General features: G+C 72.8%; 39 protein-coding genes, 3 pseudogenes and 1 riboswitch. Of the genes and pseudogenes, 26 read left to right on the top strand and 16 right to left on the bottom strand.

Going from position 1 to position 46,540, the window contains the following annotated elements:
* The first annotated feature begins 585 nt into the window (after positions 1-585).
* A riboswitch (cobalamin riboswitch) is annotated at positions 586-789 on the top strand.
* Positions 790-826: 37 nt separating this feature from the next.
* The 5 genes and pseudogenes from EAO70_RS34545 (at position 827) to EAO70_RS34565 (ending at position 5,830) form a co-directional block, all read left to right on the top strand.
* A complete protein-coding gene (locus tag EAO70_RS34545) occupies positions 827-1,894 on the top strand; it encodes an ABC transporter substrate-binding protein (protein ID WP_148006770.1) in 1,068 nt (355 codons plus the stop codon).
* 245 nt (positions 1,895-2,139) lie between these two features.
* Positions 2,140-3,126, top strand: a complete 987-nt coding sequence (locus EAO70_RS34550; protein ID WP_261993192.1) for a FecCD family ABC transporter permease — start codon at positions 2,140-2,142, stop codon at positions 3,124-3,126.
* Positions 3,123-3,666, top strand: a pseudogene (locus tag EAO70_RS34555) (ABC transporter ATP-binding protein); the annotation flags it as partial. The gene EAO70_RS34550 and the pseudogene EAO70_RS34555, both read left to right, overlap by 4 nt.
* A gap of 381 nt (positions 3,667-4,047) precedes the next feature.
* Positions 4,048-4,920: pseudogene (locus tag EAO70_RS34560) on the top strand (SDR family NAD(P)-dependent oxidoreductase).
* A 214-nt stretch (positions 4,921-5,134) separates the two neighbouring features.
* On the top strand, positions 5,135-5,830 hold the full coding sequence (locus EAO70_RS34565) for a hypothetical protein (RefSeq protein ID WP_148006773.1): 696 nt from the start codon (positions 5,135-5,137) through the stop codon (positions 5,828-5,830).
* A gap of 166 nt (positions 5,831-5,996) precedes the next feature.
* Here EAO70_RS34565 and EAO70_RS34570 read toward each other — a convergent pair whose 3' ends face one another.
* The gene (locus tag EAO70_RS34570) at positions 5,997-6,554 is read right to left on the bottom strand and encodes a TetR/AcrR family transcriptional regulator (RefSeq protein WP_261993193.1); all 558 of its coding nucleotides are present in this window, start codon (positions 6,552-6,554) and stop codon (positions 5,997-5,999) included.
* Between the two features lie 374 nt (positions 6,555-6,928).
* Here EAO70_RS34570 and EAO70_RS34575 point away from each other — a divergent pair, with 374 nt between their 5' ends.
* Positions 6,929-8,665 (top strand): amidase, encoded by a 1,737-nt coding sequence (locus EAO70_RS34575; protein ID WP_148006775.1) that lies wholly within the window; start codon positions 6,929-6,931, stop codon positions 8,663-8,665.
* Between the two features lie 195 nt (positions 8,666-8,860).
* Here EAO70_RS34575 and EAO70_RS34580 read toward each other — a convergent pair whose 3' ends face one another.
* Positions 8,861-10,438 (bottom strand): flavin-containing monooxygenase, encoded by a 1,578-nt coding sequence (locus tag EAO70_RS34580; RefSeq protein WP_187284159.1) that lies wholly within the window; start codon positions 10,436-10,438, stop codon positions 8,861-8,863.
* 87 nt (positions 10,439-10,525) lie between these two features.
* On the opposite strand from EAO70_RS34580, the gene EAO70_RS34585 reads away from it, so the two are divergent.
* Positions 10,526-11,743, top strand: a complete 1,218-nt coding sequence (locus EAO70_RS34585) for a PucR family transcriptional regulator (RefSeq protein WP_148006777.1) — start codon at positions 10,526-10,528, stop codon at positions 11,741-11,743.
* A 102-nt stretch (positions 11,744-11,845) separates the two neighbouring features.
* On the opposite strand, the gene EAO70_RS34590 is transcribed toward EAO70_RS34585, so the two are convergent.
* Both EAO70_RS34590 and EAO70_RS34600 read right to left on the bottom strand, forming a co-directional pair.
* Entirely contained in the window at positions 11,846-12,427 is a 582-nt protein-coding gene (locus tag EAO70_RS34590) for a hypothetical protein (RefSeq protein WP_148006778.1), read from the bottom strand.
* Between the two features lie 382 nt (positions 12,428-12,809).
* Positions 12,810-13,343 (bottom strand): hypothetical protein, encoded by a 534-nt coding sequence (locus tag EAO70_RS34600; RefSeq protein ID WP_148006779.1) that lies wholly within the window; start codon positions 13,341-13,343, stop codon positions 12,810-12,812.
* A 185-nt stretch (positions 13,344-13,528) separates the two neighbouring features.
* Here EAO70_RS34600 and EAO70_RS34605 point away from each other — a divergent pair, with 185 nt between their 5' ends.
* The 5 genes from EAO70_RS34605 to EAO70_RS38295 all read left to right on the top strand — a co-directional run bounded on the left by EAO70_RS34605 (position 13,529) and on the right by EAO70_RS38295 (position 16,195).
* Positions 13,529-13,960: a hypothetical protein gene (locus EAO70_RS34605; RefSeq protein ID WP_261993194.1), complete on the top strand. Its 432-nt coding sequence runs from the start codon at positions 13,529-13,531 to the stop codon at positions 13,958-13,960.
* Between the two features lie 273 nt (positions 13,961-14,233).
* Positions 14,234-14,650 carry a phage holin family protein gene (locus EAO70_RS34610; RefSeq protein ID WP_148006781.1) on the top strand — a complete coding sequence of 139 codons (417 nt, stop codon included), beginning with the start codon at positions 14,234-14,236 and terminating at the stop codon, positions 14,648-14,650.
* The gene (locus EAO70_RS34615; protein ID WP_148006782.1) at positions 14,647-15,114 is read left to right on the top strand and encodes a DUF3618 domain-containing protein; all 468 of its coding nucleotides are present in this window, start codon (positions 14,647-14,649) and stop codon (positions 15,112-15,114) included. Before EAO70_RS34610 ends, EAO70_RS34615 begins: the two co-directional genes overlap by 4 nt.
* Entirely contained in the window at positions 15,111-15,377 is a 267-nt protein-coding gene (locus EAO70_RS34620) for a DUF4235 domain-containing protein (RefSeq protein ID WP_148006783.1), read from the top strand. Before EAO70_RS34615 ends, EAO70_RS34620 begins: the two co-directional genes overlap by 4 nt.
* A 353-nt stretch (positions 15,378-15,730) precedes the next feature.
* Positions 15,731-16,195 carry a hypothetical protein gene (locus EAO70_RS38295; RefSeq protein ID WP_187284160.1) on the top strand — a complete coding sequence of 155 codons (465 nt, stop codon included), beginning with the start codon at positions 15,731-15,733 and terminating at the stop codon, positions 16,193-16,195.
* 147 nt (positions 16,196-16,342) lie between these two features.
* Here EAO70_RS38295 and EAO70_RS34630 read toward each other — a convergent pair whose 3' ends face one another.
* Positions 16,343-17,185 (bottom strand): CPBP family intramembrane glutamic endopeptidase, encoded by an 843-nt coding sequence (locus EAO70_RS34630; protein WP_261993195.1) that lies wholly within the window; start codon positions 17,183-17,185, stop codon positions 16,343-16,345.
* Positions 17,186-18,175: 990 nt separating this feature from the next.
* On the opposite strand from EAO70_RS34630, the gene EAO70_RS34635 reads away from it, so the two are divergent.
* Positions 18,176-20,023 carry an N-acetylmuramoyl-L-alanine amidase gene (locus EAO70_RS34635; protein ID WP_148006785.1) on the top strand — a complete coding sequence of 616 codons (1,848 nt, stop codon included), beginning with the start codon at positions 18,176-18,178 and terminating at the stop codon, positions 20,021-20,023.
* 274 nt (positions 20,024-20,297) lie between these two features.
* Positions 20,298-21,632 carry a cytochrome P450 gene (locus EAO70_RS34640; RefSeq protein WP_148006786.1) on the top strand — a complete coding sequence of 445 codons (1,335 nt, stop codon included), beginning with the start codon at positions 20,298-20,300 and terminating at the stop codon, positions 21,630-21,632.
* 102 nt (positions 21,633-21,734) lie between these two features.
* Here EAO70_RS34640 and EAO70_RS34645 read toward each other — a convergent pair whose 3' ends face one another.
* Together EAO70_RS34645 and EAO70_RS34650 are read right to left on the bottom strand one after the other, a co-directional pair.
* Positions 21,735-22,154 carry a hypothetical protein gene (locus EAO70_RS34645; protein WP_148006787.1) on the bottom strand — a complete coding sequence of 140 codons (420 nt, stop codon included), beginning with the start codon at positions 22,152-22,154 and terminating at the stop codon, positions 21,735-21,737.
* Positions 22,155-22,350: 196 nt separating this feature from the next.
* Positions 22,351-23,952, bottom strand: a complete 1,602-nt coding sequence (locus EAO70_RS34650; protein WP_148006788.1) for an FAD-binding oxidoreductase — start codon at positions 23,950-23,952, stop codon at positions 22,351-22,353.
* Between the two features lie 64 nt (positions 23,953-24,016).
* Here EAO70_RS34650 and EAO70_RS34655 point away from each other — a divergent pair, with 64 nt between their 5' ends.
* Positions 24,017-24,652, top strand: a complete 636-nt coding sequence (locus EAO70_RS34655) for a TetR/AcrR family transcriptional regulator (RefSeq protein WP_148006789.1) — start codon at positions 24,017-24,019, stop codon at positions 24,650-24,652.
* 60 nt (positions 24,653-24,712) lie between these two features.
* On the opposite strand, the gene EAO70_RS34660 is transcribed toward EAO70_RS34655, so the two are convergent.
* On the bottom strand, positions 24,713-25,150 hold the full coding sequence (locus tag EAO70_RS34660) for a glutaredoxin domain-containing protein (protein WP_148006790.1): 438 nt from the start codon (positions 25,148-25,150) through the stop codon (positions 24,713-24,715).
* A 275-nt stretch (positions 25,151-25,425) separates the two neighbouring features.
* On the opposite strand from EAO70_RS34660, the gene EAO70_RS40140 reads away from it, so the two are divergent.
* Genes EAO70_RS40140 through EAO70_RS34675 form a run of 3 tightly spaced genes read left to right on the top strand, consistent with a single transcriptional unit; the run spans position 25,426 to position 27,906 of the window.
* On the top strand, positions 25,426-25,797 hold the full coding sequence (locus EAO70_RS40140) for a BatC protein (protein WP_148006791.1): 372 nt from the start codon (positions 25,426-25,428) through the stop codon (positions 25,795-25,797).
* Complete coding sequence (locus tag EAO70_RS34670) at positions 25,794-26,999, top strand: cupin domain-containing protein (RefSeq protein WP_148006792.1); 1,206 nt, start codon at positions 25,794-25,796, stop codon at positions 26,997-26,999. Before EAO70_RS40140 ends, EAO70_RS34670 begins: the two co-directional genes overlap by 4 nt.
* Positions 27,000-27,009: 10 nt before the next feature.
* Positions 27,010-27,906, top strand: a complete 897-nt coding sequence (locus EAO70_RS34675; RefSeq protein WP_148006793.1) for a sucrase ferredoxin — start codon at positions 27,010-27,012, stop codon at positions 27,904-27,906.
* A 1-nt stretch (position 27,907) separates the two neighbouring features.
* On the opposite strand, the gene EAO70_RS34680 is transcribed toward EAO70_RS34675, so the two are convergent.
* The 3 genes and pseudogenes from EAO70_RS34680 to EAO70_RS34690 form a co-directional block, all read right to left on the bottom strand.
* Positions 27,908-28,963 carry a YihY/virulence factor BrkB family protein gene (locus EAO70_RS34680; RefSeq protein WP_148006794.1) on the bottom strand — a complete coding sequence of 352 codons (1,056 nt, stop codon included), beginning with the start codon at positions 28,961-28,963 and terminating at the stop codon, positions 27,908-27,910.
* 41 nt (positions 28,964-29,004) lie between these two features.
* A pseudogene (locus EAO70_RS34685) lies at positions 29,005-29,373 on the bottom strand (class F sortase); the annotation flags it as partial.
* A gap of 55 nt (positions 29,374-29,428) precedes the next feature.
* On the bottom strand, positions 29,429-30,145 hold the full coding sequence (locus EAO70_RS34690; RefSeq protein WP_148006796.1) for a hypothetical protein: 717 nt from the start codon (positions 30,143-30,145) through the stop codon (positions 29,429-29,431).
* A gap of 537 nt (positions 30,146-30,682) precedes the next feature.
* On the opposite strand from EAO70_RS34690, the gene EAO70_RS34695 reads away from it, so the two are divergent.
* Positions 30,683-31,012, top strand: a complete 330-nt coding sequence (locus EAO70_RS34695; protein WP_261993197.1) for a PP2C family protein-serine/threonine phosphatase — start codon at positions 30,683-30,685, stop codon at positions 31,010-31,012.
* Positions 31,013-31,542: 530 nt separating this feature from the next.
* Here EAO70_RS34695 and EAO70_RS34700 read toward each other — a convergent pair.
* Positions 31,543-32,061: a pyridoxamine 5'-phosphate oxidase family protein gene (locus EAO70_RS34700; protein WP_148006797.1), complete on the bottom strand. Its 519-nt coding sequence runs from the start codon at positions 32,059-32,061 to the stop codon at positions 31,543-31,545.
* Between the two features lie 290 nt (positions 32,062-32,351).
* Between EAO70_RS34700 and EAO70_RS34705 the strand changes: the two genes are divergently transcribed.
* On the top strand, positions 32,352-33,458 hold the full coding sequence (locus EAO70_RS34705) for a DUF5954 family protein (RefSeq protein WP_187284162.1): 1,107 nt from the start codon (positions 32,352-32,354) through the stop codon (positions 33,456-33,458).
* Here EAO70_RS34705 and EAO70_RS34710 read toward each other — a convergent pair.
* From EAO70_RS34710 to EAO70_RS34725, 4 genes are all read right to left on the bottom strand, one after another.
* Positions 33,455-35,659, bottom strand: a complete 2,205-nt coding sequence (locus EAO70_RS34710) for a VCBS repeat-containing protein (protein WP_148006798.1) — start codon at positions 35,657-35,659, stop codon at positions 33,455-33,457. The genes EAO70_RS34705 and EAO70_RS34710 overlap by 4 nt on opposite strands.
* 420 nt (positions 35,660-36,079) lie before the next feature.
* Positions 36,080-37,066: a fibronectin type III domain-containing protein gene (locus tag EAO70_RS34715; protein WP_148006799.1), complete on the bottom strand. Its 987-nt coding sequence runs from the start codon at positions 37,064-37,066 to the stop codon at positions 36,080-36,082.
* A gap of 118 nt (positions 37,067-37,184) precedes the next feature.
* Entirely contained in the window at positions 37,185-38,339 is a 1,155-nt protein-coding gene (locus EAO70_RS34720) for a fibronectin type III domain-containing protein (RefSeq protein ID WP_148006800.1), read from the bottom strand.
* A gap of 335 nt (positions 38,340-38,674) precedes the next feature.
* A complete protein-coding gene (locus EAO70_RS34725) occupies positions 38,675-39,292 on the bottom strand; it encodes a TetR/AcrR family transcriptional regulator C-terminal domain-containing protein (RefSeq protein ID WP_148006801.1) in 618 nt (205 codons plus the stop codon).
* A gap of 64 nt (positions 39,293-39,356) precedes the next feature.
* On the opposite strand from EAO70_RS34725, the gene EAO70_RS34730 reads away from it, so the two are divergent.
* The 6 genes from EAO70_RS34730 to EAO70_RS38305 all read left to right on the top strand — a co-directional run.
* On the top strand, positions 39,357-40,619 hold the full coding sequence (locus EAO70_RS34730; RefSeq protein WP_148006802.1) for a beta-ketoacyl-[acyl-carrier-protein] synthase family protein: 1,263 nt from the start codon (positions 39,357-39,359) through the stop codon (positions 40,617-40,619).
* 494 nt (positions 40,620-41,113) lie between these two features.
* The gene (locus tag EAO70_RS34735) at positions 41,114-41,632 is read left to right on the top strand and encodes a hypothetical protein (protein WP_187284163.1); all 519 of its coding nucleotides are present in this window, start codon (positions 41,114-41,116) and stop codon (positions 41,630-41,632) included.
* 406 nt (positions 41,633-42,038) lie between these two features.
* Positions 42,039-42,509: an ATP-binding protein gene (locus tag EAO70_RS34740; protein ID WP_410091592.1), complete on the top strand. Its 471-nt coding sequence runs from the start codon at positions 42,039-42,041 to the stop codon at positions 42,507-42,509.
* A gap of 382 nt (positions 42,510-42,891) precedes the next feature.
* Entirely contained in the window at positions 42,892-43,239 is a 348-nt protein-coding gene (locus tag EAO70_RS34745; protein ID WP_148006803.1) for a lipid asymmetry maintenance protein MlaB, read from the top strand.
* 519 nt (positions 43,240-43,758) lie between these two features.
* A complete protein-coding gene (locus tag EAO70_RS34750) occupies positions 43,759-45,576 on the top strand; it encodes a hypothetical protein (RefSeq protein WP_148006804.1) in 1,818 nt (605 codons plus the stop codon).
* Positions 45,577-45,737: 161 nt separating this feature from the next.
* The coding region (locus EAO70_RS38305) for an AfsR/SARP family transcriptional regulator (RefSeq protein WP_187284164.1) at positions 45,738-46,540 on the top strand (803 nt) is incomplete at its 3' end.

Genomic DNA, 46,540 nt, shown 5'->3' on the forward strand with positions numbered 1-46,540 from the left:
CCCGACCCCGTACCCCCGACTCCGCCGCAGCCCGGCCCGGCTGGGGGTCCGGGCCGGGCTGCGGCGGAGTCGGGGGTACGGGGTCGGGGCCGGGCACGGGCACCGGGCCGGGTGCCGGACCCGGCTGCGGGCCCGGWCCGGGCCCGGGCGCCGGGGTAGGGGTCGGAGGCACCGGATCGTTGGGCGGAGTGCCCAGCTCCGTCATCTCCGCGTACCAGGGCTCACGGCCGGGCTCCGGCGGAGGCCCCGACGGGCCGGGCGGGACAGGACGCGTCGGGGGCGCCAGTTCCGGATCCGACGGGTCCGGCAGATTCGGAGGGCCGGTCCTTACGTCGCTTCCCATGATCACACCGCCTAACTCGATAGGGAGGGATGCTGCTCTCCTCCCTCAATCGGGTGCCCGGGGAGATCCTTCTCATGCACCCGCGACGGCAGACACCCCCGGATCGGGCCCCGCGTACGGCTCGGGCGGACGGGACGCAAGGGCCGTGACCCACCCCGGAGAACGGCGACGCCTCGCCCCTCACCTGCACTTGCTGCGGCGGACGTCCCACCGGACGGCCCATCTGCTCCAAGATCGCCCTGTGGTAGTTTGCCCGGGCCAGTCGTACCCCTGTACGTATCGAACGGTATGTGCGCGGGTCAGGGAATCCGGTGGGAATCCGGAGCTGACGCGCAGCGGTGAGGGTGACGGGCGGAGCAGCGGCCACTGGGTCCCGACGGGCCTGGGAAGGCGCTCCGTCCGGACGACCCCGAGTCCGAAGACCTGCTGGCGCCCCGTGCGGCGAGCCGCCGCCCGGCAAGCACCGTACGACAGGCTCCGCGCATGAGCCCTGACGCAGAGGACTCCCCTGTGCCCCTCCCCCACCGTCTCCGTTCCGCCGCGCTGCTCGCCGTCGCCGCCGCCCTCGTCGCGGGCTGCGGCAACGCCACCACGCCGTCCTCACCCGAGGCGAAGCCGGCGGGCCCCGGTCATCCGGTCCGTCTCGACAACTGCGGACAGAAGGTCGAGATCGACCACGCCCCCCGCCGCGCCGTCGCCCTGGACCAGGGGTCGGCCGAGATCCTGCTCTCCCTCGGCCTCGCCGACCGCATGGTGGGCACCGCCACCTGGACCGATCCGGTCCTCGGCGGGCTGGAGAAGGCGAACGCGACCGTGCCCCGGCTCGCCGACCGCTACCCGTCCTTCGAGAAGGTCCTCGACGTCGAACCGGACTTCGTCAGCGCCTCCTTCCTGTACACCCTCGGCAAAGGCGGCGTGGCCCCGCGGGAGCAGTTCACGGAGCTCGGCGTACCCACCTACCTCTCCCCCGGCGACTGCGTCGGCAAGGACAACGGCGGTGGCGGCGACGGCGTGCGGACGAAGCCACTGACCATGGACACCGTGTACGGCGAGGTCCGGGACCTCGCCCGCGTCTTCGGCGTGCCGGAGCGCGGGGAGAAGCTCGTGGGCGAGCTCCGCGCCCGGGTCGACAAGGCCACGACCGGCGCGGACTTCGGCGACGCGTCCGTCCTCTACTGGTTCTCCGACTCCAAGGGCCCGTACATGGCCGGCTGCTGCGGTGCCCCGGGCATCATCAGCGGGGCGCTCGGCGTGAAGAACGTCTTCGACGACACGAAGGAGGAGTGGCCGCAGATCAACTGGGAGACCGTCGCCGACCGCGATCCCGACGTGCTGGTGATCGCCGATCTGACCCGCAAGGCGCAGTCGGCGGAGAGCGCCGCCAAGAAGATCGAGTTCCTGGAGTCGCACCCGGTCACCCGGAACATGACGGCGGTGCGGAACAAGCGGTACGTGATGCTCAGCGGACAGGCCATGAACCCCACCATCCGTACCGTCGAGGGCATCGAGAAGGTCGCCGCCGCGCTCACGACGTACGGCCTCGCGAAGTGACCCGGCCGGGATTGGAGAAGGAGACGGAGCCGGAAGCGGGGACGGAGACGGAGTGCCAGACGGCGGATCCGCCGGACCGGAAGCGCGCCGACCGTCCCGCGGCGGTGGAGCGATCCTGCCGTCCCCCGGCAGTAGGGCGGTTCGGGCGTCCCGTGGCGGTGCAACGATCCTGCCGTCCCGCAGCAGCGGGCAGATCCACGCGTGCGTCCGTCCGCTCCTCCCGGGCCCTCGCGCCGGTCGCCGCCGTGGGCGGGGTCGTCCTGCTGTGCGCCTCGATCGCCGTCGCCCTCACGATCGGCCCGGCCGACATCCGCGTCGCGGACTCCTGGTCCGTCGTGGCCGCCCACCTCGGCGGGAACCCGTCCGGCCTGAGTCCGATCCGTGACGGCATCGTCTGGGACCTGCGGCTGCCCCGCACCCTCCTCGCGGCCGCGTGCGGGGCCGGACTCGCGGTCTGCGGCACGGTCCTCCAGTCCCTGCTGCGCAACCCGCTCGCCGACCCGTTCGTCCTCGGCGTCTCCTCCGGCGCCTCGACCGGTGCGGTCGCCGTCATCGTCCTCGGCGCGGGCGGGGGCCTGCTCTCCGTCACCGGCGGCGCCTTTCTCGGCGCGCTCTGCTCCTTCGCCCTGGTCCTGGTCCTCAGCCACACGCTGGGCGGGTCGACCGACCGCGTCGTCCTGGCCGGGGTGGCGGCGATGCAGCTCTTCTCCGCCCTCACCTCGTTCGTCGTGATGACCGCCGCCGACGCCGAGACCACCCGAGGGGTTCTCTTCTGGCTGCTGGGCTCGCTCTCCGGGGCGGGGTGGACGGATGTCGGGGTGTGCGCCGCCGTCCTCGCCGTCGGACTCGCGGTCTGCGGCGGACACGCCCGTACGCTGGACGCCTTCGCGTTCGGCGAGGACGCGGCGGCGGCGCTGGGCGTCGGGGTCGCGCGGACCCGTCTCGTCCTGCTCTCGGTCACCGCCCTGCTGACCGCGGTCCTGGTCTCGTCCGCCGGCGCGATCGGCTTCGTCGGCCTGGTCCTGCCGCACGCGATCCGGGCCCTCGCGGGCCCCGGTCACGCCCGGCTGCTGCCCCTGACCGCACTGGCCGGGTCGGTCTTCCTGGTGTGGGCCGACACCCTCGCCCGTACCGTGCTCGACCCGCAGGAGGTGCCGGTGGGCGTGGTGACGTCGCTCGTCGGCGTCCCGGCGTTCGTCCTCGTCCTGTACCGCAGCAGGAGCACCCGATGACCGACTCGGCGACCCGACTCGGCGGTCGTACGGGGCTGCACGCCGACCGTGTCTCCCGTACCGCCGGCGGCGCCCTCGTCCTGGACGGCGTGACCATCGCTCCGCGCCCCGGTACGCTCACCGGCCTTCTGGGCCCGAACGGTTCGGGGAAGTCGACCCTCCTGCGCGTGCTGGCCGGGGTCCTCGCGCCGGACGCCGGGCTCGTGACCCTCGACGGCGACCCGCTGAGCGGCGTACCGCGCCGCGTGCTGGCGCGGCGGCTCGCGGTCGTCGAGCAGCACGCCGACACGCAGGTCGACCTCACCGTGGCCGACGTCGTACGCCTGGGACGCATCCCGCACCGCCGCTCCTGGTCACCGGCGACGGCGGCCGACGAGGAGGCGGTGCGGACCGCGCTCGCCCGTACCGGGCTGACGGACCGCGCTCACCGCACCTGGTGCACTCTCTCCGGCGGCGAACGCCAGCGGGTCCAGATCGCCCGCGCGCTCGCCCAGGACCCGCGCGATCTCCTCCTGGACGAACCGACGAACCACCTCGACATCCAGCACCAACTGGACCTCCTGGCACTGGTGTCGAGCCTGGACCTCACCTGCGTCATGGCGCTGCACGACCTCAACCTGGCGGCGATGTACTGCGCCCATGTGGTGGTGCTGCACGAGGGGCGGGTGGTGGCCGCCGGGCCGGTCGCGGACGTCCTCACGGAGCAGCTCATCAGGGACGTGTACGGCGTCCGCGCCGCCGTGACCTTCCCGGGCCGCGACGACCGCCCTCACGTCCGCTTCCTCGGGACGGCGTCGTCGGGTTCGTGAATGGGGGACGGCAGTGCGCCCAGGGACCGGGCCGAGTGGTGGGTCCCTGAGACCGTCCCTGAGATCATCTTCTGCGGGGTAGGGGCCGACGAGGTAAGGAGAGGCGACGTTCATGGCGGACCAAGCGGGCCAAGCGGGCCAGGCGATCCAGCGGGTGTACGTGGTGACCGGGGGCGGCACGGGGATCGGGGCCGCCACCGCGCGGGCCCTGACCCGGGCGGGACACAAGGTGGCGGTGTCGGGTCGGCGGCCCGAGCCGCTTCGGCTGGTCGCCGAGGAGACCGGAGCGCTGCCCGTCCCGTCGGACATCGGCGACCCCGCCGCGGTCACCTCACTCGTCGAGACCGTCATCCACGCGTACGGGCGGCTCGACGGCCTGGTCCTCAACGCCGGCATCGGGCGGGGCGGCGGGGTGGGCGAGGTGACCCTGGACGACTGGGACGAGGTCATGCGGACCAACCTCACCGGCCCGTTCCTGCTGCTGCGCGCCGCACTGCCCCACCTGCTGGAAGCCCGCGGCGCGGTCGTCGCCGTGGCCTCGGTGTCCGCCCTGCTGAGCGGGCCGGGGAGTGCCGCATACGCCACCTCCAAGGCGGCGCTGCTCCAGTTGTGCCGCTCCCTCACCGTCGACTACGCGGGCGCCGGGCTTCGCGCCAACACCGTGTGCCCCAGCTGGATCCGCACCGACATGGCCGACCGCCGCATGACGCGGTTCGCCCAGGAAGCGGATCTCGGCCGTCGTGGCGCGGACGGTTCGGGCAGCTTGGACGGCCTGGAAGCGGCGTACGAGTAGGTCACCCGGTCCCTGCCCACCGGCCGGCCCGGCAAGCCCGAGGAGGTCGCGGAAGCGATCGCCTGGCTCCTGTCGCCGGCCGCCTCCTTCGTCAACGGCGCCGTACTCACCGTCGACGGCGGCGCCACGACCCTCGACCCGGGCACGCTGGGCTTCGGATTCGAGCTGCGGCCGCGAACGTCGCAGGGCTGACCGGCTGCACAGTCGCAGACGCAGAACGGCGATCGGTGAGGCCCACCGAAGGCAGGCCGCGACGCCGGCATTCCCCGACATGGCGCGCAGACGGGGCGCGGTCGCTATCTCCGTCGCAGGTCAGAGCAGGTTCCTGCTACCTTCCCCGTCGTATCGACTCCGGCGAACGGGCTGCCTGCACGGCCGGTGTCAGCCGTCGCGTCTCGGAGAATCAGTGAAACTGGCGATCACCATCCACCGGGCACGGCTCGGACCCACCGAGTTCAAGGTCATCAGACCGGCCCACCCGCTCGTCCACGCGGTACTGATCGACCGCGACCGGTGGCTGGACGTCTTCCTCGACCAGGATGCCGCCCAACGCGTCGGTGCGCTGTGGGAGTTGGCCGCGTCGTCACCGCGCTCGCTGGTCCACGTCCCGATGCGACGCAATCACACCCCCACGGGGCAGCCGAATGGAGACGCGGAGCGGCAGCTGGACCTCGTACTGGTGCACCACTCGCTCCAGTTCGCGCCTTCGCGCTGGAAGGAGCTACGGGGTCGGCTCGACCGCGGACGGCCGCAGACCGTGACCCTGGCGGACGCCGCGGGTATCGACGAAACCGGGATCGACCACGAAGCACGGCACTACCGGGAGAACCGGGACCTGTTCCACCAGCACCTCCACGCGGAGACCCTGTTCATGACCGGCAGCGCAGCGGTGTTCAGGGACACCGCCCCGCACTTCCATGATGTCGCCCGAAACGGCCCCGGACACACACCCGCCCGACCGGGCGACTCCCACTTCTGCTCCACGCTCCACGCCAACGCCGGGATCCTCGGCAACGCACGCGAGATACACCTCCAGTACTGCGACGACTGGGGCTCCCCATCGACGGCCGGCCCCGCCTCGCCTGAGCTCGCAGCCGGTTGACGAGCTGCGGCTGTGGGGAGACAAGCTCGCCGCCCGCGATGAGGCGACCGTACGGGTCGCAACCGTCAACGAGTGGCTCGCTCGTGGGTGATCCACTTCCGAAACAGCCGACAGCGGTGGCTGGGGCTGTGGGGGCTGGAGGATTTCCAGGGCCTGGTCGGCCTGGTCAGCCCTTCTCTGCGGGGCGGAGCTCTCGTAGCAGGGCTGTGAGGGCGAAGGCGTGGGCGGAGGTGTGTTCCCAGCGGGAGCGGCCGAACATGACGTCCTCCGCGAGGCCGCTGAGCATGGCCACGGCCCGGATCGTGAACTCGGGGAGTTCCACGGCGACGAACTGTCCCAGGTCCCGGCCTTCCCGGAGGATGACCTCCAGGCGCTCGTCCCAGCCGTCGAGCAGCTCGGTGAGGATCTTCCGGCCCGCCTCGTCGTGGCGCTGGGCCAGGACCTGGGTCCACAGGGCGTACCGGTCGTCGCCCGCGTGCCGGGGCAGGTAGAAGCGGATGAACAGGTCGAGCTTCTCGGCCGGTGATCCCGCCTTGTCGGCGGCCTCCTGGTACCCGGCCCAGATGTCCGCCTGGCTCCACGCGAGGACTTCGAGCAGCAGCCGGTCCTTCTTGCCGAAGTGGTAGAGGATGTGGCCGGTGCTCATGCCGGCCCGTGCGGCGATGTCCGACATCCGCAGGGCCCCGGTGCCCTTCTCGGCGATGACGCCGATGGCCGCGCGCATGGCCCGCTCGCGAGCCTCGTCACCACTGGGCTGGCGTTTGCGCGCGAACGGGGCCCGCCCGGCAGGTCGCGGGGAGCCGCCGCCGGCCGCTTGGTCGTCCGCCTCCCCGGGCACCACGTCAGCGGGCCCCGGCGTTCCCTGGGGCGAGGTGTGGTCGTCGGGCCGGGCTGGCCCTGTCTGGGGCGTCGGCATGGGCTCACTTTCGGTCCGGCTGATCGGGTCCCCAGTGTAGGTTCCGGAATTCTAGACCCCTAGTCTAGACTGAAAATCTAGTTAACATGAGGGTGCTGCGGCGGCCGCCTGTCCCTGGCCGCCCCCGGCACCCCCGCGGCCGACGGCCCGCCCGCCCTGCTCACCACCCGGGAGACACCCACATGCCACGCGGATTCGATGTCGTGGAGACCAGCATCGCCGACCTGCGCGCAGCGCTGGAGAAGGGCGAGACGACCGCGGTCGAGCTGCTCGACGCCTACCTGGCGCGGATCGACGCCTATGACCGGCCCGGCACGGCCACCGCCCTCAACGCCATGGTCGTCATGAACCCGGACGCCAGGGCGGAGGCGGAGGCCTCCGACGCCCGTCGGGCCGACGGCCGGACCCTGGGGCCGCTGGACGGCATCCCGTACACGGCCAAGGACAGCTACCTCGCCAAGGGGCTCACCGCCGCGTCCGGCTCCCCCGCGTTCGAGCACCTGGTCGCCCAGAAGGACGCCTTCACCATCGAGCGGCTGCGGGCCGGCGGCGCGATCCTCATCGGCCTCACCAACATGCCGCCCATGGCGAACGGCGGCATGCAGCGCGGTGTGTACGGCCGCGCCGAGAGCCCCTACAACGCCGAGTGGCTGACCAGCGCGTACGGCTCCGGCTCCTCCAACGGCTCCGGCACCGCGACGGCGGCGTCCTTCGGGGCCTTCGGCCTCGGCGAGGAGACCTGGTCCTCAGGCCGCGCCCCCGCCTCCAACAACGCGCTCTGCGCCTACACCCCCAGCCGCGGTGTGATCTCCGTCCGCGGCAACTGGCCCCTCGTACCGACCATGGACGTCGTCGTCCCCCACACCCGCACCATGGCGGACCTGCTCGAACTCCTCGACGTCCTCGTCGCCGACGACGCCGAGACCCGCGGGGACCTGTGGCGCGCGCAGCCGTGGGTCGAGCTGCCCTCGCCCTCGCAGGTACGCCCCGCCTCCTACCCGGCCCTCGCGCCCGCCGACGCCGAGGCGGCCGCCGGGGCGCTCGCCGGCAAGCGCGTCGGCGTCCCCCGTATGTACATCAACGCCGACCCCGAGGCGGGAACCAACCCCGACGGCGGCATCGGCGGTCAGACCGGGCAGCGCGTCGACACCCGCCCGTCGGTGATCGACCTGTGGGAGGCCGCGCGCCGCGACCTGGAGGCCGCCGGCGCCGAGGTCGTCGAGGTCGACTTCCCCGTCGTCTCCCGCTACGAGTCGGACCGCCCCGGAGCGCCCTCGCTGTTCACCCGCGGCCTCGTCAGCCGCGACTACCTGACCTTCGAGATCGAGGACCTGTCCGCCTGGGCCTGGGACGACTTCCTGCGCGCCAACGACGACCCCGCGCTCCCCAGCCTCGCAGGCGTCGACAGCGACCGGATCTGGCCGAAGCGGGAGGGCGAACTCCCCGACCGCTACGACGGCTTCGACGACACCATCGGCGACTACCCCCGCCTCGTCCGCGAACGCCCGTACGCCTCCCTGGCCGACATGCCCCTCCTGGAGCAGGGTCTGCGCGGCCTGGAGGAGACGCGGCGCGTCGACCTGGAGCAGTGGATGGACGAACTCGGCCTGCACGCCGTGGTGTTCCCCGCTGTCGCCGACGTGGGCCCCGCGGACATGGACACCGACACCGCGTCCGCGGACCTGGGCTGGCGCAACGGCGTCTGGGTCGCCAACGGCAACCTCGTCCCCCGTCACCTGGGCATCCCCACCGTCACGGTGCCCATGGGCACCATGGCCGACATCGGGATGCCCGTGGGGCTCACCTTCGCGGGTCGCGCGTACGACGACAACAACCTGCTCGCCCTCGCCGCGGCCTTCGAGACGACGGGCGACCGCCGCACGGTGCCCCCGCGCACGCCCCGCCTGGCGGCGGAGTAGCGCGCACCCTGGCCGGTGGCCGGTCTCAGGGGTCGGGCCACGGCGCGGTCGGCGTCGGTCGCCCCGGTCGGCGTCGGCCCCTGCCTGGCCGTCCTCTTCGCTCTGTTCCTCCTCCCGGTGTCTCCGGACGGCGCGCGGGGCCGTGCTGAGCAGGGTCGGTGCGCGGCGGTGGGCGGACCGGGCGGTCCGCTTGTCTCATGCCGTCGTCTTCGTGCTCGTGCTCGTGCTCGTGCTCGTACCGGTGCGGGCTCGGGTTCCGGCCCGGGAGAAGCGGAGTTCCGGGTCGGCGATGCTGCCGGAGCGCAGCAGTTTGACGTCGTCGCGGTAGTCCATGGAGGTCAGCCACGGCATCCGGTCCCCCTGGCGGGGCAGCGAGTCGACGGCGCGTCGGATGTAGCCGGCACCGAAGTCGAGGAGCGGGCGGGTCGGCATGCCCGGGTTCGACGGCTCGGGTCGGCAGCTGTCGTGGCCGTGGGCGTCCATGTGGGCCAGGAGCCGGCAGAAGTGCTCGCAGAGCAGGCCGATCTTCAGGGTCCAGGAGGAGTTGGTGTAGCCGATGGCGAAGGCGAAGTTGGGGACGCCGGACAGCATCATGCCCTTGTAGGCGAGGGTGTCCGGCAGCCGCACCGCGTGGCCGTCGACGGTGAGCCGCAGGCCGCCGAAGGCCTGCACGTTCAGTCCGGTGGCGGTGACGATGACATCGGCCGCCAGCTCGCGGCCGGACTCCAACAGGACGCCCTGCTCGGTGAAGTGGGCGATTCTGTCGGTGACCACGGAGGCCCGGCCTTCGCGGATGGAGCGGAAGAGGTCTCCGTCGGGGACGGCACAGAGCCGCTGGTCCCAGGGGTCGTACGGCGGGTTGAAGTGCTCGTCGACGGGATAACCGGCGGGCAGCAGGCGGGCGTTGATCCATCGGATGAGCCGTCGCGCCGTCTTCGGGAACCGCCGGCAGAAGCTCCAGACGAGGCGCTGCTGCGCGATGTTCTTGCGGCGGGACAGGGCGTAGCCGCGTCGCTCGCCGAGCCACTTCCTGAACGTGTTGGCGAGCAGGTCGGCGCGCGGGACGGGCACGACGTAGGTCGGTGTGCGCTGGAGCATGGTGACGTGTGCGGCGGACGCCGCCATCGCCGGTACGAGGGTGACCGCCGTGGCGCCGCTGCCGATCACCACGACGCGCTTGTCCGCGTAGTCCAGGTCTTCCGGCCAGTGCTGGGGGTGCACGACGGGTCCGGGGAAGCGGTCCAGGCCCTCGAAGTGGGGGGTGAAGCCCTCGTCGTAGCGGTAGTAGCCGCCGGCGCAGAAGAGCCAGCCGCAGGTCAGGATGGTGCGCTCGCCGGTGTCGGTCCGCTCGACCTCGACGGTCCAGCGTGCCTCGTCGGTCGACCAGGACGCGCCGAGCACCCTGCGGTGGTACCGGATGTGCGCGTCGATGCCGTTCTCGGCGGCGGCCTGCCGCAGGTAGTCGAGGATGCGCGGGGCGTCGGCGATGGACTGCTCGTCGCGCCAGGGCTTGAACTCGTAGCCGAAGGTGTGCAGATCGGAGTCGGACCGGATGCCCGGGTAGCGGAAAAGGTCCCAGGTCCCTCCGGACGCCTGGCGGGCTTCGAGGATCGCGAAGCTCTTCGCCGGCAGTTCGGTCTTCAGGTAGCGCGCGGCGCCGATGCCCGAGATCCCGGCTCCGACGATGAGGACGTCGAGGTGCTCGGCGGCGGGCCTGGCAGAGGACGGGGACACGGGCGGCTCCGGGCGGTGTCGAGGGACGGCTGCGTCCATGCTGCTGAAGTAGCCGGACCGCGACAACGTGCAAAGTGCATCATCGGCGGCGGGAGAGGTGACGATCTGCACCGCTACGATGGGCGGATGTCATGGCCGCCGCCCTCCCCGCGTATCAGGGAACTGATCCGGCGGGGTGCCGAGATCGCCCTCACCCCGTCCCCCGACTGGCTTGCCGAGCTCGACGCGGCGACCCTGTCCGGGGCGGCCAGGGGGCAGATCGCGGCCGATCCCGTCCTCGCCGCGGGGACCCGTCTCACCAACCGCTCCAACCTGCTGTTCTGGGCCGCGTCCAACGTACGCGCGCCGGGCGAGCCGGTCCCGGCCAACGACACACAGGAGCCGCTGGCCGTCGCCCGGGACATGATCCGCCGTGGCCTTGACGAGTCGGCCCTGGACGCCTACCGGGTGGGCGAGAGCGTCGCCGTGCGGATGTGGACGCAGATCGCCTGCACCCTCACCAGCGATCCGGAGGAGTTGCGCGAACTGCTCGACGTGTCGCTGCGCTCCATCGCCGCCTTCGTCGACGACACCGTACGCACGGTCTCGGCGCGGATGAGCGCCGAGCGGGACGAACTCACCCGGGGCACCCACGCCGAGCGCCGCGAGACCGTGACGCTCCTGCTGGAGGGGGCGCCGATCACCCAGCAGCGCGCCGAGAGCCGGCTGGGCTACCGGCTGCAGCCGACGCACACGGCCGCGATCGTCTGGACGGACGTTCCCGACGCAGACCTGAGCCAACTCGACCGCGCCGCCGACGCCTTGGCCGAGGCAGCCGGCCAGCTGCGGCCCCTGAGCGTCCTCGCCGGCGCCGCGACACGCTGGCTGTGGGTCCACGGCCGGCCCGACGGAGACTCGGCACGCGCCGCGCTGGACCACCTGCCGGACGTACGGGTCGCGCTCGGCTCCCCCGCCGCGGGGGTGGACGGCTTCCGCCGCAGTCATCTCGACGCCCTCACGACCCAGCAGATGCTGACCCGGCTGACCTCACCCTCCCGGCTCGCCTTCCACCACGAGGTGGAACTCGTCGCCCTGCTCACCACCGACCCCGAGCGCGCCGACCGCTTCGTCGCGCGGACGCTCGGCGGCCTGGAGTCCGCGGCGCCGGAACTCGTCGACACGCTCCGTGTCTTCGTCGAGGAGCAGTGCAACGCCACCCGCGCCGCCGCCCGCCTCTTCACCCACCGCAACACCCTCCTCCGGCGCCTCGCCCGCGCCGACCAGCTCCTGCCGCGCCCCCTCTCCCAGCACACGATCGAGGTGGGCACCGCACTGAAGGTGCTGCAGTGGCGGGGTCGCCCGTGAGGGCGGGACACCCGAAGGGCCCCTGCGGGCGGGGCTTGGAAGTCCGGTGGCACGGTGGCTCGTGCGGGCGGGACGTAGGGGCCCAGTGACGCAGGGGTGATCTCACCTGCAGATCATGGGGCAGCCGCGCCGGATCGAGTGCTGGGCGGCGCGCAGGAAGAGTGCCACGTAGAAGGCCGCGTCCAGGTCCTCGCTCCACGGGCCCGGACGCGCGCCGGCCACCTTCGCCGCGTGGCGACCGAACCAGGTGCTCAGGTCGAGGTTGTCGCACGTCGCCGGGACTTCGGGAGGCAGAGCGATGGCCGCCGCCAGCTTCTCGGCGATCACCAGCACCTGAGGGGCGCCGGCGATCATGGAGTGGAAGTCGGCGGATTCGATGGGCATCCAGATCTCCTCATCGAGGGAGACGGGCACGAGGACGGACCAGCCGCAGAGGATCTCCCACTCCTCCGGTGACAGGTGCCTCTCGCCCAGAGCGGTGAACCCGGTCATGGGCGGGGCCAGTTTCTCCTCGAACCTCAGCCCGGATCCGCGCTGGAACCGCGTCTCCGGGGGCGCGTCCTTGTAGGGCGACAGGCCGCGCCGTACGAGTTCCGTGTCGAGCGCCGAGGCTACCTCGCCCCACCCGTCCTCGTCGGCGCCGAACCAGTCCTCGGCGCACAGACTCACCATGTACACACCCATGCGTGGAACCTATCGCGCCTGTCGGCGGTCAGCCTCCGTGGAGGGCGGCCCATGCAGCCTCGCTGGAGGGCTCGGCAGCCATACGAAATTCGCCACTCCTCTATCCCGTGGCTGGATTCGGGTGCATGCTGTGCGCACGGCCTCCCCGCCACCCCCGTCGGGGGATCCGCTACGGCCCCGCCTGCTGCTGCGCTGCAGGCGGGGCCGCGTCGTGTCGCGTACCGCGTCCCCGGCCTCGCTCTCGCGAAGCACGAGCCGCTCGGTGGTTATCGGGACGGCCGGCCAGGCGTACCTTCCGGGTTCGGGCATATCCCGGAACCTATCGCAGCCGCGCCGGAACGACCGGAGTGGACGCCCGGTTCCGTCGTGCGCCGGTGTCACCTCAGGAGGAGAAGGAGAAGTAGAGCGCGTCGCTGTAGAAGGACCCGAAGTGCCGCTGCCAGTCCGCTCGGAGCGACACCAGCCATGCGTCGTTCTCGCCGGCGATCGCCGCCTCCGCCTGGGCGACGGCGTGCGGGATGTCGACGGACACGAGCTCTCGCACACTCGCCACCGGATCGTCACCGGTCATCGACACGATCTCCCCGGTCTCCAGGACGAAGTGCTTCGCCTCCTGCTTCTCCAGGTGGGCCGTGGTCCGGGCGACGCATTCGGCGAACTCCTCGTCGTCCTCAAGGCCCTTGCCCACCACGTGCAGCAGACCGCGGAGCAGGGCCGCGCCCTCGGCGTAGTCCGCGGCGATGCCGATCGGAGGGTTCCAGATCATGGAGGAAACGATGGTCGTGCCCCGCCCCACCAACAGCTGGTGCGCGAGGGGGACGTCGCCGTTGTGCTCGGATATGCAGCGGATCTGCTGGGGGACCTCTGCCTCGGTCGGCATCGTGTCTGCGGAGTAGAGATACGAACGGTTAGCCATGGTCGCGACGCTAACATCGAGCACCGACAACGCCGATCCGCGCAAACCGCGGAAGCCGCGGAGACCACGGGCGCTCGGGGCTCCGGCGATGCACGGCTTCGGGGCGACCGGTCCTGGAGCGACATTCTCCGAAGGGAACGCGAAGGCCGATGCGCTACGTCCGACTCGATGCGCAGGTGGCCGGCGTGTCTGGAGTCCTGGACCCGGCTCCCTATCTGGACCACCTCCCCTCGATCTCCGGCGAGCTGCCGCCGGGCGCCCGCGCCTTCGCCACCGATCCGGACCACTACGACTTCCGTGGCAAGCGCTGTGTGAAGGATCTGACACTCCGGGCCGTTCGGGGTGTCGGTGGTGCCGAGATGGAGATCGAGTTCCAGCACAACTGCTGGAAGCACGACCAGGATCTGCTGATCCGCTATACCGGGGTGTCCGGGTTCGTCGTCGTGCCCGAAGACGAGAACCGCGTGACGGAACTCGGGACCGTGCTCCTCGACGAAGTCCTGCCCCACCCGGACGGCTGCAGCCACGAGATCGCGTGCTGGGAAGGCACCCTCACCGTCGTCTGCGTCGACCTCCGTGCGAGCTGGACCGCGGCCACCTGCTCAAGCCGGTCGTAGCCTCCCCGCCCCGGGGGCCTCCCCGAAAGGGGCCCCGGACGACGGCTCCGCAGCCCGGGTGGATGGTCCGCTGCTTACGGGGTAGGCGCGCCATGACGGCAGCTGCGCGCTGGTCGGAGGGGCCGCCATGGCCGTTCGACGCGTGGTGCGGGCCATCCCCGTCCGCGCACCGCGCAACCCGTCGACCGGCGTCGCACGGCACCGGCGGAAGGGACGGCGGTCAGCGCGCTGCCGACGCGCACGTCGCAGGAGCGGGAAGCAAGGAGAGCGAGCATGAGCACTGTGGGACATTCCCGGGGCCGCGGCACCGATGAGCCGGTCGCCGACCTCGTGGCCCGGGCATCGGAGCAGATGTCCACCCTGGTCCGCGAGGAGATGCAGCTGGCCAGGGCGGAGATGGTCCAGAAGGGCAAGCGGTTCGGCATGGGCGGCGGCCTGTTCGGCGGGGCGGGTCTGGTCGGCATCCTCGCGGCCCAGGCCGCGGTCGCCGCCGTCATCGCGGCCCTCGCCCTGCTCGTACCCCTCTGGGCGTCCGCCCTGATCACCGCGGCCCTGCTCGCGGCCGTCGCCGCCGCGATGGCCGCAGCCGGCAAGAACCAGATCGCCAAGGCCGGCAAGCCCGCGCCGGAGCAGACGATCGACAGCGTCAAGGCCGATGTGGCCGAGATCAAGGAGGCAGCACACCGATGAACACCCCCTCACACGGCGACAATCACGCCTCGCCCACTCCCGAGAACCTCCGCAGGCAGGTCGAGCACACCCGGGACGAACTGGGCCGGACCGTCGAGGCGCTGGCGGCCAAGGCGGACGTGAAGGCCCAGGCGAAGGAGAAGGCGGCCGAGCTCCAGGAGCAGGCCGCCGAGAAGGCCGCGGTCATGACCGAGCGTCTCCGGGAGAAGGCCTCGCACGCCGGTCGGCTGGTGAAGGACAGCACCCCCGATCCGGTCCTCGACAAGGCCGCACACGCCGCGGCGCAGGTACGCGACTCCGCCGCCCGCGCCGGCCAGCTCGCGGCCGAGAAGACGCCGGACCAGGTGCGCGAGAAGGCCGACCAGGCCGTCGTCATGGCGCGCGCCAACCGCACCCCGCTGGTCGCCGCGGCGGCCGCGCTCGTCGTCCTCCTCCTCGTGCGGCGCACCCGGCGGCGTCGATGAAGATGTCGAAGATCGCCTACAAGCCCGTCGGACTGGCGCTCGGCGCCGGCACCGGCCTGCTCGCGGGCGCGGCCTTCAAACAGGCGTGGAAGCTGATCGGTCACCAGGACGACGCACCCAACGCGACGGACGAGGACCGCACCTGGAAGGAGATCCTGATCGCGGCGGCCCTCCAGGGAGCGATCTTCGCCGTCGTCAAGGCCTCCGTCGACCGGGCGGGAGCGGTCACCACCCGCAAGGTCACCGGCTCCTGGCCCGGCTGAGCCGACTGAGCCGACAGGGCCTGCCTCGACGACGCCCGAACCGGTGCCGCCACTCGTGGCACCACCGACACTCGGGCCGGCTCCACCGGCGTTCGGGCCGCCCCCACCGCCGTTCTGATCAGCGCCGACCCCACGTCCCCGGGGTCGGCGCTGTCACGTCCGTAGCACCGCCTCAGCTCCCGCCAGGCCTGCTGTGGCCCCTCGTCGGGGGCGGGCCGGCAGGTCGCGGAGAGGAGCCACGCCCCCCACGGCATCCCGGGGTGGGTATCCGGCCGCCGCCGGGGCACACGGGAGTCATGCACGGACAACACGCGCGTCCCGCCGGCATCACCCTGTTCGGCTCCGCTTCCGCCGTGACGACATCCCCGTCCGCCGGTACCGGAGCCAAGCACTCGCGCCGCGGCCGCCTCACCAGCCGTCTCCGGCGCCGGATCCTCGCCTACCGCGCCATCGACTTCCTGTCCCCCCACATCCCGGACTCCCCCGGTCCCGGCGAGGAGTGCCTGCTTCTGGTCCACGTCCGCCAGGTCGTCGGCGAGGTCGAGTACCGGGTCTGTCACCCTTGCTCGCAGGGGATCATCACCGCCGTCGTCATCCACGACCGCTTCCGCAGCTCCGGTCTCGGCACCCGTGCGCTGTCGCACCTGCGCTCCCGCCACCCCGGCCTGACGTGGAGCAGCACGCTCCGCCAGCGCGGCACCCGGGATCTTCTGCGACGGATGCGAATCCCCGCGCTCACGCAGGCTGCCCGCTGCCCCCATGTCGGCCGGTCACTGCCCGACGAATCGCGAGCCGGTGTCGCCCCGATGGCGGGATGAGCCGGCAGCCGCGGCTCTTCGTGCCCGGCCGTCCGCACCCACTCGCCGCGAAGAACGCGTCGTGACCGCGGGCCCCGCGGAATCCCTGGCCGGCCTCGACCGGGTGCGGTCGCCCGGCCCCCTGCGCGGGAGGGCCGGAGCGCCGTGTCAGTCCTGGTGCTTTCCCTCGACCGCGTGCTCGACCGGTCCGGCGGGGAGGCTCGGCGTGCGTGCGGCGATGCCGCGCCGCACGGCGAGTCGAGCGGCCAGCAGGCAGAACACCGGAGCGAACACCAGCTCGCTGACCAGGGCCTCCCAGGGCGCGTCGGCAGCGGTGCTGTCGTCGGCCAGCTCCCCGAAGACGGCGGAGAGCGAGAAAGCGATCAGGTTGTTCACCGTGTGCACCGCGATGACCGCCTCCAGTCCCCCGGTACGCACCGTCAGCCAGGCCCACCAGGCCGCCGAGTAGCACAGGAGCAGGAACCCGGAGAGCTGTCCGTAGCCGTGGGCGAGGGCGAACAGCACCGAGGAGACGGCGATGCCCGGCCATGGTGAGCGGAGGATTCCGCCGGCGAACTGGACCAGCCAGCCGCGGAAGACGAACTCCTCGGCGGCTGCCTGGAACGGCACGAGCGCCCACAGCACGAGCAGGCTCAGCAGAAGTTCGGCCCAACCGGGGGTCTTCCCCGTCACCGCCTCCGAGCCGTCCGCGAACAGACTCCAGGCGACCAGGAGGAGGTTCTGGACGACGAGGACCAGTGCGGCCAGGCCCAGGCACCGTCCCAGCCATCCCCACCGGAGCCGTCCGGTGACGGACGCGAGCGTTCCGGCGGGCCGCTTCCCGCACACGCGCACGCCGACCAGTACGGCGGGGATCCAGAGCGCCAGGCTCACCAGCAGGACCGCGTTGTCGAGCAGCGGATCGGCGAAGATCTCGTCGCTGTCGGCGGGTGCCCAGCGGAGCCCCGCCAGAGCGCCGACGATGGCGGCGACGACGAAGACACCGATCATCGAGGCCACCATCAGCGCGGCTACCAGGGAGAACTCTCCGACGCGCGCCCACGCGCGCTGCCGTCCGTTGCGCGTTTGCTCGTGGTACGCGGTCCCCGGCGGCGCCGCCACCGGCCCGAGCGCTCGCGGCGGCGGAACCGGCGGACCCCATCCCGGCGGCGGCCCGTGCCAGGGGTACGGGCCCTGCGCCGGAGGCGACCACGGCCGATGGGCCTGGTGGGGAGGTCCTGATATCGGGTCGGACATCGTCTGCTTTCCGGAGTCTTGGCGGTGCGGTCGTGCGGCTGCGGTCGTCGCCGCCACGACGGGGCGGTGCCCCGAACTCGTCGTCGGCGGCCCGCCCGAGCGGGGCGTCCGGGCCTCCCGCGCGGGAGCGGAGCCGTCGCACCGTGGACCGTTCACGCTGCTGAGCCCGGCGGGTGCCCGGGCGCAAGCTTTTCACAGGCGGACCCCGGTGAGACGCCCCGGGCGCGCCTCCGGCGGCGGGCAGGATGGTCACGCCGCGAACGGACTCGCGGAACCGTCGGGAAGGCGCGGAACCGTCGGGACGTCACGAACCCGACTGGCCGCCGCTGCCCGGTCGTTCCGGGCTCGATCGTGCGTGGCGGCGAGCCGAAGCGGGGACGACCGCCCCGGGGGCGTACGGACTCCGCGCCCAGGGCGTCCCGCGGGCCGAGGCCCGGCGCGCCACCCGGACCTGCGAGGGACACACCCCGAGGCCGACCGGGTAGCGCGCCGGCGGTCGCGGTCGCCCCGAGACCGCGCCGCGCGCGGACACCGGCCGTGTACCGGTGCTGGATCGCTGCGGTGCGGGATCGCTGCGCCGGTGCGGTGACGGGACGGACCGGGACGGGCGTGTCGGTGGGGCCTGGAGGCCGTCGTCCCGAAGGGTCGTCTTGGCCGCTCGTCGGCCGGACCCGTACCCCACGGCGGATTGGACATGGTGTGACCAGGAGACTCAGGCCGCGCCGGAGTGCCGGCGCCGCGGGCTTGGCTGCGGCCCTCGTGTGGGGCTGTGCCGCCGCCGGGAGCGCCCAGCCCTCCGACGCGACGCCGGGTGGTTTCGAGCGGGCGGCGGAGCAGGCCGCGGCGGAGTTCGGGGTGCCGAAGGAGGTACTGCTCGGCGTCAGCCACGAGTCCTCGTGGTGGGAGCACCACGACGGCCGGCCGAGCACCAAGGGCGGCTACGGTCCGATGCATCTGACGGACACGACGTCCGGGCGTGCGTACGCGCATCGCCCGGGCGAAGGACCGGTGGATTCCACGGGCACCGACGACCCGTCCGAGCACACGGTGCGGGCCGCCGCGGCGCTGATCGGGATCGCGCCCGCGACCCTCAAGCGGGACGAGCGGCAGAACCTCCGCGGAGGGGCCGCGCTGCTCGCCTCGTACCAGCGGCGAGTCACCCGTACCGCATCGGCCGACCCCGGCCACTGGTACGGGGCCGTGGCGCAGTACAGCCAGGCGGCCGACACGGCCACGGCCGAACGGTTCGCCGAGGGGGTGTTCGCGGTGATCCGCGGCGGGAAGGAGCGGGTGCGCGACGACGGTCAGCAGGTGTCCCTCGCGAAGTCCCCGTCCGTGCGCCCGACCCGGTCGCAGCTCGCCTCGCTCGGCCTGCGGGCGTCGGCCGCGGCGGGGGCGGAGTGTCCTCGCACGCTGAACTGCCGCTTCCTCCCCGCCGCCGCCTCGAACTACCAGGTGTCCACGCGGAACTCGAACGGCCTGGATGTCGACTACATCGTCATCCACGACCTCGAGGGGTCCTACGACGGCGGAGTCAGCTGGTTCCAGGATCCCGCCAGCGGGGCCTCCGCCCACTACGTGTTGAAGGCCGACGGCAGCGCGGCCACACAGATGGTCGCCACCAAGGACATCGCCTTCCACGCCGGCAACTACTGGACCAACATGCACGGCATCGGCATCGAGCTGGAGGGGTACGCCGCCCAGGGGCCCACCTGGTTCACCCCGGCCCAGTACGAGGCGACGGCCGAGCTGGTCGGCTACCTGGCGCAGCGGTTCGGGGTCCCGCTGGACCGCAAGCACGTCATCGGGCACGACAACGTCATGCCGCCGAGGCCGTCCCGCGCGCCGGACGCGCACTGGGACCCGGGCCCGTACTGGGACTGGGAGAGGTTCATGACCCTCCTCCACGCCGGTACCCCTCGGGAGCGCGCGGCCGGGGGTACGGGCACGGCCGGTCCCCTCGTCGTCGGCCAGGCGGTGGCGATCGCCCCGACCTACGCCGAGAACGCGCAGACCGTGACGGTGTGCGCCCCGACCTGCCGGTCACGTACGCAGCCGTCGAACTTCCTCTACGTGCGCACCGAGCCACGCGCCGGCGCTCCGCTCGTCCCCGACCTCGCTCTGCGCCCCGACGGGTCGGCGGGAAGCGACCGCATCGACGACTGGGGTTCCACCGCGATGTGGGGTCAGGAGTTCGTGGTCGCCGAGGTGCGCGGGGACTGGACGGCGATCTGGTTCGGCGGGCGGAAGGGCTGGATCCACAACCCCGGGGGCGTCCACACCCGCCCGGCTGCTCAGGCGCGGATCGTCCGTCCCGCGGACGGGACGACATCGGTCTCCGTCTCCACCACGGCCTACCCGCGCGCCGCGGAGTACCCGCGGGGTCTGCCCGCGTCGGACCAGACGCGGTTCTCCATGTACGCGTTCCCCCGGGGGCAGGCGTACGTGGCCGCCGCCGCGTCGGTGAGGGCGGACGACTTCTTCCCCGCCACGCCCTCGCGGTCCGAGGCCGTGGTCACCGGCGCCGAGAGGTACGAGGTGATCCAGTACAACCGCCGCCTGGCGACCGTGAGCACGGCGGAGACGGACTGAGGGCGCGGTCGGGGCGGTAGGCGGGCCGGCAGTCGGGGCGGCCTGGCCCTCTCGTCGTTCGATACCGGCGGTACGGACGGCGTTGAGCACGACAGTGAATGCGGCTGCGGCTGCGGCTGCGACGGCGTCGAGCGCGACGGTGACTACGGCTGCGGCTGCGGCTGCGGCTGCGAACACCCGATACCGGCTACCTGCACCGTGCGGAGCCGGTGTCGGGTGACGCGGAGCACAGGCCGACCGGTACGTACCCGTTCGCGTGCTAGCGTCCGCGACCGTGACATCCGCCTCCCACGCCACCACAGCCCCTCGGGGCGCGGCCGGCACCTGCCCCTGCGCTCCGGCAGCGCCGCCGTCGGGGTCGGGGGATCCACTGGGGCCGCTCGACCTGTTCGGCGAGGGCTTCGTGCAGGACCCGTACCCCTGGCTTGACCACCTGCGGTCCGAGGCCCCGGTGCACCGGGACGCCGTCACCGGGCTCTGGCTCGTGAGCCGGTACGCGGACATCCGGCGGGTCCTGCTCGATCCGGCGGCGTTCCTCCCCGACAACGCCCAGCACGCGGTCACGCCCCTCGGCGTACCGGCGTTGCGCCGGCTCGCGCGGGCGGGCTTCCGGCTGGGTCCCGCCCTCGCCAACAACGCGACCGACAGCCACCCGGGGCTGCGCCGCGCCGTCACGCGGTTCTTCAACGCCCGTCGGGTGGAGGCTGCGGTCCCGTTGATCGAGCGGATCGCCGACGAGCTGCTCGGGACCGTCCGGGCGGAGCTCGACGCCACCGGGACGAGCGACCTCTTCCGGGCGTTCGCACACACCTTGCCCTGTCGGGTGATGATGGAGCTTCTCGGCGTCGAGGGGCTCGACGCGGACACTCTGGTCCGCTGGAGCGACGCCTCGCTCGAGCTCTTCTGGGGACGCCCCTCGGCGAACCGCCAGCTCGAACTGGCCGATCTCGTCGCGGAGTTCCACACCTGGCTCACGGGACTCGTCGGTGACGGGTCCGCGTCCGCGGACAGCTTCGTCGGGGCACTGGCCCGCCACCGCCTGCCCGACGGCACGCTGCTCGACCCGCGGACGGCGGTCAGCGCGTGCTTCTTCGTCCTCGTCGCCGGGCAGTCCACGACCGGCCAGCTCATCTCCACCGTCCTGCGCCGCGCCCTCGCCGAACCGGGGCTGTGGCCGCGGCCGGCCGGGCCGGCGGGCCTGGCCGAGGAGTGGGTCGAGGAGGTCCTGCGGAGGGAGCCGCCCGTCACCTCGTGGCGCCGGGTCACCGCCCGCCCCGTGGAGCTCGGCGGGGTCGCGCTCCCCGCCGGTGCCGGGCTCCTGCTGATGCTCATGGGCAGCGGCTCCGACCCCGACGTCTTCGCCGAGCCCGAACGGATGATCCCCGGCCGCGCCGACGTCCGCCACCATCTCGCGTTCGGTGTGGGGCGCCACCGCTGCCCGGGGGCCTCCCTGGCACGGACGGAGGCGGCCGTGGCCCTGCGGGCGACCGCCCGCCACCTTCCGTCCGTACGGCTCGCGCCCGAGGCGGCCCATGCGCCGACCCTCGGACTGCTGTCGTTCCGCGCTCCGCTGCACGTACCGGTCGTGATGCCGCGCCGGCCGTCCTGAGGCACCCCGGCATGGACATCGCCCGCCGCGGGGCCGTCCGGACGCGAAGGCCGCCACACCGCCCCTCCGCGCCTTCGCGCCTACACGCGGGGCGACCCTGGGTCAGAGGCCGGTGGGGTCGGTGTCGCAGCTCGCGCGGCGGCGGCCGATCGTGACCAGGGCCTCCCAGAGGGCGTCGCTCTCCCCGCGGCGGATCTCGTGGATCGCTCCGTCGACGGGCTCGGCTCCCGGCCCCAGCGGGCCGGCCGGCTCCCCGGCGTCCCGGCGGAGGACGATCCCGGTGGGCGGGTCGAAGGCGCGTAGATCCCGGAGGAGGCGGTAGCGGGCGAGGTCGGCCTCGGGGTGGGGCAGGTGGCGGGTGATCACCGCGATGTCCGGCAGCAGCACGCGGGCCTGGGCCAGGGCGACGTGGGGTTCGAAGGCGTGGGCGACGATGCGGAAGTGCGGGCTGGAGTGCACCCGGGCGCGCACGGACTCCAGCTCGTCGCCCTCGGGCAGGCCTGCTATCAGGACGGTCATCATCAGGGTCATTGTCCCCCCGACCGGCTGTCGGCGTCCTGTCGAGGCGATCCGGGGCGTTCTCGTCCGGCCGGATTTCGGCGGCCCGACGACGTGGCGGTCCGGTGCCTCCTCGTCCGGCCGGAATCCGGCGGCCGACCTGGCGATGCCCCCGTGCCCGTCCGTGCCGCCCTCCCCCCTGCCGGTGAGGGCGGGCGCCTCAGTCCACCAGGACCCCCGGGTTGAGGATGCCGTGGGGGTCGAGCGCGCCCTTCGCGGCGCTCAGGGCCAGGGCGAACGGTTCCGGGCGCTGGCGGTCGTAGCCGGGTCGGTGGTCGCGGCCGACGGCGTGGTGGTGGGTGATGGTGGCCCGGTGCCGGTGGAGCACCTCGCCCGCCACCGCCTTCAGCTCGTCCCAGAAGGCGACCTCGTCGCCCGGGCGTCCCGCCGCGAGCACGGTGAAGTAGGGCGCCGCCCCGTCCGGGTACACGTGCGTGAGGCGGCAGTTGACGGTGGCCGGGTGCCCGGAGATCCTGAGTGCCGCCTCGCCGACCGTGCTGCGGACGTCCTCGACGAGGGCGGGGATACAGTCCCAGGTGGCCGCCGTCTCGAAGGTCTCCGCGACGGCGCCCATGCGCGCCAGGCCGTCCCGCAGGTAAGGCATCCGCAGGAACGCCGACCGCCAGGCCCGTACCGCCTGGTCGGCGGGAGCACCCGCCCCGGACGGCTCGTACCGGCCCCCGTGGGAGCGGGCCAGGTCGACGGCCCGGGCGAGCCGGGAGTCGACCGGGGCGTCGGCGGACTCGAAGCCCAGGACGAGGACGGCCGAGCCGTTCTGCGCGGCGCCCGCGAGCGCGGCCTCGCCGGAGTCGAGGAGCCGGCAGTTGGCGGGGGCGAGGTCGGACTGCGCCAGGGCGCGTACCGCCTCCAGCGCGTGGCCGAAGTCGGTGAAGGTGAGCGAGGCGGACGCCTTGTGGACGGGGCGGGCCTGGAGCCGTACCCACGCCTCGGTGATGACGCCGAGCGTGCCCTCGGAGCCGAGGAAGAGACGGTCCGGCGAGGGGCCCGCGCCCGAGGCGGGCAGCCGCCAGGACTCCGAGGTGCCGGCGGGGGTGACGACCCGCATCGACTGGACGAAGTCGTCGATGTGGGTGCGGCCGGTGGCGTAGTGGCCGCCGGCTCGGGTCGCGAGCCAGCCGCCGAGGGTGGAGAACTCGAAGCTCTGCGGGAAGTGGCGGAGCGTCAGGCCGTGCGGTCGCAGCTGGTTCTCCAGGCCGGGGCCGAGCGCTCCGGCCTGGATGCGGGCGGCCCTGCCTGCGGAGTCGACCTCCAGCACCCGGTCCATCCGGGTCAGGTCGAGGGAGAGCACCGCGCGGTGGCGGTCGCCGCGGTACTCGACGCCTCCCACCACCGAGGATCCGCCGCCGAAGGGCACGACGGCGACTCCGTGTCGTCCGGCCCAGTCCAGGAGGTCGGTCACCTCGCTCTCCCGGGTGGGGAAGGCGACGAGGTCGGGGATCCGGCCGGGGCGGCCGCGCAGGGCGCGCGCGATGTCCCGGTAGGCCTTGCCCATCGCGTGCGCAGCGCGGTCGGCCGGGTCGGTGCTGATCAGCCGTGTCAGGCTCGCGGGGGCCTGGACGGCGGGCGTCCCGATGCCGAGGTCGGCGATGCGGGGAACGGGCAGCGGGCGGGCGAGAGTTCCGGGCAGCAGGGCGCCCATCGCCGTGCACTCGGCGTCGTCCGGGTGGGCGCTCTCCCAACCCCAGCCCCACCAGGACCGAACGGGGGCGGAGGGGGTCGACTGCGTCGTCGTGCCGGACATGGGCGCTCCAGGGGCGGCGAGAGAATTTACCGAGGGGTAAATTACTTACTGATAATATCCGCGCATGGCAACGCCTCGATCGAAGGCCGGCACCAAGGGCGTCCCCCGGGAGGTGCGTCGGCAGCAGATGCTGGAGGCCGCCACGGAGGAGTTCGCACACCGCGGCTACGCCGCCGCCTCCCTGGCCGTCGTCGCGGAACGCGTCGGGGTCACCAAGACCCTGCTCCACCAGTACTTCGGCACCAAGGAGGACCTGTACGTCGCCTGCCTGACCCCCATCGGGGACGAGCTTCTCGCCACGATGCGTACGGCCGGGGGCGAGGCGGGCACGACCCCCGGCACGCCCCTGCGGGTGCTCCGCGCCCTCTTCGTCGCACTGGAGGGGCGCCGGGAGGCGTGGTTCGTGCTCTACGACCGCACCCTGCCGCCCGGCGGGGAGGCCGCCCGGGCGGCGGGCGCGTACTGGGCCGCCGTCGACGCCCTCGCGACCGACGGCACCGCCGCACTGCTGCGCGCCTCCGGCTCCGCCGACCCCCTGGACGCGGACGTGCTCCGCCACGTCTGGACGGATCTGGTCGGCACCCTCGTCCGCTGGTGGGTCAAGCATCCCGAGGAGACACCCGAGGCCATGGCCCGGCGCTGCACGCGCCTCTTCGCCGTGGCCGCGGCCCTCGCGGCCGATCCGCCGGCCATGGACTGATCCGGCGCCGCACCGACGTCCGTTGGTACGGCTCCGGCTACGGCACGTGCGGCGACCACGTCACCGGGAGCGGCTGAGCTGGTCCCGCATCCAGGCGGGGTCGGGGTTGGTGTAGGGACGGCCGGCGATGACGACGGTCGGCACCGTCTCGTTGCCGTCGTTGACCGCCCTCACCTCCGCCGCGCCTGCCGCGTCACGCCAGATGTTCACCCAGTGCAGCTTCCGGGCGCCGCGCCCCAACCGCATGCGCAGGCGCATGCAGAACGGGCAGCCGGGCCTCCAGTAGACGATCGGCCGCCCGTCCTCCGCGCTGCGGCGCTGCGCCTCCGCGGCGCTGACCGACCTCGGGAAGAGCACGGGAGAGTTCGTCGCGGCCAGCAGCAGGAACACCGCGAGCAGCGCCACCGCCTCCCCGGGCCGATCCTTGCGCAGGAGCCCGGTCGCGACGGCCGAACCACAGAGCACGAGCAGTACCGGCACAGCCCACACACGCATCATGCGACGCAGCGTATCGGCCCGCCGGAACTCACCTTCGGGACGGTCCCCTCCCCCGTCGCAGCCGGATCGGAGAGGGATCGCCCTACGGGCCCCGCAGGAGGCGCCGACGATGTCCGGCGGTTCCCGCGGGACCTCATGACGCCTCTGCCGCCTGCCGCTCCGCGCTCGCGCGGACGGCCGCTCCGGTTGCCGGTCCCCCCTCGGTGGGTGAGCGTGGACAGAGGGTCCGGCTCCGGACCCGACCTCATCGATCGTCCCCTTTCTCAGGAGGAGCCATGGCGCACGCCGAGCAGGACCCGAACCAGCAGGAAGGTCCGGCGGACGGCGGCGCCGTCGGTACGCCCGGCGTCCACGACGGCGGCGCCGACGGAGGCGCGGACAGCGGAGCCGAAGGCCCCGCGGACGGCGGCGCGGCCGGCAAGCCCGGCGTGCACGACGGCGGTGCCGACGGGGGCGCGGACAGCGGCGCCGACGGTGGAGGCGATGGTGGCGCGGACGGAGGTGCGGACGGAGGTGCTGACAGCGGCGCCGAGGGGCCGGCCGACGGTGGCGCGGCCGGTCAGCCCGGCGTGCACGACGGCGGAGCCGATGGCGGTGCCGACGGTGGTGCCGACGGTGGTGCCGGAAGCACCGGCGGCGGCGTTTGAGCACCGTCCCCACGACGCTTCGGGACACGGCCGCTGATTCCGGCGGCCGTGTCCTGGAGTCGCGTCTGATCGGCATCGGACGCGAGGAGTTCGCCCGGGACGTCTGGGGGCGCGCCCCCCTGCTGACCCGCGGCGCCGGTGACTTCTCCGATCTGTTCTCGGCCTCCGCGGTGGACGAGCTGGTCTCCCGGCGCGGGCTGCGCACCCCGTTCCTTCGCGTCGCGAAGGGCGGCTCGACGGCCCCCGAGTCCTCGTACACGTCCCCCGGCGGAGTCGGCGCGACCGTGTCGGACCAGTTGGACGACACGGCGCTGTGGCGGAGCTTCGCCGACGGCAGCACGCTGGTCCTCCAGGCACTGCAGCGCACCTGGCAGCCGGTCATGGAGTTCGCCTCCCGGCTCGGTGCGGAACTCGGCCACCCCGTGCAGGCCAACGCCTACGTCACCCCGCCGCAGAACCGCGGCTTCGACGACCACTACGACGTGCACGACGTCTTCGTCCTCCAGGTCACCGGCGCCAAGCGCTGGATCGTCCACGAGCCGGTGCACCCCGACCCGCTGCGGGACCAGCCGTGGACCGCGCACCGCGCCGCGGTCGCCGAGGCGGCGCTCGGAGAGCCGTCCATCGACACGGTGCTCGAACCCGGCGACGTCCTCTACCTGCCGCGCGGCTGGCTGCACGCCGCCGAGGCACAGGGCGAGGTGTCGATCCATCTGACGCTCGGCGTCCACACGTGGACGCGGCACGCCCTGGCGGAGCAACTCGCCCAGGCCGCACTGGCGTTGCTACGGGACGACCCGGAGATGCGCCGGTCCCTCCCCCTCGGCGTCGAAGGCCCGGACGAGGCACTCGCCTTCGTACGGAGGCGTCTCGCCGCCGCGCTCGACGAGGCCGACCCCACTCCCCTGTTCCACGAGACCCGCCGCGGCCAGGCGCGCCCGGCGCCCTTGGGACCACTGGCGCAGCTCGACGTTCTGCGGAGCCTCGCGCCCGACACCCCGGTCCGGCTTCGGGAGGCGCTGGACGCGAGGCTGCGGGGTCGGCGCCTCGCCACCCGTGTCGGGTGGCTCGACTTCCCGGAGACGGACCTCACGTCCGTACTGCGGATCCTCGACGGGGGCACCCACCCCGCCGGCGCCCTCGGTCTCCCGTTCGTCGAGCGGCTTCTCCGCGCCGGCGTCCTGGTGCCCGCCGCGTCATGAGACGGGCCCGATGACGACGCCGGCGCGGTTCTTCTGCGCCGACGCGGCTCGTCTGCGGGGCGACCCGCTCGCGGGCACGGCGCCGTACGGCTCGTCCTGGGTCCTCATCGAGTACCGGGCGGGCTGGCCGTCGAACGGCTTCGACGGCCTCGGCATCGAGCCCGAGGTGAAGGCACGGGTGCTCGCGGCGGCGCGGGCGGAACGGGCCCGCGTACTGCTGATCAGACGGCACGGACGCGGCCGGACGGACGTGCCCCCGCGGTGGGCCGTGCTCCGGTACGACCGGGACGGCGCGCACCGGCAGGTGTGGGGCACCTGGCACCACGACAGGGACCTGGGGGGCGTCGTCGCCGCGCTGGAAGGACCCGGTGAGCCGGGCCACCCTCCCGTCGTCCTCGTCTGCACCCACGGCCCCCACGATCCCTGCTGCGCCGTCCGGGGCCGTCCGGTGGCGGGTGCGTTGAGCGAGGTCTGGCCGCGGCTGGTGTGGGAGTGCACGCACGTGGGGGGCGACCGGTTCGCCGCCAACGTCCTCGTCGCGCCCGACGGTGTCTACTACGGCGGTCTCGACGCCCGTTCGGCGGTCGCGGTGGTCGAGGAGCACCTGGCGGACCGCATCCGCCCCGACCACCTGCGCGGCTACACCGACCTGGTCCCGCCCCAGCAGGCCGCCCTGTCCGCGGTGCTCCACCACACGGGTCCGTCGGGGCGGCACGACTACGTGATCGAGGAGACGGTCCGGGACGAGGACCGCTGGCGGATCCACGTCGCCGGCCGGCTCGCCGGATTGTCCGCCTTCGAGGTCGAGATCCGGGCGCACCGGGCGCCGCCGCACCGGCTGACCTGCCGCGGTGCCTCCCTCGGCTCGGCGGTGTACTACGAGGTCACGTCGCTCCGCCCCGGCTGAATCACTCGTCCCGCGCGGCCCGCTCCGGGTCCGGGCAGGCCTCGTCCGTCCACGCCCGGGTGTCCCGGGGCGCGACGTAGGGCTCCTCGTCCCGGGGGTGGCCTCCGGCGATGGCGCGCTGACGGCTCATCTCGGCGTCGAACTCCAGGCCCAGGAGGATGGCCAGATTGGTGATCCACAGCCAGACGAGGAAGACGATCACGCCTGCCACGGTGCCGTACGTCTTGTTGTACGAGCCGAAGTTCGCCACGTAGAAGGCGAAGCCGGCCGAGGCGATCATCCACAGGACGAGCGCGAGGAAGCTGCCGGGGCTGATCCACTGGAAGCCGCGACCCTTCGTGTTCGGTGCGGCCCAGTACAGCAGGGCGATCATCGCCGTGACGAGCAGCACCAGGACCGGCCACTTCGCGATCGACCACACCGTCATCGTCGTGGCGCCGATCCCGAGGAAGTCGCCTGCCTGCCGTGCCAGACCGCCGGTGAAGACGACGATCAGCGCACTGGCGACGAGCAGGAGCATGAGTGCGATCGTCAGGCCGAAGCGCAGGGGGAGGACCTTCCACACGGGTCGGCCCTCCGGCATGTCGTAGACGGCGTTCGACGCCCGGATGAACGCGCCGATGTACCCCGAGGCCGACCAGACCGCGAGGACCAGCCCGACGAGTGCCGTGACGGATCCCAGACCGCTGTTCCCCCGGAGCTGCTCCACCGCGTCGGTGATCACGTCCCGCGCGGGGCCGGGTGCGAGCCTCCGAAGGTTGTCCAGGACCTCCTGGGTGACCGATTCGCCCGCGATTCCCAGGAGGCTCACGAGGGCGAGGAGGGCCGGGAAGATCGCCAGGACGCCGTAGTAGGTGAGGGCCGCCGCACGGTCGGTCAGCTCGTCCTTCGTGAACTCCTTGACGACGCCCCGCAGTACGCCCTTCCAGGACTCCCCGGCCAACTGCGAGGGCCTGTCGGGCACCCGCTCGGTGACCTGCTCGGACGGCCCCGTTGGGGCGCAGTCTTCGGTGGCGGTCCGTGGCTGCCCCGGCTCGGGCTTCGTCGTTGGCGTCATGGTCTGCGGATTACCGCCGAAGGTCGTTCCATGCCGCCCGAGAAGAGCGCGGGTCCGGTGAGGGTGTCGCGATGTCCGACGAGGACGGCCGTTCCGGCTTCGCCGGGAGACGGGCCGGCCTGGTGCCAGCCCGCCGTCATCGGCCTGCTCAGCGGTGGGGCGCCCAGCCGCCCGTGTCCGTCGAGGCGGAGCGCCGTGACGGGCGCCTCGATGAACAGGGCGGGAACGGCGACCTTCACGGGCTTCGAGCGTGACAGCGGCTGGTGCGCGGCCGGCCGGGCGGGCGGGGTGCCGCCGCCCGCGGCATCGTCCGCGCGGACGGCGACGGCCGGGGGGCCGAGTTCCTCGGACGAGTCCGAGCAGGCCGACACGAGGCCCGCCAGTGACGCGAACGTCACCGAGAGGGTCATCGTGAGCCGGCACGCTCGACTCGGCCCCCGCCGCCGTGTGCGTCGGCGGTGCTGACTAGGCCTTGTTGCGGGCACGGCGTACCGCGGACCGGCGGGCCACGACCAGCGCCGCGACGCCCACCGCACCGGCGGTCAGCGCGGCGGCGGTGCCGAAGGACGACTCCTCCTCGGCGCTGAGCGTCTCCAGGTCCGGGACACCGCCGCCGCCGGCCGGGACGGCACCCGACGGCTGCTGGTAGCCGGAACCGGAGTTGCTGCCGGAGCCGGAGTCGCCGTTGGATCCGGCGTTGATCTCCCCGGCGGGGCTGCCGCTCGGGCGGGCCGGGCGGTTCGGGCCGCCCTGGCCGGCGGCGCGGCCGTCACAGTCGATCTTGAAGCTGCGGTTCTTGGGGCCGGACGGGACCGTCCACACGAGCTGGTACGTGCCCTCCGGCAGGAGGTAGCGCTCGCTGCGGGCCGCGCCGTTCACGAGCGGCAGCGTGCTGACGAGCGTGTCGCCCGGCGGCACGGTCGGCGGCTGCTCGGTGATCGTCCAGGGCACCGCCGGGAAGGACTCGAAGTTGCTCGCGACGAGGGTGAAGGCACAGACCTCGACACCGTTCTGGCCACGCGAATGCCAGCCGGCGGAACGGACGTTGAGGTCGCCGCTGTCGCCGGGGGCGGCGTAGGCGGCCGGAGCGCCGACGAGGGCGACGCCGGCGATCGCGGTCGCGGCGGCCACGGTGGCACCGGCGCGGATGCCGGTCTGACGCAGGGTGCTGGACAGAGTCACGAGGAACTCCTTCTAGGCGAGATGATTTTCATACTGGTGAGACGCCGCTCATCAGATGACACCGGACGGCGAATTCACGGGAGGCCGCCGCGCGAATCGCGGGGAACCACCTGACTGGCGCACAAGACGTCGAGTCAGGCCCCTCGCACCGAGGATTCAGGCCGTTGTTCCGGGAGTCGAGCAGCCGGCCGCGGAGGCATCCGAGCAGGTGACGAGCGTGGAGCGGGAGCGGGGTCCGCGCCCGGTACGACGATCGGAGACCTCCGCACCGACCCGTTCGGATCCCCCACCACCGCTTCGGCGGACGGCATTGCGGTGACTCTTCCGGCATCCGCCTGAATCGCGACGAAAGTCCTAGCCAGTGCTCGTTTCCCCGTGATGCGCTCCGCGACGTGAACACACGTACCAGACTCGCTCTCGCGAGCGCCTTCGTGACCGCCCTGGCCGTCGCCGTACCGACGGCGACGGCCGCTCACCCCGACCGGCCACGGCCTGGACGTCGAACTCGTCCGCGCCGGCCACACCCTGCCCCTGCTCCTGGACACCGCCCACAGCGTCCACCTCATCGACGCATTCGGTGCCCTGCTCGGCATCGGCCCCCGCACCCACCTCACCCCGCACCGCCTGCACCTGCACCCGGGCGAAAGCCTGGTCCTCTACACCGACGGCACCACCGAAGCCCGCCGCCACGACGGCGAACTCTTCGGCGAGGAACGCCTCACCGACGCCGTAGCCGGCGCGCCGAACCGACCCACCGCCCAGACAGTGATCGACACCATCAACGAGGCCGTGCACGTCTTCACCGGCAGCCAAGACATCGACGACGACCAGGCCATCCTCGTCCTGACCGCCACTGAGGCTCCCTGAGGCCAGCCGCTCGCCGTACAACCTCCGGACGGGCCGGCCGGGCTCCACGACGGCGGAGCTGCTCGCCACCCGGACCGGGCAGCTCGGCATGCTGCCCGGCCTGTGGCCCTCGGCGGTGTTGCCTCCGACCTTGAGGCCACCTCTCCGGCTAGCCCGGCCGTGTGGTGTGCGAGGTGAGAGCGTCCCCACCACGGGCACCTGCCGGTTGTCCGATCATGAACCGGATTCTGGAATCCGCGGCGGCCGTCCCGGTCGCCCTGGTCCTGCTGACCGCCGGCGCCGCCCAGGCCTCCGTCGCCTCCTACAAGCACGCCGCACGCGAGCGTGGCCGCCTCCGAAGAGGACGAGGTGCCCGCCGCGGGCATCATGGTCAGGTGGTTCGGACAGGGACGACTGAGGGGTAGATCCGCAGCTCAGGAAGACCTCACCGCGGAGGTGGAGGCCGGACTGCGGCACGTCGCGTGCGGTGCCGAACCCCCGCGTAACAGCCTGTCCCGTAGGCGAGCAGGCCTTCGTCGACGGGCCGGGCGTCACGCGCCGGTGAGTCTGTCGAGGTCGGGGGCGTAGACGGTCATCCAGTGCGGGTTCAGCCGGTAGTAGACGACCTCGCGGTTCCAGTCGAAGGCGTCGTCGCCGTAGAAGTCCTGCAGGTAGGTGCGGAGTTCCTGCCAGTCGGCCGTGGTCTCGGCGTCCTCGGGGTTCATCTCCTCCACCGTGCCGTGCGTGAACACGCCGAGGTCCTCGCCGCGCAGGTGCGCGACGCTGGCGGCCGGGCGGGCGGCGAGGTGACGGGCCTTGGCGGCCTTGCGCGCCGTGCCGAAGTGCCACCGGCCGTGCAGGAAGTGCCCGTCGGCTCCGCTGATCCGCGGTTCGCCCTTCGCGGTCACCGTGGAGAGGGCGAGCGTGCACATGCCGGTGAGTACCCCGGTGAGCTGCGCCGCCGTGATGGTGCGGCCCTCGACGATCGAGCGGAGGTGTGCGGTCGAGCCGGAGAGGGAGGAGCTGAGGAGGGACTGAAGCTTGTCGAGTTCTTCTGGGGTTTCGCGCATACGTCCATCGTCGGTCGTAATCCGGACATCCTCTGTCGCCATTGACGAAGCAGCGATGAGTGCGATGAACACGCCGGCGCTGCGACGGCCCGCATGCCCAGGCGCGGTGGGCGGCCCACCTGTCATGCGAGGGTCGCCGTGTCCCGGGCGGCGGTCTGCTCGAACGGCTGTACGGCCGTACTCGGCGGGGGGAGCAGGCGACGGCTCGGCAGTACCGCGAGAGCGGCCTGCCGGGGGTGCCTTCCCGGAAAACGGTGATACGCAGACCCCGGCGCCGCCACGATGGGGGCATGACTGGAGAAGGTGTGGGGCCGGGGGAGTGGCCGATCGTCGTGCGTGTTCCGGTGGAGCCGGTGGAGGCGGCGATCGAGGCCGACGCCGTTCAGGCGGCGCTATCGCACCGGGCTCTGGCTGTGCGGGGGCCGCTGTTCGGTGTCGCCGCGCAGGCCGAGGAGGACGACTGGCGGTGGCGGGTCGTCGTCGAGGTGACCCACGGCTGCCCGCAGCAGGCACGGGACAGCCTGAACTCCCTGCTGTGGTTCCGCGCGAAGGACGAGGCGAAGAGCACGGAGGAACGACGTGCTCTGCTGGCGGCGGTCGCCCGTCTGGAGAAGGAGCGCGTCGACGAACTCACCGTGCTCGATACCCGCTACCGGGTCGTGCGGGCTGAGGAGTACGCGGGCCTCGACGCGCGGGGCGACGTCGAGATGCCCAGGCCCACCGATCCCGAACCGCTCACCCCCGACTGGAGCCGCGGTGCCGGCGCTCAGGGCCCGAGGATCGATGCCGGGCTCGTACTGGACCCCGGCGCACCGCTGTCCCCGAGCCAGGCCGCCGAGCGCTTGACCATGCGCTCACTGGTCTACAGCGGGAGCCGGTTCCCCGCCCCGGTGCTGGCCGACTCCGCCCACGCCGTGGAGACCCACCCCGACGTCCTGCTCATGCCCACCGCATTCCTGGTCGTCGAACGGTCCGGCGTCGACGACACCTGGACACCGGCCAGCGGCCTGCTGGTCACCGCCCACGACGCCCGGCGAACGCTGGACTTCTCGCTGGTCTGGTGGGGGCCGCGCCACCGGGGCCTGATCCCGTTCGACGCCGAGATGGAGACCGACGCCCGCACTCTGGTGGCCGACAGCGACCCGCCGGCGCCGGAACTCGCCCTCCTCGTCGAGGCCGCCGACCGACTGCGTACCGGTCACGTCAACCAGGTCCAGGCAGCAGGCACCCTCTACCAGATCGCCCGCTCGCGGCGTCTGCTGCGCTGGGGACCGGACGGACCGGAAGGCCCCCGCCCGTCCGACATCAACACGCACGCTCCTGAAGCCCTGCACCCCCGACTCGACGAGGACGGCACCGTCCACTACGACACCGCGGAAAGCGACCCCGCCCCCTAGTAGTAGATGCCGTAGGAGAGGTAGTGGTCGTACATGCGCTGGCGTGTGGCCAGGGGCTTCGTCCAGCTGCCGGTGCCGCGGTAGAGGTGGGGGTGGGCCTGTCCGTCCACTGCCATGAGGTCGCCGCGGCCGTCGCGGTCCTGATCGCCGACGCCGATGATCTGCGTGAATTCCTGCCAGCCGGCACCGATGCGGGTGCGTGAGGCGAATGTTCCGTCTCCCTTGCCGAGGTAGAGCCACAGCACGCCGTCGCGATCACGGGCGACGAGATCGCCGGCGGGGGCGCCCGCGAGGTTCCCGACCGCCGCGATCTTGTCGTACGTGTTCCAGCCGCCGCCGACACGGGTGGGCGCGGTGAACGGCGTACCGGCCTTTCCGGTGCCCTTGTACAGCCACAGAACGCCGCTGTTGTCGGTGGCGACCAGGTCGGTGCGTCCGTCGCCGGTGAGATCGGAGGCGGAGGTGATCTGGTCGTAGGCGTTCCAGCCGCCGCCCACTCTGACCCGGTGGGCCAGGCCGGCGCCATTGCCCTGGTGGAGCCAGAGGACGCCGGTGCGGTCGCGGGTCAGGATGTCGGCGTCGGCCGTGCCGCCGACGTCCGCCGTGGGGACGATCCGGTCGTACACGTTCCAGCCGGTACCCAGCACGGTGCTGGAGGTGGAGCGGGCGATCCAGTCGGTGGCGGCGCCGACGACGGTGTTGCGCGCGAACGTGCCGTTCACGGAGAGACTCAGGACGTCGGGGAGCCCGTTGTCGTCGAAGTCATGGCTGACGGCGGCGCGTTGTACGCGGAAGGCGCCGGTCTGTTCCAGGTTCGGTCCGATGCCGTTGCCCGGTCTGGCGGTCAGCTGCCAGGTCCAGGCCCCGTTGGGGACCGGCACATCATCGTCGAACTCGCCGTTCCAGATCTCCTTCGTGGCGCCCGCGGAGGAGTAGAGGTTCAGGCGGACGGTCCGACCGCTCGCCACATGGGTGAGGAGGGCGGTCGCGGAGGCGTTCGTACTGCTGAGACGCCAGGAGAGGGTCGGCCAGTTCGGCTTGTCGAAGTCCAGGACGGCCGGGACGTCGCTGCCCAGCAGCGTCAGCGCGGTGGACCGGCCGGTGCTCGCCACCTGATGCGCCACCGGCACGCCGTCCGCCCCCTGGGCGATCCAGTACATCCCCTCGCCCCCGGTGAGGGTGCCGCCCTGCACGAGCACGGTGCCGTCCGGGCCCGTCACGGACCGCGTGTAGGCGTCGAGGACCTTGACGGACCTCCCGTCCGTCAGGGAGCGCGCGGTGACGGCGTACAGGGGGTTTCGGCCGGCGTACGGGGCGTCGTGTCCGGCCTGGCCGTAGAGCACCCACCCGCCGAGCAGCTCGACCCGCACGTTCTCCGCCTTGGTCAGGGGGATGCGCAGGGGGTCGGCTGTCGATCCGCGGCGGGTCACGACGACGGTGGCGGTGGTGTTCGTGGGCCGCTCGACCCAGGCCAGATGCGTGGGCGAGAGAGCGACGTCGCCAACGGGGTGGGAGGACGTCACCTCCTCCACCACCGCGCGCCGGAGCACGTCGACGACGACGAGGCGGGTGCCGCCCCCCTCGGTCGCGGCGGGATCGGTGTACGTCACGACGGCGCTGCCGGCGGTCAGATCGTCGACGGACGTGATGTCCGCGCCGGCGGGTATCCCCGCGATCACCTCGTCCCTGAGCCCGTCGTCCGTCTTGCTGACCACGTGCAGGGAATCGCCGCCGGCCGGGTCGGTGCGCTGCACGAAGACCGAGGACGGCCCGACGGCCCGCCCCCGCTGGAAGCCCTCGCCGAGCGTGGCGATGTCCAGGACCACGGGCGGGGCGCCCGTGGCCATGTCGAAGACGGTGTGGGTCGCCCCCGTCGCCGCCTCGGTGAGGAGGTCGGTTCCCGCGGTCTGCAGGAACCCGACCTGGGTCGGCAGTTCCCTCGTGGAGCCGTCCGCGTACCGCGTCCAGACGTACGTGACCGGCAGGCGGTCCCCGTGCGTGCTCAGGAAGCCCGACGGTCCGGCCCCCGCCAGGCGGCTGCCGTCCTTGAGGAGGGGCGGTTCCTGCATTGTCCCGGCAGGCGCGCTCACCGGGAGGCCGGCGGCGAGGGCAGGGGGTGTCAGGGCCCCGGCCGTCACGGCGAGGACGACGGTGACGGCCGCGCTCAGAACACGCGGTGCACTGCCTCTGTAGTGCTTCACGGGTCGATGCTCTCCCAAGGTCTCAAGGAGGCAAGCCGGAGAGAGGCCGGAGACCACGTCCGAGGAACCTCGCCCCTGGCTTCGGAGACGCAGCAGTTCCACGCCTCACCCACAGGACTCTCGAAAGCGCAGGAGGGTTGTACGGGAGTTGTACGGGAGAACGACCACAGGCAACCAGTGCGACAAGCGTGCCTGCGGAGACGCCGGCATGTGCGCGACCCCGGCGGGCGGCCACGGACACCTGCTTGCCGCGGTCGGATGCGGCGACGGCCCGGCTCCCCGTGTGGGGCCGGGCCGTCGAGAGCGCTGAGGTCAACCGGTCCTGCAGAAGACCGACTTGACCGGCCCACGAGGAGGCCCCCGCCGCTTCCGTACCTGTGATGTCCGGGCGCCGGGGGCCTCGGGGGATGCCAGGGGGCGTCAGCCCGGGATCGGCATGGTGAGGGGGCTGGTCTGCGGTGCCGATTCGGTGCCGTCGGCGGCCACGGCGGTGACCAGGTAGAAGTAGTACCGCAGCGGCGTCAGGGGGCCGAGGTCCGTGTACATCGGTTCCGTGAGGCCCGAGGCGATGCGGTTCGCAGGGGCGAAGACGCCCGAGTGGGACATGGACCGGTACACGTTGTACGAGACGGTCATGCCCTGGTCGCACGTTCCCGGCTCCCAGGCGATCCGGACGGCGGGGCCGGCGTCGACGGCGGTCCCGGTGATGCGGGGAGTGGGCGGTGCGGTCAGGACCGGGCAGGGGACGAAGGCCTCGGCCATCGGCGAGTAGTCGGACCACTTGCCCTGGGTGCTGACTGCCCGGACCACGTAGCGCCAGGTCCTGCCCCCGGGCGGGTTCGCGTCGGTGAAGGTCGTCCCGGTGAGGAGGGGGGAGATGTCGTAGGCCTGCGCGGGGTCCGTACCGGTCGTGCGGTACACGTAGTAGCCGGACAGGTCGGTCGCCGTGCTCGCGGTCCACTCCAGCCTGACCTTGCCGTCGTCCATGGTGGCGGTCAGCGAGGCTGGTGCGTCCGGGACCGGATGGACCGGCAGGCGCTTGCCGTAGACGGTGTTGTAGCCGGGCTCGGGCAGCCGGGAGACGTTGCCGGCCTCGTCGACGGCGAGGACGGTGTAGCCGTACTGCACGCCTTCCGGGGTACTGGTGTCCACGTACCCGTCGCCCCACACGCCGGCGATCTGCTCCCAACCGGCCAGCGACTGCTTGCGCATCACGACGTAGTGGTTCGTGTCGTCGCCGGTGTTGGGCGTCCAGGACAGGTGCACCCCGTCCGTGTCGCTGTACGCCCTCAGGTCGCGCGGCACGGACGGGGCGGTGGTGTCGCGGACGCGGGTGGCCGAGACCGTCGCCGAGGGGTCCGACTCCGTGCCGAGCGGCGTGACCGTCCGGACCTGGTAGTGGCGCACCTGGCCGGCGACGGCCGTGACGTCGTCGTACGGGGCGTTGGGGGCCGGGCTCTCGGTCAGGCGGGTCCACGGGCCGGTGGCCGCGTCGGCGGCGTAGACGTGGAACCGGTGGGACGCGTCAGCGGTGTACGTCCAGCCGGCCGCCGGCGGAGACGCCGGTCGGTGCCAGGGGCTTGGCCTCGGGCACGTCGAGCCGCACCGGCGCGGAGTACGCGGAGGTGTTGGCCGCGGCGTCGCGGGCGCGCACACGGTAGTAGTAGGTCGTGGCCGGGGCGATGCTCGGGTCCGTCGTCTCGGTGCCGGTCGTGGGCACCCCGAGGGAGGCGTACGGGCCCGCGGACGCGAGGGACCGCTGCAGCTCGTAGGCGCTCGCCCCGCTCACCGAGGACCAGGAGATCCGGGCGCCGGCGCCGTAGCGATCGTGCGTGGCCTTGAGGCCGCTGGGCATGCCGGGAGGCGTCTTGTCGGCACTGACGACCCTGGCCAGGGCGGACAGCGGGGACAGGTTGCCGGAGCGGTCGAGGGCGCGGAGCGCGTACTCGTACGTGGCACCGTTGGCCGGCGGCGTGTCGGTGTACGTGGCGCCGGTGAGCGTGGTGCCGTTCAGCTGGCTCCAGGTGCCGGTGCTGCCCGTACGGCGGTAGAGGCGGTAGCCGGACAGGTCCATCTCGTAGTTGCGCGACCAGCTCAGCGTCGACTTGAGGGTGGACGCCGTGTAGGCGGCCTTGAGGCCGGCCGGGGCCAGGGGCGTGACCCTGTCGTACGCCGCGCCGATGACCGGGGCATAGCCGAAGGAGACGTTGGCGGTGCCGGTGAAGGCGGCGAAGTCCACGCGCAGGGTGTGGTTCCCGCGGGGCACGGTCAGCCGGAGTGTCTTCTTCTGCGTCGAGGTGACATCGCGCCACAGGTCGATCTTGCGTACGCCGTCGAGGTAGACGCGGGCGCCGTCCTGGACGGCGAGGTTGAGGTCGAAGGGGCCGCCGGAACCGAAGTTGCGCGTGGTGCTCCAGCGGACGCCGAAGCGGTCCCTCGGCAGCGTGACGCCGGCGGGGTCACCGAGGCCGTAGTTCTCGGCGATGGAGGTATCGCACACGGCGCCCTTCGGGGTGCCCGTGAGGGTGGTGTTGGCGAAGTACTCGGCTTTCCACACGCCGGACGCGCAGGTCACGGCGGCCTGGGCTGTGCCGGGAAAGACGAGCCCGGTGAGGGCGGTGGCGAGGGAGAGCATGGCGGCACCGGCGGTGCGGCGTGCCACGCCGAGGGATATGCGCATCTGCTGGCGGTCACACTTTCGATCGAAGGCGGTGCGGAGATGACTCGTGTCGAGCTGATCGTGTCATTTCGCGCCCTCCTTCGAGAAGCGGGTTGTTCGGAAGCCAGTCGTCCGCATTGGCCCTGGTGGCACGGGACTTGGGTGAGGGTCGGGGAGATGTCTGACGCTGGGTGGACCAGGGTTCCGGACACGCGGCGGAGGGGGGACTTGCCTGACGCGCTGTGCGTCCCGCGGCGGGCGGGCTCGTGCGGGCAAGGGCGCCGAAGGCCGTGAGGGCGGCGTTGGTGGATCTGGTCGACGGCATCCACCAGCGCCGGTGATCCTGGTGAACTGCTCTAGCCGTGTTCCGGCTGGTCGTCGATGCTGAGTGCTCCGGCGAGGTCGAGGTCGGCGACGGTGCCGTGTGCCCCGGCGCGGACGAGGAGCACTGCTCCGAGCGCGGTGCTCCAGAACGTCCTGGTCTCCACGCTGAGCGGTCGGCGGGTCTGCCAGCCGCGGCTGTCGATGATCTGGCCCACGAAGCGTTCGGACTGCCGGAACAGCAGCTGGAGGTGCCGGTCGACCACGGGGGCGAGCTCCGGCTTGGAGATCCCGCCGGCGAGTGCCCGCGCGACCGAGGGGAGCGAGGGCATCGCCAGGACCGCGCGGGCGATGTTGCGTCGGAACGCCGCCGCGTCGGCCGCCTGGCGGCCGATGCGCTCGACACGGCGAGCGTCGTGCAGCAAGGCCAGAAAGGCGGCGTGCACGAGCAGCGAGTCCTTGGAGCCGAAGTAGTAGGTGACCTGGTTGGGGAAGGCACCTGCCGCGTCCGCGATCTCCGCGACGCTGACCTCGGCGCCGGGCCGCTCACGACAGAGCCCTGCGGCCGCCTCGATGAGCCGGCGCCTCGTAGCGCGACCTCGGTCCCGCGACGGAGCCGGTGCCGAACGTGCTTCGGTTCGCTTCTTCTCCACACCTTCATTGTATGTGATACAACAAAGCCTGTTCGCTTGTATCGCATACAAGAAAGGTCTCGGCATGCACCGGACTGAAGTCGTCGTCACCGGACTCGGCGCGATCACCCCACTCGGTCAAGACGTGGAATCCACGTGGAACGCCCTGCTTGCCGGCGAGTCCGGCATCCGCGGCGATGCCCTGCCAAGCCACCACGGCACCGGCCTCCCCGAGGTCATCGCGGGCACCATGGCGATCGACCCCGCCGCCCTCCTCCCTCCCGTGCGGGCCAGGCGCCTCGACCGCTCACAGCAGGCGGCCCTCGTGGCGGCGGCCGAGGCCTGGGCGGATGCCGGCACTCCGCAGGTGGATCCCGACCGGCTCGCATCAGCGATCGGTACCGGCATCGGGGGTGTGAGGACGCTGCTCAAGGAGGACGACGTACTGGAGACGGCGGGGACCCGGCGTGTCTCGCCGCGCACGGTCCCGATGCTCATGCCCAACGCGGCGGCAGCGCTGATCAGTATCGAATACGGCGCGCGGGCCGGGGTCTACACGCCGGTCTCGGCGTGCTCCTCCGGCGCCGAGGCGATCGCCCTGGGCGCCAGGCTCATCCGCTCGGGCGAGGCCGATGTCGTCATCGCGGGCGGCACCGAGGCCGCGATCACCCCGATCACCGTCGCCGGCTTCGTCCAGGCGCAGGCCCTGTCGCGCCACACCGCCGAACCCGCCTCAGCCTCCCGGCCGTTCGCCGCGGACCGCACCGGATTCGTCCTCAGCGAGGGCGCCGCCGTCGTCGTACTCGAAAGCGCCGAACACGCCACCGCCCGAGGCGCACGTGTCCACGCGGTGCTCGCGGGCGCCGGCATCGCCGCCGACGCCCACCACATCACGGCCCCCGCCACCGACGGCTCCGGCCAGATCTCCGCCATGCGCAAAGCCCTCACGCAAGCCCGCATGGCCCCCGAACACATCAGCCACATCAACGCCCACGCCACCGGGACCCCCGTCGGCGACATCGCCGAGGCACACGCGATCAGGGAAGTCTTCGGCCGCGCCACCGTCACCGCACCCAAAGCAGCCCTCGGTCATCTCTTCGGCGCCGCCGGCGCCGTCGAAGCGCTCATCGCCGTCCTCAGCGTGAAGCACCATGTCATCCCGCCCACCCGCAACCTCACCACCGCAGGCCTCGACCCCGACATCGACCTCGACGTCGTCGGAGACCGACGAGACGTCCACCAAGAGGCGGTACTCAGCAACTCCTTCGGCTTCGGCGGGCAGAACGTCTCCCTCGTCGTCACCGGCGCACGGCACCACAGGTCGCGAACCGCCTCAGCCACCCCGTGACCCACCCGAAGGCGTGCGGCCGACCACCACACCGCGCCCCTCCATCGAGCGGGCCTTCGCCTACCGCCTGGGTGGTTCCGCAGCCGGGCCGGTTCCTCCCTTCCGAATCCACCCGGAGTGCCCCGTGGCAGCCATGGAGACCCGTGCGGATTCCATGACCACCGCCGAATCGAGGACCACCACGGCAACCGCGGGCCGCCACCGTACGACGGTCTCGTGACGACGGCGGCCGTGCGGGACGGCGAAGCCAGGGTCAAGGGCCCGCCCCGCAAGTAAGGCCAGATGGGAGCTTGTCCCGCACAACGCGCTCAACAACGCGGTCCCGAGCGCGGGCGCGGCTATTCTCGGCGAAGCGGTCGCCGTCCCGCGCATCCTCCGAACACCCCCGTGCGCCCGCAGACAGCCTTCGCGACCTGACGCGTCCAGTCCCTTCACGACCCACCAGGCGCACCCCCCAGGTATCGGCACGACGACGGGAGCCCTACGTGACCCTGATGACCGCAGCCCGACTGCCGGGACGGACCTGGACGGTCCGCCTCACCGGCCATACCGACCGCACCGTCTCCGTCACCTGCAGCACCGCCGCGTGCCGCATGCCGCCCCGCTCCAAGGACGCCGCCGGCATGCGCCGGTTCGCGGCGGAGCACGCCACAGCCCACGGGCGCCTCGCGGCCACCCGGCCCAACGCCGCCTGCACCTGCGGCAGCGCGCAGTGCGCCCTCCACGAAACACCCGTCCACTGCGCCGGGACCAGCCTGCTGGTCCTCATCCACAACCCCGCCATCGGACAGGTCTGGACCCTGACGGAGATCTGCCAGGCCTGCGCCCGCGACATCCACCACATCACCATCCTGTCCACGGCCAAGCCCGCACCCGCCACCGCCGCGGCGCCCGCCACGAACCAGTCGGCGCCGCGCGCCGCGGTACCCGGCGGCTTCTCCTCACCCCAGGCCGCACCGGACCCCGAGCCGCGCCCGCGCCGACCACACCGCCAGCGCCGCTCCCACGGGTGAAGCTCGCCCGGGCCGGCCGGGAGCCGGGCCGGACGCCTACCTCGCCCACGCCTGTGCTCCGTCTTCTACGGGCCCGCGTCCATGCGTGGTCGCGGATCGACCCAATGTGTCCTGCAGGATGCCTGGGGCGGTGTGGTCGATCTCCCCATGGTGGGACATGATGCGAACGTCGCAGGCCATACGGCGTGTGGCGGACAGGCGCCCTGTTCGGTCCGTTACGCCGTTGCTGGTCATGGTCTCCTCAACTCCGCCTAGGCTTGCGGTGTGGGACGCGTGCGCGGACGACCGCGCCCCGCCTACGTGACCCCCCGGATGCACCCGGACGGCTCCATGGACGGCTTGTCGCACGTTAAGGATCACCTGTGCGGGTAGCCGCGTCACGTGGACGGGAAAGAGGACGAAACCAGTGGAATCCCACACCGACGGTGAAATGGAAGACCAGCCTCCCCCCGACGGCTGTCTGGTGCGCGCGGGCTACGCCCTCGACGGAGGCGGAGGCTGCATCGCAGCCGCCCGCGCACACGTCGCCGTCTTCCTGGACCGCGCCCGCACCGAGCACCGTCTGCCGGTGTCGCAGCGGACACGGGATCTGGCTCAGCTGATCGTCAGCGAACTGGTCACCAACGCCCACAAGTACGCACCCGGACCCGTGCTGATGGAACTGCGTGTCAGCGCCGGCTGGGTGGACATCGTGGTGTGGGACAGCGATCCGGCCGTACCCGCCGCCCGGGCTGCCGATCCGGGGCGAGTCGGCCAGCACGGCATGGAGATCATCAAGGCGGTCGCGGCGGAGCTGTTCATCGAACAGGAGGCCATCGGCAAGCGCATCACTGCCCGCCTGGCCCTGACCGAAAGCCCCAGCCTGGCGCAACCATGAGACGACACCAGCCGCAGCTCGTTCCGAACGACCCGCTCGTCTCGCCACTTCCTCCACCCGCACCCGACGTCCGGGTTCGCGTCCGTGCCGGGCGGGGGAGTACGCCTCACCTGTGAGAAAGCGGGGTGCGCACGCCGCGCACTGGCCGGATCCTTGTCCTGTGGCAACCGTTGTGGCCTGTTCACTGTTTGGCGTGCGCGGGCGAGTGTGGGACGCTCCAAGGACAAGAGACCGGCTGCCCGTCACGAGGGCGGCCTTTGGGATGTGGGAGTTGCCCCCACTCCGGGCACCCGAATCCCGCCATCGTCGTCCACCCCCTACTTCCCAGACGGGGGTGCCTCGTCTGTGGGCTCATCAACCCCCGAAAGGGGGCGCGCCCAGCATGAACGTCACCACCATGATCACCAGCACCACTGCTCGCCTCACCCCGCACGGGGAGATCGACTTCGACACCCTGCCCCCGCTGTACTCGGCGGTGGACCGGCTGCCCACGCACGTCACCGACCTGGTGTGGGAACTGGAGTATCTGACCTTCACCGACGTCGCCGGCCTCCAACTGCTGTTCGGTACGGCGCCCCACGGCCACCCGCGCTACCGGACGACCGTGACGAACCTGCGCGACCAGCCCCTGCAGCTGCTACTCATCGCCGCTGACCTGTTCCCCGCCGCCTTCGACGTCTCCCGCCTGATCCCCTGCACGCCTGCCGGCCTCACCGGCCTCAGGACCTAGCTCGGCGCCCGGGAGCCGAAGGCACCTCGATCCCGCTGCCCCGAACGCTCCCCGCACCCGCTGGAGAAGACCGGCCACGTGCCGGGTCCGCACGGTGGGCCGAACGCCGCTCCGCGCCCCGCCGGCCGCATGCCGGACCCGCCCTGTCACGTGAAGGTCGAGACGGCCGGCGGCGATCGCGAGACTCATCAGCGGACCCACCCGGTCGCCCCGGTCTGCCGGCGCCCGGTCGTGGGTCACGACCACGAGGCGCTCTCCCCTGACGAGATCGGCGAACAGCGTTTCCTTCGCCTGCATCGCGTTCCCCCCTTGGTCACTGCTTCGTTTGTGGGGTCGACCCTATGGCCCCCCGCCGGGGAGGTGCGGCGCTCGGAGGGGCGGGCGTGCGTCGGCAGGCCGGAAACCGGCCACGCTATATCCCGCGTTGATCGTTTGCCTATCCCCGTGCCCTTTCATCGAGTCCGGGGGTGTGAAGCCCCTCGACCGACCGCCAGTGATCCAGGGGACAGGAGCCGACGCATGCGTCCGCGATGGAGAGACGACGACCGGCCTCATGAGGAGGCCGCGCCACGGGGCGCCGCGGACGGCGACGCCCACGTCGAACCGCCGGCCAGGGGGGCGGGGGACGGACCGGTCCCGGACGGGCGGCTGCTGCTCGCCGGCGAGGACCAGGTGCTCCGGGCGCTCGCCGGGGCCGCGACGCGGGCCGGGTGCCGCGACGTCCGGGTCCGCCGGACGGGCGGGGGCGACGCGGAGGCGCCCGGCACCACGGAGTGGACGGCGGGGGAGACGCTCAGCGCCGCCGACGCCGTGCTCCACGTCGCGCGGTCGACGGCCGAGTTGGCCGCCACGGCCGACCGGTGCGCCGACGCCGGAGCGTGGCTGGGGCAGGTGCTGGTCCACGGCGACGAACTGTGGACCGGCCCCCTCGGTCCCGCGGACCGCACCGCGGCGGCCTCGGCCTGGCGGCGCCTGCGCGGTCTTTCACCGGGGGTTCGGTCGGCCGCGCCGTCGGGAACCGCGCCGGTCGACCCCGGCGCCGTGCTCGCCCCGGGGCGAGCCGAGTGGATCGCCGACCTGTTCCTGGGCGCCTGGCTGGGCCGCGGCGGCACGGGGGCGGCGGGCACCGTCGCGGGCGCCGGAGCCACGGCAGGCCAGGGATTCCCCGGGGCGGGCACAGCGGGCGGCGCCGAGACTCCGGGAGCGGGAGGATCCGGGGCCTCGGACGCGGAGACCGTCGGGGGGCCGGGGGACGACAGAGGCTCCTGCCTCATACGGACCGACCTGCGGACGTCGTCCGGTGGCCGGCACCCCGTGGTGCCGTTCCCCCGGCCCGGTCGATCGGCCACCCGTGCGGGCACCGAGACGGGGGCGCGTGCCGCGTTCCTCGGGCGGATCGGCGGTGCGCCCGCCGAGCCCGCACGGCTGCTGGAGCGGATCGACGCGGTCGCGGACGCCAGGACCGGGCTCCTCGGCCCGGTCCCGGAGGCCACGCCGGGGCCGACCGGCCTGTGGGGGTGTGCGGTCGAGGTGCCCGACCCGTTCGGCCCGCCGTCCGCCGACGGGCCGGGCGTCACCGTGTGGGGTCACGGACGGGACGCCCACAGCGCCCGCCTCGCGGCGCTGCTCGACGCGCTCGCCGCGTACGGGTCCCTGGCCGCCGCCCCGGACGCCCGGGGCGGTCGTGAGGTCTGGGGCCTCGACCTCGTCACCGACCGGCTGCGCCGGGTCTTCGCCGCCGAGGCGTATCCGGCCCCGGCGCCGGGCACGCCGTACCGGCTGCCGACGGGCGTGGCGGCCGGGCTCACCTGGGCGGCCGCGGTGGAGGCCGCGCTGATCACGCACTGCGAGGCGTTGGTGGTCCACCGGCTCGCCCAGCCGGGCATACGCGTCCCCCGGCTCGCGCTTCCGGACCACGCGGGCCCCGCCGCCCTCCGCGCGCTGCGCGCGGCGGGTGAGCCGGTGGTCCACGACCTGACCGCGCTGGTCCCCGTGCCGGCCTGCGCGGTCCGGCTCGGGGACGACACCGTCGTCGCCGTCGCCGCGACGTGGGACGAGGCCCTCGCGGCCGCCGCCGAACGAGCCCTGCTCGCCGGGGAGAAGGGCCTTCCGTCCACCGGCTCGGGCCCCTCCGTCCCGACCGTCCCCTCCGTCACGCCGGACAGGGAGACGGCCGGCGGGCGGCTCCCGGTGGAGGACGGCGCGTCAGGGCGGGCGGGGCTCGTCGAGGTGCTCCGGGCCCGGGGACGCACGCCCGTCGCGGTCCTGCTCGACCACGATCCGCAGGCCGTCCGTCTCCTCCCGTATCTCGTCCATGTGATGCTGCTGGACGGCTGACGTCCCCTCATGCCCGGTTCGTGCCCGCTGCCGGGCACGGGTCGGGAGACATTCCAGGTTCCGCTTGCCTGCAGGCCATGTAATGATCGCGGGGCTGACGCCTGGCGTCAGGTCACTGTGCGACGGGGGTCGCGTAGCCGCGAGTGCAGAAGGCAGGATCCATGGGGGGGTCGATTCGGTTCCGCGTGCTGGGAGCCGTGTCCGTGTACCGGGACGAGAAACCGATCACCATCGGGTCTCCGCAGCAGCAGGCCCTGCTCGTGGCGCTGCTGCTGCGCTGCGGCAGGGTCGCCTCCACCCAGGAACTGATCACCTCGGTCTGGGGCGAGGAGTCCCCGGGCTCGGCGCTGGCGAGCCTGCGCACCTACGTGTGGCGGCTGCGCATGCTCCTGGAGGAGGACTCTGCCGCGCCCCGGCTGCTGCTCTCCCAGCCCGACGGCTACCGCTTGGTGGCGCCGCCGCTCTCGGTCGACCTGCATCGTGCCGAGCAGCTCGCCGCCGACGCCGGGCGTGCCCGGGCCGGGGGCGACGACGAGGCCCGCGGACGGCTGCTGGCCGAGGCGCTCGGCCTCTGGCAGGGCGCGCCGCTGGCCGGCGTGCCCGGCCCGTACGCCGAGCAGCAACGGGCCCGCTTCACGGAGCTGCGGATCGGGCTGGAGGAGGAACGTTTCGCGCACGAGCTGGAGGCGGGCCGGCACGGCGCGGTCATTCCCGATCTCACCGTGTTCACCCAGCAGAACCCGCTCCAGGAACGACCGTACGGCTTCCTCATGCGCGCCCTGTACGCCTCCGGACGGCAGGCGGACGCGCTGGCGGTCTACGCGCGTGCCCGGCGCGTCCTCGCCGAGGAGCTCGGCGTCGACCCCGGCCCCGAACTGGCCGCGCTGCACGAGCGGGTCCTCGCGGGCGACCCGCTCCTCGACGTATCGGTCCGTGGCACCCGGCCGGCCACGGACCGATACGT

Source organism: Streptomyces sp. adm13(2018) (assembly GCF_008042145.1).
GTDB lineage: Bacteria > Actinomycetota > Actinomycetes > Streptomycetales > Streptomycetaceae > Streptomyces.

Bases quoted from the DNA above. Each gene is read 5' to 3' on its own strand.
- EAO70_RS34545 (WP_148006770.1), top strand. From the start codon at position 827: ATGAGCCCTGACGCAGAGGACTCCCCTGTGCCCCTCCCCCACCGTCTC.
- EAO70_RS34570 (WP_261993193.1), bottom strand. From the start codon at position 6,554: ATGCGCGCGGCCATCGGCGTCATCGCCGAGAAGGGCACCGGGGCCCTG.
- EAO70_RS34575 (WP_148006775.1), top strand. From the start codon at position 6,929: ATGCCACGCGGATTCGATGTCGTGGAGACCAGCATCGCCGACCTGCGC.
- EAO70_RS34580 (WP_187284159.1), bottom strand. From the start codon at position 10,438: ATGGACGCAGCCGTCCCTCGACACCGCCCGGAGCCGCCCGTGTCCCCG.
- EAO70_RS34585 (WP_148006777.1), top strand. From the start codon at position 10,526: ATGTCATGGCCGCCGCCCTCCCCGCGTATCAGGGAACTGATCCGGCGG.
- EAO70_RS34590 (WP_148006778.1), bottom strand. From the start codon at position 12,427: ATGGGTGTGTACATGGTGAGTCTGTGCGCCGAGGACTGGTTCGGCGCC.
- EAO70_RS34600 (WP_148006779.1), bottom strand. From the start codon at position 13,343: ATGGCTAACCGTTCGTATCTCTACTCCGCAGACACGATGCCGACCGAG.
- EAO70_RS34610 (WP_148006781.1), top strand. From the start codon at position 14,234: ATGAGCACTGTGGGACATTCCCGGGGCCGCGGCACCGATGAGCCGGTC.
- EAO70_RS34615 (WP_148006782.1), top strand. From the start codon at position 14,647: ATGAACACCCCCTCACACGGCGACAATCACGCCTCGCCCACTCCCGAG.
- EAO70_RS34620 (WP_148006783.1), top strand. From the start codon at position 15,111: ATGAAGATGTCGAAGATCGCCTACAAGCCCGTCGGACTGGCGCTCGGC.
- EAO70_RS34630 (WP_261993195.1), bottom strand. From the start codon at position 17,185: ATGATCGGTGTCTTCGTCGTCGCCGCCATCGTCGGCGCTCTGGCGGGG.
- EAO70_RS34645 (WP_148006787.1), bottom strand. From the start codon at position 22,154: ATGATGACCGTCCTGATAGCAGGCCTGCCCGAGGGCGACGAGCTGGAG.
- EAO70_RS34650 (WP_148006788.1), bottom strand. From the start codon at position 23,952: ATGTCCGGCACGACGACGCAGTCGACCCCCTCCGCCCCCGTTCGGTCC.
- EAO70_RS34655 (WP_148006789.1), top strand. From the start codon at position 24,017: ATGGCAACGCCTCGATCGAAGGCCGGCACCAAGGGCGTCCCCCGGGAG.
- EAO70_RS34660 (WP_148006790.1), bottom strand. From the start codon at position 25,150: ATGATGCGTGTGTGGGCTGTGCCGGTACTGCTCGTGCTCTGTGGTTCG.
- EAO70_RS40140 (WP_148006791.1), top strand. From the start codon at position 25,426: ATGGCGCACGCCGAGCAGGACCCGAACCAGCAGGAAGGTCCGGCGGAC.
- EAO70_RS34675 (WP_148006793.1), top strand. From the start codon at position 27,010: ATGACGACGCCGGCGCGGTTCTTCTGCGCCGACGCGGCTCGTCTGCGG.
- EAO70_RS34680 (WP_148006794.1), bottom strand. From the start codon at position 28,963: ATGACGCCAACGACGAAGCCCGAGCCGGGGCAGCCACGGACCGCCACC.
- EAO70_RS34700 (WP_148006797.1), bottom strand. From the start codon at position 32,061: ATGCGCGAAACCCCAGAAGAACTCGACAAGCTTCAGTCCCTCCTCAGC.
- EAO70_RS34705 (WP_187284162.1), top strand. From the start codon at position 32,352: ATGACTGGAGAAGGTGTGGGGCCGGGGGAGTGGCCGATCGTCGTGCGT.
- EAO70_RS34720 (WP_148006800.1), bottom strand. From the start codon at position 38,339: ATGCGCATATCCCTCGGCGTGGCACGCCGCACCGCCGGTGCCGCCATG.
- EAO70_RS34730 (WP_148006802.1), top strand. From the start codon at position 39,357: ATGCACCGGACTGAAGTCGTCGTCACCGGACTCGGCGCGATCACCCCA.
- EAO70_RS34735 (WP_187284163.1), top strand. From the start codon at position 41,114: ATGACCGCAGCCCGACTGCCGGGACGGACCTGGACGGTCCGCCTCACC.
- EAO70_RS34745 (WP_148006803.1), top strand. From the start codon at position 42,892: ATGAACGTCACCACCATGATCACCAGCACCACTGCTCGCCTCACCCCG.
- EAO70_RS34750 (WP_148006804.1), top strand. From the start codon at position 43,759: ATGCGTCCGCGATGGAGAGACGACGACCGGCCTCATGAGGAGGCCGCG.